Here is a 57,091-nt window from a genome sequence, read left to right on the forward strand (position 1 = left end):
GTGTTGCCGAGCACGCTCGAGACGGTGTTCGTGAGCACGTTGGCCACGCCGCCCACGTCGTTGGCGAGGCGCGACTGGATGACGCCGGGCGGGGCTAGGGTCGAGCCGTGAGCAGGATGGGTGACGTCGCGGCAGGCGGCGGGATGCGCGGAGGGGCGCGCGGCGGGAGGATCTCGAGCAGCGATCCGGACAGCCAGCGGGAGATCAACGCGGCGGCTCCGAAGGTCGACGACCTGCTCCGGCGCATCGCGGGACTCTTCCGCGACCACCGCCCCAAGCTCACGCTCACCGTGATCCTCGTGCTCGTCGGCGCCGCCCTCACGGTGGTGCCGCCGCTCCTCACCCAGCTGGCCTTCGACCGCGGGCTCTTCCCGCCCGGCGGACGCCCGAACCTCCCGGTGCTGCTCGAGCTGGTCGGCGTCATGGTGCTGGTCTGGGCGTTCTCGGCGATCCTCGGCGTCTGGCAGACCTACCTCACCGCGACCGTCGGCAACACGGTCATGGGGGAGCTGCGCATCCGCCTCTTCCGCCACCTGCAGGCGATGGAGCTCGGCTTCTTCACCCGCACCCGCACCGGCGTCATCCAGTCGCGCCTCGCCAACGACGTGGGCGGCGTGGCCAACGTGCTCACGAACACCGTCTCGAGCGTGCTCGGCAACACCGTCACCGTGATCGCGGCCGTCGTCGCGATGCTCCTGCTCTCCTGGCAGATGACGATCGTCGCCCTTGTCCTCACTCCGGTGCTCGTCGTGGCCCAGCGCCGCGTCGGCCAGGTGAGGGCGCGCATCGCGACGAAGACGCAGGAGTCGCTGTCCGAGATGACCGCGATCACCCAGGAGACCCTGAGCGTCTCGGGCATCCTCCTGGCCAAGAGCTTCGGCCGCCAGGAGTCGGAGGTGACGCGCTACGCCGACGAGAACGGCCGCCAGATCGAGCTCCAGGTGCGGCAGCAGATGTCCGGCCAGTGGTTCTTCGCGATGGTGCAGATCTTCCTCTCCGTCATCCCCGTGATCGTGTACCTCGTGGCCGCCTGGCTGATCCTCGGCGGCACCACCGTCACCGCCGGGACCGTCGTGGCCTTCACCACCGTGCAGGCGCGCCTGATGTGGCCGCTCCTGGGCCTGATGCGCGTCGCGCTCGACCTGCAGACGGCCGGAGCGCTGTTCGCCCGCATCTTCGAGTACCTGGACCTGCGCCCGGCGATCACGGACCGGGCCGATGCACGCGAGGTCTCGGGCGAGCTCGGCCGGGTCGAGCTCGACGACGTCGTGTTCCGCTACCCCGACCAGGCGGAGGACGCGCGCCCAACGCTCGACCACGTCTCGGTCGCGATCGAGCCGGGCCAGTTCGTCGCCTTCGTCGGTCCCTCCGGCGCGGGCAAGACCACCATCTCGTATCTCGTCCCGCGCCTCTACGACGTGGCCGGGGGAGCGGTGCGCTTCGCCGGTACCGACGTGCGCGAGCTGCGGCAGGAGTCGCTCGTGGCGCACATCGGCATCGTCAGCCAGGAGACCTACCTCTTCCACGCGACGATCGGCGACAACCTCCGCTACGCCCGCCCGGACGCGACGCAGGAGGAGCTGGAGGCGGCCGCCCGCGCCGCGAACATCCACGCGACGATCACGTCGTTCCCCGACGGCTACGACACGCTGGTCGGCGAGCGCGGCTACCGGCTCTCCGGAGGCGAGAAGCAGCGGCTCGCGATCGCGCGCGTCCTGTTGAAGGACCCGGCGGTCCTCATCCTCGACGAGGCGACCAGCGCCCTCGACACCGTCTCGGAGCGGATCGTCCAGACCGCGCTCGACGACGCCGCCCGCGGTCGCACCACCATCGCGATCGCTCACCGGCTCTCGACCATCGTGTCGGCCGACGTCATCCACGTCGTCGAGGGCGGCCGGATCGTCGAATCGGGCACCCACCGCGAGCTGCTCGGCCTCAGCGGACTCTACGCCTCGCTCTACGCGCAGCAGACGGAGTCGGCCCTCCAGGGCTGAGCCGCGGATCGGCGGCCGGACTTCGCGGGGCTACTCGCAGCCGACGCCGTCTGAGTCGCCGGGCCCCGTGCACGACGTCGGCGGAGAGCACGTGCCCCTCCCGGGTGGGGAGGCGCACCACTCTCAGCCGCTGTCGTGCGCGCCGGAGGCGGTCACTCCGCCGGGCGGTCCTCGAGCATCTGCTCCATCAGCGAGATCTCGGCCTCCTGGGCCTTCACGACGGAGGAGGCGAAGTCGGTGGCGACCGTCACGCGGCTCCGGGCGAGCAGCGCCTCGGCCATGTCGATCGCGCCGCGGTGGTGGGCGATCATCAGCTCGAGGAACATCCGGTCGAAGTCGCGGCCCGACGCGCTGCTGAGGGCGGTGATCTGGTCCGGTGTCGCGAGACCGGGCATGCTCGCGGGCACGACGCCGTCCTCGGTCCCCATCCCCATCGACGAGTGCTCGTCGGCGGCTCCGGCCAGGGTCGGCCGGCCCATCCAGGTCATCGAGGGCTCCGGAGCAGCCTGCGGCAGGCCCCACGAGTTCAGCCAGCCGAAGAGCTGCCCGGCCTGCTGCTGCTGGGTGAGCAGGATGTCCTTCGAGACGGTGAGGACCTCGTCGTCGGCGCTGCGCTCGCGGGCGATCATCGCCAGCTCGGCGCCCTGCAGGTGGTGCACCTGCATGTCGCGCGCGAAGCCCGCTTCGGCGCTGGCGCTCGAGGGCGTCGCCGCGGAGGCGAACGGGGCGAGCGCGCCGAAGAGGTAGCCGCCGGCCGCCCCGAGGAGGAGCGCGACCACGGCGACCGCGGCGACGAGGATCCGGCCCCTACTGCTTGCCGGGCGCATCGATCCCTCCGGTGCAAGGGGCGCCGGGCTCCGGAGCGCTCGAGGACTGCCAGAAGCGCTCGACGAAGGCGTCGATGCGGGGGTCCTCGGGCGAGTCGATCGCGACCTGGGCGTCCCAGGCGCTCAGCACGATGGGCGACTCGAGGCCCTCGTAGGGCGAGACGACGGAGTAGGTGTCGGGCATCGCGGCGATCAGCGCGTCGACCTCGCTCTGCGGGAGCTCGGGGTCGTACGTGGCCCAGACGGCGCCGTGCTCGAGGTCGTGCACCGCGTTCTCGTTCGGGACGGGCTCGTCGTAGACGCCGCAGTTCATCCACACGGCGTTGTGCGGGCCGCCCGCCGGCGGGGTCTGCGGGTAGTCGACGGCGCCGGCGACGTGGGTGGCGTCGTTGTCGAAGGTCTGCAGGCCGTCGATCTCGCGCGCCTCGACGATCTGCTGGTTCCCGAAGACGGTGACCGCGACGATCCCGCCGACCGCGAGGACGGCCAGGGCCGACAGCGACCAGATCCAGATGCGGGAGCCGCGCTTGCGGCGGTCCTGCTCGCGCTTGTAGGCCTCGAGCTTCTCCTGTCGGGCGCGATTCTTGGCGGACATCGTGTCTTTGGGCACGGCGGCGTCTCTCGTTCTGAGGGCGGAAGGCGCCTGGGGCGGGCGCAGGCGCCTGAGAGGCGCTCTCAGAGGATAACGAGCGAGGCTTCGGATCGGATCAATGCGCGGTCAGGGGGATCTCGATGCGCCCGAGGAGCGGGCCGCTCGATCAGCGGGAGAGGAGGCCGCGGAGGAGTGGGACGGCGCGCCGCCGCTCCGCTCAGGGGGCGAAGGTGAGCCAGAGCAGCAGGCCGTTCAGGACGATGAGGAAGACGGCGGCCAGAGCGGCGGCGAGGGTGGTGAACCAGCGGTTCGTCTGGTCGCCCATCAGGCGGCGGTCGCATGTCAGGATCACGAGCGGCACGAGCGCGAAGGGGATGCCGAACGACAGGACCACCTGGCTGAGCACCAGCGCGCGCGTCGGGTCGAAGCCGATCGCGAGCACCAGGAGCGCCGGGATCAGCGTGACCAGACGACGGGCGACGAGCGGCACCCGCACCTGGAGCAGACCGTGCATGATCTCGGCCCCCGCGTACGCGCCGACCGAGGTCGAGGCGAGGCCGGAGGCGAGCAGGCCGACGGCGAACAGGGTCGCGACCACCGGGCCGAGCGCCGCTCCGATGGCCGCGTGGGCGCCCTCGAGGCTGTCGGTCCCGGCGACTCCCGCGAGGGAGTGCGCGGCGAGGAGCAGGATCGCGAGGTTCACGGTGCCGGCGATGGCGAGGGCGATCGTCACGTCGATCCGGGTGGCGACCAGGATCCTCCGGCGCGCGCCGACGCCCTCGACGTGGCCGAAGCGGTCGCGGGCGAGCGCGGAGTGGGCGTAGATCGCGTGGGGCATGACGGTCGCGCCGAGGATCGAGGCGGCGAGCAGCACCGACTCCGAGCCCTCGAAGCGCGGCACGAGACCGGCGACGGTCGCGCCCGCGTCCGGCGGATCGACGACCACGCCGACCGTGAAGCCGACGGCGATCAGCACCATCAGCGCCGTGATCACCCGCTCGAACGGCTGCGCCCCGCCCCGCGTCTGCACGAGCAGCAGCACCAGCGAGACCGCGCCGGTGACCACGCCGCCGGCCAGCAGCGGCAGTCCGAAGAGCAGGTTCAGCGCGATCGCGCCGCCGATCACCTCGGCCAGGTCGGTCGCCATCGCCACCGTCTCGGCCTGCAGCCAGTAGGCCCGGCGGCCCCAGCGGCCGCGCAGGCGGTCGCCGAGCAGCTCGGGGAGGCTGCGGCCGGTCATCAGGCCGAGCTTCGCCGAGAGGTACTGGATGAGCCAGGCCATCAGGTTGCCGAGCACCACCACCCAGACCAGGAGGTAGCCGAACCGGGCGCCGGCCGTCATGTTGCTGGCGACGTTGCCCGGGTCGAGGTAGGCGACTCCGGCGACCAGCGCCGGACCGAGCAGGCGGAGGAGGTGGATGTCGGCCGGACGCCGCGGCGGTGCGGCGATCGGTGAGGTCATTCGGGGTCCGTTCCGGGTCGACCGCGGCGCTCGCGGACCCCCACGATAGGGCACCGGCGCGACCGGCGGCACTCCCCTCCCGAGACCGCTCCCTGTGCCTCCGCCCACCCCCGTCACACGCCCGCAGCCGGTTGCTACGCTGGCGGGATGAGCCTGGATCGCGCCCTTCCCGCACGCCCGGAGACCGGGATGGCCTACGCCGATTCGGTGCTCGACCTCATCGGCGACACCCCGCTGGTGAAGCTGGGTCCGGTCGCGGCGGGCGTGCAGGCGACCGTGCTGGTCAAGGTCGAGTACCTGAACCCCGGCGGCTCGTCGAAGGACCGCATCGCGACCCGCATCATCGACGCCGCCGAGCGCGACGGGCTGCTGAAGCCCGGCGGCACCATCGTGGAGCCGACCAGCGGCAACACCGGCATCGGCCTCGCCCTCGTCGCGCAGCAGCGCGGCTACCGCTGCGTGTTCGTGCTGCCGGACAAGGTGGGGGAGGACAAGCGCAACGTCCTCACCGCCTACGGGGCCGAGATCGTCGTGACGCCGACGGCCGTCGCTCCGGAGGACCCCGCCTCCTACTACTCCGTCTCGGACCGCCTCGCCCGCGAGATCCCCGGCGCCTTCAAGCCCAACCAGTACGCGAACCTCAACGGACCGCTCAGCCACTACGAGACCACGGGCCCCGAGATCTGGCGCGACACCGCCGGCCGGCTCACCCACTTCGTCGCGGGAGTCGGCACGGGCGGCACCATCAGCGGCGCCGGCCGCTACCTCAAGGAGGTGTCGGAGGGCCGCGTGCAGATCGTCGGCGCCGACCCCGAGGGCTCCGTCTACTCGGGCGGCGGCGGTCGCCCGTACCTGACCGAGGGCGTCGGCGAGGACTTCTGGCCGAGCGCGTACGACCCGAGCGTGGTCGACCGGATCATCGCCTCCAGCGACGCCGAGTCGTTCGCGATGACCCGCCGCCTCGCCCGCGAGGAGGGGCTGCTCGTCGGCGGATCGAGCGGGCTCGCCGTCTCCGTCGCGCTCAAGGCAGCCGCCGGTCTCGGGCCGGACGACGTGGTCGTCGTGCTCCTGCCGGACGGCGGGCGCGGCTACCTCGGCAAGATCTTCAACGACCGCTGGATGCGCTCCTACGGCTTCCTCGAGATGCGCGACGAGGGCACCGTCCGCGACGTGCTCCGCGCGAGGGCGGCGAGCGGGCAGGCCGACCTCCCGGCGCTCGTGCACGCGCACCCGACCGACACGATCCGCGACGCGATCGGCATCATGACCGAGTACGGCGTCTCGCAGCTCCCGGTGCTGACCGCCGAGCCGCCGGTCGTGATGGGCGAGGTCGTCGGAGCCGTCGACGAGCGCGAGCTGCTCGACCGCGTCTTCGCCGGATCCGCCTCGATGAACGACCCGCTCGGCGACTGCGTGGGCGACGCGCTCGCGCTGATCGGGCTCGGCGAGAGCATCACCGCCGCCCGCGCCGCGCTCACCGAGCACAGCGCCCTCCTCGTCACCGACGAGGGCAAGCCCGTCGCGGTGATCACCCGACAGGACCTCCTCACCTACGCCACGGCCTGACGGCCGCCGCCTCCGCACCTCCGACCCAGGGAGCCCGCACCATGCCCAAGAAGCAGCACTTCGACACCCGCGCCATCCACGCCGGCCAGGAGTTCGATCCGACCACCGGGGCGGTCGTGCCGCCCGTCTACATGACCTCCACGTTCGTCCAGGACGGCATCGGCGGTCTCCGGGGCGGCTACGAGTACGCCCGCTCGGCGAACCCGACGCGCGACTCGCTCCAGGAGCTCATCGCCTCGCTCGAGGGTGCGGACGTCGCCTACTCCTTCTCCTCCGGCCTCGCGGCCGAGGACACCCTGCTGCGCGCCGCCCTCGCGCCCGGCGACCACGTCGTCCTGGGCAACGACGCGTACGGCGGCAGCCACCGCCTGATCGACCGGGTGCACAGCGCCTGGGGCGTGCGCAACACGGCCGTCGACATGTCGAACCTCCGCGAGGTGCAGCGGGCGATCGTCCCCGGTGAGACGAAGATGCTCTGGGTCGAGACCCCGTCGAACCCGCTGATGACCATCAGCGACATCGCCGAGCTCGCCGACCTGGCCCACGCGCACGACCTGATCGTCGTCGTCGACAACACGTTCGCCTCCTCCGCCCTGCAGCAGCCGCTGGCCCTCGGTGCCGACGTGGTCGTGCACTCGACCACGAAGTACCTCGGTGGCCACTCGGACGTCGTCGGCGGCGCGCTCGCCCTGCGCTCGGGGCCGCTGGCCGAGAAGATCGCGTTCCTGCAGTTCGCGGTCGGAGCGATCTCGGGCCCGATGGACGCGTGGCTCACGGTCCGCGGCATCAAGACCCTCGGGGTGCGGATGGAGCGCCACTCCGTCAACGCGCAGGCGGTCGCCGAGTTCCTCGTCGAGCACCCGGCGGTGACGGCCGTGCACTACCCGGGCCTGCCCTCGCACCCCGGCCACGAGCTGGCGAAGCGCCAGATGTCGCGGTTCGGCGGGATGCTCTCGCTCGAGCTCGCGACGCCGCGCGCCGCCCGGAAGTTCGCCGAGTCGACCGAGCTGTTCCAGCTCGCGGAGTCACTGGGCGGCGTCGAGTCGCTGATCGGCTACCCGAGCGAGATGACGCACGCGTCGGTGAAGGGCACGCCGCTGGAGGTCTCGGAGTCGCTGGTGCGCCTCTCGGTGGGCCTCGAGGACTCGTCCGACCTGATCGCGGACCTGTCGGCGGCGCTGCCGAAGAAGTAGAGGCGGGAACGCCGCCCCGCGGGGCGGCATCTCGATGGTGCGCCCGATCCGGCCCCTGCCAGGATCGGGCGCATGACCTCCTCGCGCCGCTTCGTCGACCTCAGCCACACCGTCGCGGACGGGCTGGTGACCTACCCGGGCCTGCCCGCTCCGCGCATCCGGCCGCACCTCACCCGTGAGGCGTCCCGCGCCTCCTACGCACCCGGCACCGAGTTCGCGATGGACGTCATCGAGATGATCGGGAACACGGGCACCTACCTCGACAGCCCGTTCCACCGCTACGAGGGCGGAGCCGATCTCGCCGCTCTCCCGCTCGAGACGCTGGTCGACCTGCCGACCGTCGTGGTCGACGCGACCGGAGCCACCGAACGGGGCATCGGCTCGGACGCGGTCGCGGGACTCGACGTCCGCGGCGCCGCTGTCCTCCTCCGCACCGGCTGGGACGCGCACTTCGCCACGCCCGGGTACGGCAGGGGCGCCCCCTTCCTCAGCGGCGAGGCGGCGGAGGCGCTCGTCGCCGCCGGCGCGGTGCTGGTCGGCATCGACTCGGTGAACATCGACGACACGGAGTCGGGCGGATCGCGGCCCGCGCACTCGGCCCTCCTCGCCGCGGGAGTGCACGTCGTCGAGCACCTCACCGGCCTCGGCGGGCTGCCGGCGACAGGGGCGCGCTTCACCGCCGTGCCGCCGAAGGTGCGGGGCTTCGGGACCTTCCCGGTGCGGGCCTTCGCGGTCGTCGACGGGCCCTGACCGGCGCAGGGCGCCCGGGCGCCTCCGGCTAACCTGGACCGATGCATCCCGCTCTCGCCGCCGTCGGCCGGCGCGTCCGGCCCCGCACGCGCCTCGCGGCGCTGGGCCGTCGTGTCCGCCCCCGCACGCGGCTGCGCTCCGCGGCCCGGGTCGTCCGCTCCGCCCCTCAGCGCCTCTCGGAGCGCCGCGCCGCCGTGATCGCCGCCCGGCCGATCGACCACCCCTCGCCCGCGCTCCGGCGCGAGCTGCTGCTGCTCGATCTGGCCAACCGCTTCTCCCGCCGCTCCGCGGTCGATCCGGCGGGCGAGGTCGTGGTGACGATGACCACGCACGGCGAGCGGCTGCAGCGGGTCCACGTGGCGCTCGAGTCCATCGCCCGCGGCGACGCCCGGCCCGCGCGCCTGGTGCTCTGGCTCGACGACCCGGCCCTGCACGCCGACCTGCCCGCGCCGCTGCGACGCCTCCGCCGCCGCGGCGTCGAGATCCGCCTGGTCGACGGCTACCGCGTGCACACGAAGTACTACCCGCACCTGCTCTCGGGCCGGGCGGGGGAGCGCGACCTCGTCACCTCCGACGACGACATCGTGTACCCGCGCACCTGGCTGAGGGGCCTGCTCGACGCCCGCTCGCGCTACCCACGCGAGACCGTGCTCTGCTACCGCGCCCACCGGGTGGGGATCGTCGACGGCGCCGTGGCTCCGTACACGAGCTGGACGCCGGTCGCCGACACGCGCGCGTCGACCGATGTCTTCGGCACCTCCGTCTCCGGGCAGCTGCTGCCCGCCCCGCTCCTCGGCGAGATCGCCGCGCACGGGGAGGCGTTCCGCGAGATCGCCCCGGACGCCGACGACATCTGGCTGCACGTGCGCGCGGTCGACGCCGGTTACCGGATCGCGCAGATCGAGCCCCGGGCCCAGCTGTTCCCGTTCGTGCCGCGCACGCAGCAGTCCGGGCTCTACCTCGTCAACTACTGGGACGGCGGCAATGACCGCCAGGCCCGCGCGGCCTACACGCCCGAGGTGACGGCGCGGATCGCGGCGGACGCCTCCGCGAGAGGGGAGGTGCGCTGATGCGCCTGCTGTTCGTGAGCAACCTCTATCCGCCCCAGGTGCTCGGCGGATACGAGATGACCTGTGCGCGCGTCGCGGAGGCGATGGCGGCCCGCGGCCACACCGTGCGCGTGCTGACCACGCCGACCTACCTGCCGCCGGAGCCCTCGGGCGTCGAGGTGCACCGCACGCTGAGCCTGCGCACCTACTTCCCGCTGCCGCAGACCGGCGGCGAGATCGCTCAGCTGCTGCACCACGAGAGCGCCGTCTCGCGGTTCGAGAACACCCGCATCCTGCTCGAGGAGCTGCGCGACTTCGCGCCGACCCACGTGGTGGCCTTCAACCTGCTCGGGATCGGCGGCCTCGCGATGATCGACCTGCTGCGGGCGGTGGAGGCGCCGTGGATGTGGAACCTCGGCGACCGCATCCCGAACGCCCTGGTCGACGGGCTGCCCGAGCGCGTGCTCCGCGTCTACGGCGCCCAGGCCCCCGACCACTTCGACCGCGGCGAGATCGTCGCGGTCAGCCGCTCCCTCGTCGACGCGATCGAGGCCGGCGGGCTGAGCCTGGGCGAGGTCGAGGTGATCGGGCGCGGAGTGTCCGTTCCCCCCGACACCGCGGAGCCGCGGCGCTACCGCGAGGGCGGGACCACCCGGTTCACGTTCGCCGCGTCGCTCGGCGAGCACAAGGGCGTCGGGCTGGTGCTGGAGGCGGCGGCGTCTCTCGCGGAGGAGACCCGCGACTTCCGCGTGGACCTCTACGGCGACGGAGACGTGGACGGCTGGCGCGCCCGGGCGGACGAGGCGGGCCTGGCCGGCCTGGTCGAGTTCCACGGAGCGACGCCGCACGCCGAGGTGCTCGCCGCGCACGGCCGCGCCGACGCGTTCCTCTTCCCGACCTGGGCCGGAGAGGCGTTCGGCGTCGCGCCGGTCGAGGCGGCCGCGGCGGGCGCCGTGCCGATCGTGACGGCGGCCAGCGGAGTAGCGGAGTTCCTCATCGACGGCGTCGACTGCATCAAGATCACCCGCTCCGCCCCGGCGCTCCTCGAGGCGATGCGGGACGTGGCGAGCGGGGCGGTGGACCTCGAGGCGCTCGGTCGGCGGGGCCGGGCCGCGGCGCGCGGACCGCTCTCGTTCGAGCGCTCCGTCGAGCTGATCGAGGCCTCGCTCGAGCGCCGCTCCCGGCCGGGCCTCGCCGACCGCCTCGCCGACACCACCCTCGAGGCCGACATCATGGACAAGGATCTGCGGGCGATGGACGTGCTCCACCGCCGCTTCTCCGGACGGGACCACGACGATGACCACTGACCACGACTTCCTCCAGGACCCCGGCTCGGCGCCCACCCGGCTCGGCCGCGGCGGCGTCGTGCTCCGCGACGCCGTGCACCGGCTGGTCGCCCCCTGGTTCGAGCAGGCGCGGCTGCGCACGGAGGAGCTGCGCGCCGAGACGGCGGCCCTGCGCGACGAGGTGGCCGGGCTCCGCGGCGAGCTGAGCGCGGTGCAGGGCGACGTCTCTGTGCTGCGCGACGAGTCGGCGGGCCTCCGGGCGGCGCTGGACGAGCTCAGCGCGTCGGTCGCGGCCGACCGCGCCTCGTCCGAGGCGGCGGGTGCGACGGCCGCCGAGCAGGCCGCCGACACCGCGGCGGCTCTCGACGAGCGCGTCCGCGGGGTCGAGCTCGAACTGCGGGCGGTCACCCGGCGCCTCGCGGAGGCGCTCGACCGCTGAGGCGGCGAGGCCCGGTCCTCGCGGCGATCAGGCGGGGACCGCCGTCCGCGCGAGCAGCTCGGCGATACGACCGGTGCAGCCGCCGCAGCCCGTGCCGGCGCGGGTCGCCCGCCCGACGCAGGCGACCGTCCCGTGTCCCGCCGCAGCCGCATCGGTGATCACCGCCGCCGTCACGCCGTTGCACCAGCAGACCGTGGCATCGGGGGCGAACGGATCGCCGGTCGCCGCGGCGCCCGCATCCGGGGCGTCCAGACGCAGGAGGCTCGACCGGTCCGCCGGCAGCTCCGAGCCCCGCTCGAAGAGGAGGCTGAGCTCGGCGCCGACCCGGGGCAGACCCACCGAGACGAACCCGCGCAGCACTCCTCCTGCGGTCACGAGCTTGGCGTAGCCGCCGCGGGCGGGGTCAGCCCACAGCGTCACCTCGAGGTGCTCCTCGCCCGGGCGGTGCGGGTCCCACGGCTCCGGGGCCACGTCGCCTCCTGCCACGAGGTCGACACCCTCGGCCTTCAGCATCACGACCGCCGGTCGGGCGTCGGGGACGCGCTCCTCGCCGCAGCGGCCCTCAGCCTCCGCCCGGATCCGCGCTGCGAGCCGGTCCGCCTGCTCCCATCCCGGACCGATCAGTCCGCTCGGTCCGCCGGGCACGCGGCCGTCGGGGAGGGCCGAGCCGCGGGGGGCGACGTGCGCGCAGTCGCCGATCGCGAAGACGTCCGGGTCGCTCCAGCTGCGCAGCTGCTCATCGACGAGGATCCCGGTCGAGACGGCGAGCTCCGCGCCCGCGGCCAGCTCGACCCGCGCACCGACACCGCACGAGAGCACCAGCAGATCCCCCTCGATCTGCTTGCCGTCAGCGCAGACGAGCGCCTGGAAGTGCGCACGGCCGCGGTCGTCGTGCGCGAGCAGGACGCTCTCGGACCGGGCGTGCGCCACCATCTCGATGCCGGCCGCGCGGGCGGCCGCGGCCAGCATCCGCCCCCCGCCCGTGTCGAGATTGCGGGCCATCGGGATGTCGCCGTGGAAGACGACCACCACCTGCGCGCCCTGCTCGGCGGCGGCGAGGGCGAACTCGATCCCGAGCACTCCCGCCCCGAGCACGACGAGGCGAGCGCCGGAGCGCACGGCCTCGCGGACCACCCGGGCGTCGGCCAGGTCTCGCAGCGCCACCACCCTCTCCGGGAGGGGCCGGGAGCCCGCGTCGAGCGACTCCGGATCGGCGGCGCGCACCGTCCGCTCACGTCGGGCCCGCTCCATCCCGGCGAGGGTCGGCACGTTCGCCCGGGCGCCGGTCGCCAGGACGAGGCGGTCGTAGGGGAGCCGCTCGCCGTCGTGCAGCCGCACGACGTTCCGCGCGCGGTCGATCCCCACGACGGCCGCTCCCAGGCGCAGGACGACGCCCGCCGCCTCCGCCGCCGTCCGGTCGCCGAGGTCGAGGCGCTCGCGGGTCGCCCGGCCGACGGCGTACTCCGCGAGCAGGACACGGTTGTAGGGGTCGTCGCCCTCGGCGCCGACGACCGTCAGCGCGACCAGACCGGCCCGCACGGCCGGCAGCAGCTCCTCGACGAAGCGCGAGCCGACGGGTCCGTAGCCGATCAGGACGATCCGCTCGGGAGGTGTCTCAGGCATGTGCCGTCCCTTCCGCGCGGACCCAGACCCGCGTGCGCTTGAACTCGGGCATCGACGACACCGGGTCCACGACGGCCTCGGTGAGGAGGTTCGCGCACTGCTCACCCGCGTAGTGGAAGGGCAGGAACACCGTGTCGTGGCGGATGTCCGCGGTGACGCTCGCGCGGGCGCGGACCACGCCGCGCGCGTTCCCGATCGCCACAGGTGCTCCGTCGCTGACGCCGAGCCGGGAGGCGGTCGCCGGGTGGATCTCGAGTCGAGCCTCCGGGCGGGCCGCATCGAGCTCCGCGACCCGCCGGGTCTGGGTGCCCGACTGATACTGCTGGAGGTAGCGGCCGGTCACCAGGGTCAGCTCCTCGCCGCGGTCCACGACGTCAGGGACGGCGGGGATGACGGCGACCAGGCGCGCCCGGCCGTCGGGGTGCCCGAAGCGCTCAGCGAAGAGGCGCGGCGTCCCCGTGCCGCCCGCGGGGTAGGGCCAGTGGGCGGCGATCCCGGTGTCGAGCAGGGCGTGCGAGAGGCCGGAGTAGTCGGCCACGCCTCCCGCGGACGCGCGGGCCAGCTCGTCGAACACCTCCGCGGGGACGGTCGACCAGCTCGAGGGGGCGTCGAGACGGCGCGCCAGTTCGCTCATGATCCAGAGCTCGCTGCGCACTCCCGCCGGCGGGTCGATCGCCCGGCGGCGGCGGAGCACCCGGCCCTCGAGCGAGGTCATCGTGCCCTCCTCCTCCGCCCACTGCGGCACCGGGAGCACCACATCGGCCAGCGCGGCGGTCTCGGAGAGGAAGAAGTCGCAGACGACCAGCGTGTCCAGGGCCTCGAGCCCGGCGCGGACGGCGTCGGCGTCCGGAGCCGAGACGACCACGTTGGAGCCGTGCACCAGCAGGCAGTGCACGGAGCGTCCGAGCTCGGCGAGCAGGGCGGTGGCGGGCAGGCCCGGGCCGGGGATCGATTCGGGCGTCACGTCCCAGACGGCGGCGACGTGGCGCCGCGCCTCCGGATCGCGGATGGAGCGGTACCCCGGGAGCTGATCGGCCTTCTGGCCGTGCTCGCGTCCGCCCTGGCCGTTGCCCTGACCGGTGAGCGTGCCGTACCCCGACCCCTCGCGACCCACCAGGCCGAGCACGAGAGCGAGGTTGATCGCGGCGGTCGCGGTGTCGGTGCCGTCGACGTGCTGCTCGACCCCGCGGCCGGTCAGCACGAACGACCGCCCCGCGGCGAGCCGGCGCGCGAGGGAGCGGAGGAGCGTGGTCGGCACGCCCGTGACCGCGGACGTGCGCTCCGGCCACCACGCCGAGACGCTGCGGCGCACCGCCTCGGCGCCGGTCGTGCGCGCGGCGAGGTAGGCGGTGTCGGCGAGGCCCTCGGCGAAGACAAGGTGGATCAGCCCGAGCAGGAGCGGCAGATCCGTCCCGGGAGCGGGCTGCAGATGCGTGCCGGCGCCGTCCTCCGTCAGCCGCGCGGTGGCCGAGCGGCGCGGGTCGACGACCACCAGGCCGCCCCGCGAGCGGGCACCGGCGAAGTGGGCGAGAAGCGGCGGCATCGTCGCGGCGACGTTCGAGCCCAGGAGCAGGATCGTGTCGGCGTCGTCGAGGTCGGACACCGGGAACGGCAGTCCGCGATCGACGCCGAAGGCGCGGTTGCCGGCCGCCGCGGCCGAGGACATGCAGAAGCGGCCGTTGTAGTCGATCCGGGAGGTGCCGAGAGCGATCCGAGCGAACTTCCCGAGCTGGTAGGCCTTCTCGTTGGTGAGGCCCCCGCCGCCGAAGACGGCCACCGCGTCGGCGCCGTGCCGCTCCCGGACGCCGCGCACCGCCCCGGCGACCGCGTCGAGCGCCTCCTCCCACGACGCCTCCGCGAGGACGCCGTCGGCGCCGCGCAGCAGCGGGGAGACCAGGCGCTGTCCGCTCGCCAGCAGCTCGGCGGAGGTCCAGCCCTTGGCGCAGAGCCCGCCCCGGTTCGTCGGGAACTCCCTCCCCTCGACCGCCACGGGTACGGGGCCCGCCGCGGGTGTCAGCGTCATCGCGCACTGCAGAGCGCAGTACGGGCAGTGGGAGTCGGTCGGGGCGGGGGCGCTCATCGTCAGATCCGGGTCCCCGTCTTCGCGGCGAGGCGGAGGTAGACGCCGGCCGTGATCGCGAGCATCACCGCGTAGGCGCCGACGAACCAGCCCAGCGCCGTGGTGTAGTCGCCGAACTCGGTCTTGGAGAAGCCGAGCAGCTGGGGGATCACGAAGCCGCCGTACGCGCCGATCGCCGAGATCAGGCCGAGCGCCGCGGCGGACGTGCGCTGGGCGCCGATGCCGTCGTCGCCGCGCTGGCGGGCGCGGAGGGCGAACACCGTGGGGATCATGCGGTAGGTCGCGCCGTTGCCGATACCGGCCGCCGAGAAGAGCACGAGGAAGCAGGCGAGGAAGAGCCAGAAGCTGCCGAGCGGCAGTGTCGCGATCACGCCGAGGATCCCGGCGCCCATGGCGACGAAGGCGAGGACCGTGACAGGCGCTCCGCCGAAGCGGTCGGCCAGACGGCCGCCGGAGGGGCGGGACAGCGAGCCCACCAGGGAGCCGAGGAACGCGAGGCCGACCGTCGCCGAGCCGACGGCGAAGCCGGAGAACTCGGGGAAGGTGTCGGCGATGAGCTTCGGGAACACGCCGGCGAATCCGATGAAGGACCCGAAGGTGCCGATGTAGAGCACGGCCAGCAGCCAGAGGTGCGGCTCGCGGAGCGCGGCGAGGGAGGCGGCGACGTCGGACTTCGCGGTCGAGAGGTTGTCCATGCGCTTGGCGGCGCCGATCATCGCCACGACGATCAGGGGGACCCAGAGGAAGCCGGCGATCGGCAGGTTCAGCGTGGCCGCGGCGCCGACGGTGATCGCGATCGGCACGACGAGCTGCGCGACGGAGGCGCCCAGGTTGCCGCCCGCGGCGTTGAGCCCCAGAGCCCAGCCCTTCTGCGCGTGCGGGTAGAAGAAGGTGATGTTCGCCATCGAGCTGGCGAAGTTGCCGCCGCCGAAGCCGGCGAGCGCGGCCACCAGGAGCATGACGCCGAACGGGGTCTCCGGATTCGAGACCGCGATGCCGAGTCCGACGCTCGGGATCAGCAGGAGGCCCGCCGACACGATCGTCCAGTTGCGGCCGCCGAAGCGGGGGACCATGAACGTGTACGGGATCCGCAGGGTGGCGCCGACGAGGCTCGGCATCGAGATGAGCCAGAAGATCTGCCCGGTGTCGAAGGCGAACCCGGCCGCCGGCAGCGAGACGACGACGACCGACCAGAGCTGCCAGACGACGAAGCCGAGGAACTCGGCGAAGATCGACCACCTCAGATTGCGAGCGGCGACGGAGCGTCCCTCCGCCTCCCACTGGGCGGGGTCCTCGGGGTTCCAGCCGTCGATCCAGCGGCCCGGCCGTCGGATGATGCCGGTGGATGTGGCGGCGGTCGTGGGGACGGTGGTCGGGGGTGCAGCAGTCATCGTGGTCCTCCGGAGGGTGGGCGGCGCGCGCGAGGGCGCGCTCGGGACGGGGAGGTGGAGCGGTGGTGGTGCGGGGAGGAGGCGTCAGGCGTTGCGCCCGAACAGCTCCGAGACGATGTCGACCAGCTCGCGGGCGGGCGGATCGACGGCGGTGAGGAGGGGAGCGGAGGCGAGGTCGGCCCCCGCGGAGGCGGCCAGGCCGGCGAAGTAGCCGGGCGCGAGCAGGTAGGTGGCGACCACGACGCGCGCGCCGGGGTGGGCGGCGCGCTCGGCGGCGACCGCCTCCGCGATCCGCGGCTCGGCGGCCGAGATGAACGAGGTGCTCACCTCGCGGCCGAGCTCGGCGGCGAGGAGGCGGCCGGTGGTCCAGCAGTCCGCGACGGCACCGGCGTCGCTCGAGCCGGCAGCGGCGAGCACGACGCGGTCGCCGTCGTCGAGCCCTGCCTCGTGGAGCCGGCGGGCGAGCACGCGCGCCAGGCGGGGATCGGGTCCGAGCGCGCCCGAGACCCGCACCGGCCGCTCCGCCTCCGCCGCGGCCTCGGCGAGGTCGACGTGCACGTGGTAGCCGGCCGAGAGCAGCAGCGGCACGACCACCGCCGGCCGGCCCGGCTCGAGAGAGCCCAGGGTCGCGGGGACGTCGGGCTGCTGCACGTCGACGAAGGAGTCGAGCACGTCCAGCGCCGGGTTGGCCCGGCGGACCGCCTCGACCAGCGCGGCGACGGCACGCCTCCCGTCGTCGTCGGAGGTCCCGTGGGACGCGGCGACCAGAGCGGTCCGCTGGGCGACCTCGATCGTGCCGTCGCTCTCGCGCACCTGCCAGGTGGCGAGGTGCAGCTCCGCTCGTGTGAAGCAGGCGCCGGTCTCGAGGTCGAAGACGTCCTTGTGCAGGGGGGAGGCGATCGTGGGCCGCTGCACCCCGTCGACCAGACGCGAGCCGACGATGCCGCGTGAGAGCACGGCGGCGCCGGTCGCGGGGTCGAGGTTCGAGACGGCCCGCACCCGCCCGTCGGGCAGGAGGAACAGGGCGAGCTGCACACCGCCGACCAGGGCGGCCTCGCCCCAGAGCGGCTCGAGGTCGCCGACGGCGCAGACCGGCACCCAGGTGGTGGCGGTCGCGGGGGCGAGCCGATCGAGGAGGGTCATCGCTGCGCCTTCTTCCTGCGGGTGGGCCACCGCATCCGGTCGGACGCGATGAGGCAACGGTAGGGATCGCGCGTTTCGTGCGAGCACGCCTCCGGTGTCGCGGGCGTAACGAAGCCCTCACGGCCTGCGGCGCTCGCCGAGAGGCGCGCGTCACACGCTGTTACACAGGGGCAACGGCGGGGAAACGGGCCGTCCCTACGGTGGACGTCATGACTCCTGGAGCGAACCCCGCCGCCCGGCCCCGACGCGTGCTCGTCGTCGGAGCGGGACCCGCCGCGCACCGCCTGGTCGACGCGCTCGTCGCCCGGGCCGGCGACCAGGCGCTGGAGATCACCGTCCTCGGCGAGGAGGTGCACCGTCCCTACGACCGCGTCGCACTCTCGAAGCGCCTCGACGGCGAGCACGACCTGACTCTGGGCGACGGCGCTCTGTGGGAGTCGGCGCGGCTGATCACCTCCTCCCGTGTAGTCGCGATCGATCCCGACCGCCTGCGCGTCGAGCTCGCGGACGGCCGCTCCCTCGAGGGCGACGAGATCGTCCTGGCGACGGGCTCCTCCGCCACGGTCCCGCCGATCGAGGGCGCCGAGCACGGCCGCGTCTACCGCACGCTCGAGGACGTGGACGGGCTCGTCGCCGAGCTCGCCGCGTTCCGCGCCCGGCGCGGACGCCCCGCGATCGTGGTCGTGGTCGGCGGCGGTCTGCTCGGCCTCGAGGCGGCGGGAGGCGCGCACCGGCTCGGTGCGCGCACCGCCCTCGTCCACTCCGGCCGCTGGCTGATGAGCGCGCAGCTCGACGAGGGCGCCGGGCAGGCCCTCGGCCGCATCATCTCGGCGCAGGGGATCGCGCTGCACCTCGGCAACCGGCCCACCGCGATCCTCACCTCGCCGACGGGGACGGTGCTCGGCGTCGCGCTGACCGACGGCAGCAGCATCAGCGCCGATCTCGTGGTCTTCTCCATCGGGATCACGGCGCGCGACGAGCTCGCCCGAGCGGTCGGGATCGAGGTCGCACCGCGCGGAGGCGTGGTCGTCGACGAGGCCTGCCGCACCAGCAGGGCGGGAGTCTGGGCCATCGGCGAGGTCGCCGCGATCGCCGGCCGCACGGTCGGGCTCGTCGCACCCGCCAACGCGATGGCGGAGGTGGTCGCCGACCGGATCCTCGGCGGCGACGCGACCTTCCCGGGGGTCGACGACGCCACCAAGCTCAAGCTCTCGGGCGTGGAGGTCGCCAGCTTCGGCGACGCCCTCGGCACCACGGAGGGAGCGCTCGAGGTCGTCTACGCCGATCCGGCCCGCGGTCTCTACCAGAAGGTCGTCGTCTCGGACGATGCGCGCACGCTGCTCGGCGGGATGTTCGTCGGCGACGCGGGCCCCTACTCCTCCCTCCGCCCGCTGCTGGGGCGCGAGCTGCCGGCCGAGCCCGGCGCCTACCTCGCGGCGGCGGGGGCGGAGGCGCCCTCGGGCGACCTTCCGGACGACGCCCAGGTCTGCTCGTGCAACAACGTCTCGGTCGGCGAGGTCCGTCACGCGATCGGCGAGGGGTGCACCGAGCTGGGGCCGCTCAAGGCCTGCACCCGCGCGGGCACCCAGTGCGGATCGTGCGTGCCCCTGGTGAAGAAGCTGCTTGACACGGAGCTGATCCGTGCAGGCGTCGAGGTCTCCCGCGCCCTCTGCGAGCACGTGGCGCTCAGCCGCAGCGAGCTGTTCGAGTCGGTTCGCATCCTCGGGCTGCACTCGGCCGAGCAGGTGATGGAGCGCTTCGGCTCCGGGCTGGGCTGCGACGTGTGCAAGCCGGTGATCGCCTCCGTCCTCGCCACCCAGACGAACGCCTACATCCTCGACGGCGGCCAGGCGCCGCTGCAGGACACCAACGACCGCGCCCTGGCCAACATGCAGAAGGACGGCACCTACTCCGTCGTCCCGCGGATCCCCGGAGGCGAGATCACGCCGGCGAAGCTCAAGGTGATCGCCGAGGTCGCCGAGCAGTACGGCCTCTACACGAAGATCACCGGCGGGCAGCGGATCGACATGTTCGGCGCCCGCCTCGAGCAGCTGCCCGAGATCTGGCGCCTCCTCGTCGACGCCGGCTTCGAGTCGGGTCAGGCGTACGGCAAGTCGCTGCGCACGGTCAAGTCGTGCGTCGGATCGACCTGGTGCCGCTTCGGAGTCCAGGACGCGGTCGGGATGGCGGTCTTCCTCGAGGAGCGGTACCGGGGTCTCCGCTCGCCGCACAAGTTCAAGCTCGGGGTCAGCGGCTGCGCCCGCGAGTGCGCCGAGGCGCGGGGGAAGGACATCGGCGTCATCGCGAGCGACCTCGGCTGGAACCTCTACGTCGGCGGCAACGGCGGCTACCAGCCGGCGCACGCCCAGCTGCTCGCGCAGGACCTCGACGACGAGACCCTGGTGCGCTACATCGACCGCTACGTCATGTACTACGTGCGCACGGCCGAGCGGCTCCAGCGCACCGCCCGCTGGCAGGAGGAGCTCCCCGGCGGACTCGAGCACGTGCGCGAGGTGGTCTGCGAGGACTCGCTCGGCATCGCCGCCGAGCTGGAGGCCGCCATGGCCACGCACGTCGACACCTACGTCGACGAGTGGGCGGCGACCCTCGCCGATCCCGACCGGCTCCGCCGCTTCCGCTCCTTCGTGAACGCCCCGGACACCGCGGATCCGCGCGTCGCGACCGTGCGCGAGCGCGGGCAGGTCCGGCCCGCCGGCCGGGACGAGAGACCGGACGGACCCGTGCTGGTCGCGGGGCCGAGGATCCCCGTCGGTCCGGCCGGGATCGGATCGGACTCGTGATGCAGCTCTCCCTCGACCTCGCCGGACGCCGTGTGCTCGTGATCGGCACCGCCTCCGGAACCCGCCGCGTGCTCGCCCGCTACCGAGCCGCCGGCGCACTCGTCGAGCGGCACGAGGCGGAGGACGCGCTCACCCCGGCGCCCCCGGCCCTGATCGTGTGGGTGGAGGGGCCTGCACCGCTCCGAGCGGCGGCGGCCGAGCTCTGCCCCTGGATCGTCGACGAGGCCCCCGCGCCGACCCGGCCGGTCGGGCACGTCAGCATCGTCGGCGGCGGCCCCGGCGATCCGGATCTGATGACCCTCGCCGCCCGCCGCGCCCTCCGCGACGCGGACGTGGTGCTCTACGACCGGCTCGGTCCGCACGAGGGCCTGGCCGAGTGGGCGCCCGGCGCCGAGCTGATCGACGTCGGCAAGACGCCGGGTCATCATGCGGTGCCGCAGCACGAGATCGAGCGGCTGATGATCGAGCGGGCCCTCGCGGGTCTGGACGTCGTGCGCCTCAAGGGCGGCGATCCGTTCGTGTTCGGCCGCGGGTCGGAGGAGGTGCGCGCGTGCCGGCTCGCCGGCGTCGGCTCCACGGTCGTCCCCGGAGTGACCAGCGCGATCTCGGTGCCCGCCGCCGCCGGGATCCCGGTCACCCACCGCGAGGTCAGCAGGGCCTTCACCGTGGTCTCGGGCCATGCGCCGTTCAGCGAGCAGGAGCTCGGCCATCTGGCCGGGTTGGGCGGGACGATCGTGGTGCTGATGGGCGTGAACACCCTCCCGCACCTCGTCGCCGGGCTGCAGCGCGCCGGGATGCGCGCCGACACGCCCCTCGCGATCGTCGAGCGGGGCTGGTCGCGCGACCAGCGCACGACGGTCTCGTCGGTCGGCGCAGTGCTCGGCCTGCTCGCCGAGCTGGCACCGCGCTCGCCCGCCGTGATCGTCATCGGCGAGGTGGTCCGGCAGGCCGCGTGCCATGATGCGGGGGACCCCGAGAGCATCGCCCGAGCGGTCGATGCACTGACCGCGTGAGACCCCGAGGGGGCCGAGCATGACCGGCACCGATCCCGACGCCGCCGTGGGGTTCCGACCCGACCAGCTGGACGGCTTCCGCATCGGGGTCACCTCCGACCGCCGCTCCGAGGACCTGATCGCCGCGTTCGAGCGCCGCGGTGCCGCCGTGACGCACGCCCCCACCATCCGCATGCGCGGCGTCGACACCGAGGGCGCGCTCGAGGAGGAGACCCGCGCCATCGTCGCCGCCCGTCCCGACGTGCTCCTCGCCACCACCTCCTACGGCCTGCGGCGCTGGCTCGAGGCCGCGGACGCCGCGGGGATCGAGCTGGCCGACGCGCTGTCCTCCGCGCGGATCCTCGTCCGCGGACCCAAGGCGCGCGGAGCGATCCGTGCGGCGGGTCTCGACGACCACGGGATGAGCGAGCGCGAGACGACCACCTCCCTCGTCGACCTGGCCCTGCGCGAGGGCGTCGCCGGCCGCACGATCGCGGTGCAGCTGCACGGATTCACCGACCCGGCTCAGCTGCAGCGTCTCCGCGACGCCGGCGCCCGGGTGCTCACGGCCGCGCCCTACCGCTGGAGCGTGCACGAGGACTCCGCCCGGGTGCTGCGGCTGATCGACGCGGTCTGCGGAGGGGGCATCGACGCCGTCACCTTCACCAGCGCGCCGGCGGTGGAGGCGCTCTTCACGGTCGCGGAGGCCGCGGGCCGCCTCGACGACCTCCAGGCGGCCTTCCGCGAGACGGTGGTCGCCGCCGCCGTGGGCCCCGTGACCGCAGCACCCCTGGTCGAGGCAGGGATCCTCCCGGTCGTGCCGGACCGGTTCCGGATGGGCGCGCTCATCCGCCTGACCTGCGAGCACCTCGAGCAGGCGTCGCCCCGCATCGAGACGGCCTTCGGCACTCTCGAGCTCCGAGGCCGGCACGCCGTCCTGGCCGGGACCCGGGTGGCGCTGACCCCGGTCGCGCTCGCGCTGTTCCGGACTCTCGTCGCCGCCGAGGGCGCGACCGTCGCGCGTCACGTCCTCGCGGCCTCCGCGCCGGAGGTTCTCGACGACCACGCGGTCGACGTCGCCGTCAGCCGCCTCCGTCAGGCCCTCCCCGAACCGCGGCTCGTGGCGACGGTGATCAAGCGCGGCTACCGGCTCGCGACCCCGCTCTGAGCGGCGGCGCAGTGCGGCTGCGGCCCTCTCCACGCGCGTTCGCGCGGCTCCAGGGGTCGATCGGAGGAGGCCGCGACTCCGCTCGTTCGGCACACGCCGCTCACCACGAGTGGACGCGCGACGGGGGCGACGCGACCGAGGTCGCGGACGGGCGACCGCTCGAGGCCGCGCCGGGCGCGGTGCCACACTGAGCGCGTGGGCAGGCTGAGGGTCGTCGTCGCGCCCGACTCCTTCAAGGGGTCGGCGAGCGCGGTCGAGGTCGCGCGGGCGATCGCCGAGGGCTGGAGCGCTGCGCGCGCGGGGGACGAGATCGTCCTCGCGCCGATGGCCGACGGGGGAGAGGGCACGGTCGAGGCCTTCGCGCTCGCGGTCCCGGGGTCGCAGCGGCTGCCGGCCGTCGTGCCCGGCCCGGACTCCCGGCCGGTCCGCGCCTGGTGGCTGCTGCTCCCCGACGGGACAGCCGTCGTCGAGCTCGCCTCCACGAGCGGCATCACGCTGCTCGACCCGCTCCGACCGCTCACCGCGCACACGCGCGGCTTCGGCCGCGCGATCGCCGCCGCCCTCGACGCGGGGGCGTACGCCCTGCTGCTGGCGATCGGCGGCAGCGCCTCGACCGACGGCGGAGTCGGAGCGCTCCGCGAGCTCGGCGCACGCTTCTCCACCACCTCCGGCCGCGACCTCGGCGAGGGAGGCGGTGCGCTGCCCGCGCTCGCCGCCGCCGACCTCCGCGGGCTCCGTCCTCTGCCGCCCGGAGGCGCGGTCGTGCTCAGCGACGTCGCGACCCCGCTGCTCGGCGACTCCGGGGCGGCCCGCGTCTTCGGACCGCAGAAGGGGGCCGGCCCCGAGGACGTCCTCCTCCTCGAGAGCGGCCTCCGCCGTCTCGCTGCGCACCTGGACGCAGATCCCGATGCGCCGGGCTCCGGGGCGGCGGGCGGGACGGGCTTCGGGCTGCTCGCCTGGGGCGCGCGCCCGACCTCCGGCGCCGACGCCGTCGGACGGGCGATCGGGCTCCCGGCGCTCCTCGCGGGCGCGGACGTCGTCATCACGGGGGAGGGGCGCTTCGACGCGCAGTCCGCCGCCGGCAAGGTCCCGGTGTACGTCCTCGCGCTCGCCGAGGCGGCCGGGGCGCGGACGCTCCTCGTCGCCGGGGCGATCGCGGCGCCGACTCCCGGCTTCACCGCGGCGGTGTCGCTGACGGAGGCGGCGGGCTCCTCGTCCGCGGCCCTCGCGGACCCGTTCCCGCACCTGCGCGCCGTCGCCCGGGAGTGGGCCGCGCAGCTCCTCTGACCGTTCGCGGTGTCGGTGGTCGGGCGTACCGTCCGGGCATGCCCCGCGATGCGATCCGACCACCACATCTTGTGGTCGAGCCGCCGCGCGGACCCCACCGGTCGGGCATGCCGACACGCCGTGGCGCGTTGTACACAGTGAACGGGATCCTTCTGTCCACACCTGTGGATGGTTCGTCCGGATCCGCGTCCTTCCGCGGTTCCACGGGCTCCGGCCTGTGGATGAACGGGGGAGGAACCGGTGGATAACTACACGGCTGTAACTACTACGTCTAGTGGGCTGACACCGGCCCGCCCCCTATATGTAGTATTGCTGAGCAGGTCGGAGCGAGAGCCCCACCGGCACCTAGAACTCACCCGGACCACCCTCCGACCCCGCCCGCATCGCGAGCCGCCGGTCGGGGAGCTGCACCGGGACACCCCTCCGAAAGGCGACACCCATGGCTGTGACGGTCTACACCAAGCCCTCCTGCGTCCAGTGCACCGCGACGTACCGCGCCCTCGACAGCAAGGGCATCGACTACGAGGTGTTCGACCTCTCCGTGGACGAGAAGGCCCTCGAGGCCGTCAAGGCCCTCGGCTACCTCCAGGCGCCGGTCGTCATCACGGACGACGACCACTGGTCCGGCTTCCGCCCCGACAAGATCGCGACCCTCTGAGGCGCACGGGCGGCGATCCGCGACGTCGTCGGCGGGCGCCGTAGCGCCGCTGCGGCTTCCTCCTCCGCCTTGCGGCTCACCGCGCAGCCGCCTCGGAGGCGGGACCGAGAACAGCAGCTGACGGGGAGAGGGGCCGGAGGATGAGCGGGCTCGTGTACTTCTCCAGCAGCTCGGGGAACACGCACCGGTTCATCGAGAAGCTCGGACGGCCGGCGCAGCGCATCCCGCTCCACGCCCGTCGCGACGGAGCCGCCCTCGACACGCTCCACGTCCACGAGCCGTACGTGCTCGTCCTCCCCACCTACGGCGGCGGCAACGGCGGAGGAGCGGTCCCCAAGCAGGTCATCCGGTTCCTCAACGATCCGTGCAACCGCTCCCTGATCCGCGGCGTCATCGGCGCCGGCAACACGAACTTCGGCGAGGGGTACTGCCTCGCCGGCGACATCATCGCCCGCAAGTGCGAGGTGCCGCACCTCTATCGATTCGAAGTATTCGGAACACCCGACGACGTCCGCGCCGTCGACGAAGGATTGGACACGTTTTGGACGCAGCAGTGATCGACGCTCCCCGCGACGCCGCACAGATGGACTACCACTCGCTCAACGCGATGCTGAACCTCTACGGCCCGAACGGAGAGATCCAGTTCGACAAGGACCGCGAGGCCGCTCGCGAGTTCTTCCTGCAGCACGTCAACCAGAACACGGTGTTCTTCCACACGCTCAAGGAGCGCCTCGACTACCTGGTCGAGAAGGAGTACTACGAGCAGGCCGTGCTCGACCAGTACTCGTTCGAGTTCATCCAGCAGCTCAACGACCTGGCGTACTCGAAGAAGTTCCGCTTCGCGACCTTCCTCGGCGCGTTCAAGTACTACACCTCGTACACGCTCAAGACGTTCGACGGGAAGCGCTACCTCGAGCGCTTCGAGGACCGCGTCGTGATGACCGCCCTCGGCCTCGCCCAGGGCGACGAGACACTCGCGACCGCCCTCGTCGAGGAGATCGTCGCCGGCCGCTTCCAGCCCGCGACCCCGACCTTCCTCAACACAGGCAAGGCCCAGCGCGGCGAGCTCGTCTCCTGCTTCCTGCTGCGCATCGAGGACAACATGGAGTCGATCGCCCGCGGCATCAACTCCGCGCTCCAGCTCTCCAAGCGCGGCGGCGGCGTCGCCCTCTCGCTCTCGAACATCCGCGAGGCCGGCGCCCCGATCAAGCAGATCGAGAACCAGTCCTCGGGCATCATCCCCGTGATGAAGCTCCTCGAGGACAGCTTCAGCTACGCCAACCAGCTCGGCGCGCGCCAGGGCGCGGGAGCGGTGTACCTCTCGGCGCACCACCCCGACATCCTCCGCTTCCTCGACACCAAGCGCGAGAACGCCGACGAGAAGATCCGCATCAAGACGCTCTCCCTCGGCGTCGTCGTGCCCGACATCACGTTCGAGCTCGCGAAGAACAACGAGGACATGTACCTCTTCTCGCCCTACGACGTCGAGCGCGTCTACGGCATCCCCTTCGGCGACATCTCCCTCTCGGAGAAGTACCGCGAGATGGTCGACGACCCGCGCATCAAGAAGACCAAGATCTCGGCGCGCGAGTTCTTCCAGACCATCGCCGAGATCCAGTTCGAGTCGGGCTACCCCTACATCGTGTTCGAGGACACGGTGAACCAGGCGAACCCGATCAAGGGCCGCATCAACATGTCCAACCTCTGCTCCGAGATCCTCCAGGTCAACACTCCGACGACCTACAACGAGGACCTCTCCTATGCGCAGATCGGCAAGGACATCTCCTGCAACCTCGGCTCGCTGAACATCGCGCTGACGATGGACTCGCCCGACTTCGGCCGCACCATCGAGACCGCTATCCGCGGCCTCACCTCGGTGTCCGACCAGTCGCACATCACCTCGGTCCGCTCGATCGAGGACGGCAACGACAAGTCGCACGCCATCGGCCTCGGCCAGATGAACCTGCACGGCTACCTCGCCCGCGAGCGGATCCACTACGGATCCGAGGAGGGCATCGACTTCACCAACATCTACTTCTACTCGGTGCTGTTCCACGCCCTGCGCGCCTCCAACAACCTCTCCATCGAGCGCGGCACCACCTTCGAGGGCTTCGCCGACTCGAAGTACGCCTCGGGTGAGTTCTTCGACACCTACACGGAGAAGGAGTGGACGCCGGCCACCGAGCGCGTCTCCCGCCTCTTCGCCGACTCGGGCATCGCGGTCCCCACCCAGGACGACTGGCGTGCGCTCAAGGCCTCGGTCATGGAGCACGGCATCTACAACCAGAACCTGCAGGCCGTCCCGCCGACCGGCTCGATCTCGTACATCAACAACTCGACGTCCTCGATCCACCCGATCGCGTCGAAGATCGAGATCCGCAAGGAGGGCAAGCTCGGCCGCGTCTACTACCCGGCGCCGTTCATGACGAACGACAACCTGGAGTACTACCAGGACGCGTACGAGATCGGCTACGAGAAGATCATCGACACCTACGCCGCCGCCACGCAGCACGTCGACCAGGGCCTCTCGCTCACGCTCTTCTTCAAGGACACGGCGACCACCCGCGACGTCAACCGCGCTCAGATCTACGCCTGGCGCAAGGGCATCAAGACGATCTACTACATCCGCATCCGTCAGCTGGCGCTCGAGGGCACCGAGCTCGACCAGTGCGTCTCGTGCATGCTCTAGATCACGCAGCCCCACCCCCCTCCGCACGACCCATCCGCAGCAGCGAGAAGGAATCATGACTCCCCCCGAGAAGCTCAAGCTCGTCGACTCCGTCCAGGCGATCAACTGGAACCGGATCCAGGACGACAAGGACGTCGAGGTGTGGAACCGCCTCACGAGCAACTTCTGGCTGCCCGAGAAGGTCCCGCTGTCGAACGACATCCAGTCGTGGAACACGCTCACGCACCAGGAGCAGCAGCTCACCATGCGCGTGTTCACCGGGCTCACCCTGCTCGACACCGTGCAGGGCACCGTCGGCGCCGTCTCGCTCATCCCGGACGCGATCACGCCTCACGAGGAGGCCGTCTACACGAACATCGCGTTCATGGAGTCGGTCCACGCCAAGTCGTACTCCTCGGTGTTCTCGACCCTGTCGAACACCCAGGACATCGACGAGGCCTTCCGCTGGTCGATGGAGAACCCGAACCTGCAGAAGAAGGCGTCCATCGTGATGGACTACTACCGCGGCGACGACCCGCTGAAGCGGAAGGTCGCCTCCACGCTGCTGGAGTCCTTCCTCTTCTACTCGGGCTTCTACCTGCCGATGTACTGGTCCTCGCGTGCCAAGCTCACCAACACGGCCGACCTCGTGCGCCTGATCATCCGCGACGAGGCCGTGCACGGCTACTACATCGGCTACAAGTTCCAGAAGGGACTCGAGCGGGTCGACCAGGCCAAGCGCGACGAGATCAAGGACTACACGTTCTCGCTGCTCTACGAGCTCTACGACAACGAGGCGCAGTACACGCAGGACCTCTACGACCAGCTCGGCCTGACCGAGGACGTCAAGAAGTTCCTGCACTACAACGCCAACAAGGCGCTGATGAACCTCGGCTACGAGCCGATGTTCCCCAAGCAGGTCACCGATGTGAACCCCGCGATCCTGTCGGCCCTCTCGCCCAACGCGGACGAGAACCACGACTTCTTCTCGGGCTCCGGCTCCTCCTACGTGATCGGCAAGGCCGTGAACACCGAGGACGAGGACTGGGACTTCTAGGCGTCGACACCACGTCCCGGCCTCCACGGCGAACGGCCCCTCCCCTCGCGGGTGAGGGGCCGTTCCTCGTCTCCGGGCGGCGGGCGGGCGCCGGGTCACCGCACCCGGCGAGGCGCCGCCCTGTCGCCGAGGCGCCGTCCTGTCGGCGGCGCCTCGGCGACACGTCGGTGTCTCGCGGAGCGGGGCCGGAGCGGCCGTCGTGCGCGCCTCAGAGGGCCAGGCGCATCAGCACCCGGGGGAAGCCGTCGAGCACCGAGGTCGTGTCCGCGGCCTTCTCGAAGCCGGCGCGCTCGAACAGCGAGCGCGTGCCGACGTACGCCATCGTCCGGTCGACCTCCGCACCGGCGTTGTCGACCGGGTAGCCCTCGATCGCCGGTGCCCCGTGGGCTCGGGCGAACTCGACGGCGCCCTCGAGCAGCGGATGCGAGATTCCGCGCCCGCGGAAGCCGGGCCGCACGCGCAGGCACCACACGCTCCACACGTCGAGGGCGTCCACGTGCGGGATGCGCCGGTTCGTCGCGTAGCTCGTGTCGGCCCGGGGGTGCACCGCCGCCCAGCCGACCACCTCGTCGCCGTCGTACGCGAGGACGCCGGGCGGAGGATCTTCCGCGACGAGCTCCCGCACCCGGGCGCCGCGAGCGGGACCGGCGAGAGCCCGGTTCTCGACGGAGGAGCGGAGCCGGTAGCTCAGGCACCAGCACACGCTCGCGTCGGGGCGCTTCGGGCCGACCATCGTCGCCAGGTCGTCGAAGACGGTGGCTGCGCGCACCTCGATCGTCATGGCGGCAGCCTTCCACCGTCGCGATGCGCGGACAAGCCGTTCAGAACTCAGGACGAACGACGAAGGACTCCCTCCCTGCCGCGGAATCGGGGTCGCGGCACCACGTTCGTCCGGCATCCTCGACGCCCTCCGCCGATTCACCACTCCGCCGGATGAATCGCACCAGCACCCCCTGTTGGACGGCGCCCAGGCGGGGCGCCTACCGTGGACGAGGTATCCAACGAAGGAGCACTCCCTGTGAAGCACGTCCCCCTCGGCACCTCCGGTGTCGACTCCCCGAACGTCGTCCTCGGCCTCATGCGCATCCCCGAGATGAGCGACGAGGCGATCCGCGGCCTCGTCGGCGCCGCCCGCGACTCCGGCATCGACTTCTTCGACCACGCCGACGTGTACGGCGGCGAGCTGCACCGCTGCGAGGAGCGCTTCGCCGAGGCGATGGCGCTCACCCCGTCGGAGCGTGAGCACGTCGTCCTGCAGACCAAGGCGGGCATCGTCCCGGACGGCCCCTACTTCGACTTCTCGTACGAGCACCTCATCGCCTCGGTCGAGGGCTCGCTGAAGGCGCTGCGCACCGACTACGTCGACGTGCTGCTCCTGCACCGGCCCGACGCGCTCGTCGAGCCCGATGAGGTGGCCCGCGCGTTCGACGAGCTGCACGCGTCCGGCAAGGTGAAGCACTTCGGCGTCTCGAACCAGACGCCGTACCAGATCGAGCTGCTGAAGAAGTCGCTGAACCAGCCGATCGTGGCGAACCAGCTGCAGCTCTCGATCACCCATGCGCCGCTGATCGCGCAGGGCGTCGCCTCCAACATGGTCGGCGAGGATCAGTCCGTCATGCGCGACGCCGGCATCCTCGACTACTGCCGCCTGAACGGCATCACCGTCCAGGCCTGGTCGCCCTTCCAGGCGGGGTTCTTCACCGGCGTCTTCCTCGACAACCCGGCCTACCCCGAGCTGAACGCCGTCATCGACCGGCTCGCAGCGACGTACGGGGTCCCGGCGATCGCCGTGGCCACCGCCTGGATCACCCGCCACCCGGCGGGCATGCAGGTCGTGCTCGGCACGACCAACGAGCAGCGCGTGCGCGATGCGGCCCTCGGCTCCGATCTGCCGCTCACGCGGCCGGAGTGGTACGAGCTGTTCCGCGCGGCGGGCTACCTCATCCCCTAGAGCTCCCACCCCGGAGGAAATGCGCGTCGGCGCAGAGAGGCACGGACTCCCCGGAGTCCGTGCCTCTTCCCGTCCCCGCGAGACGCCGGTCGGAACGCCCGCCGCGGTGTGCCGTGGACCGAAGCGGCATCTCGCGGGGGAGGGGCGGGAATAGGAACGGCAACCCTGCGTTGAACTTGAGCGTAACCGACTCAACTTCCTCAGGAGGACAGGTGCCCGACAACTACAGCGAGGCCGGAGCGAGCTCGTTCGACGACTTCCTCGCCCGCTACCTCGACGGTGAGCGCGCCCGCGCGGCGCGGTCGATCGACCTCAGCCGATTCCTCACCGCCCGTACCCGCGACATCCTGCAGTCCGCAGGACGCTTCGCCCTCGAGCGCGGCCAGACCGAGCTCGACGCCCTGCACGTGCTCCGCGTGCTCATCGACGACGAGACCGTCTCGCAGGCCGTGCGCCGCATCGGCGTCGACCCCGCCGCCATCGCCACCGCCGCGGAGGCGCGCCTCCCGCAGGCCGACGAGGCCCACGCCTCGCAGAACGCGGCCACCATCACCCCCAGCGCGCAGCGCGCGCTGTTCCACGCCTACCAGGTCGCCCGCTCCAGCGGCTCGACCTACATCGAGCCCGAGCACCTCTTCTTCGCGCTCGTGCTCGGCCAGGACGCCCCCGCCGGGCAGGTCCTCGCCCGCGCCGGCGTCACCGCCGAGGCCCTCACCCAGGGCATGCGCGAGACCGAGGCCCCGCAGCAGCAGGAGGCGGGACAGCCCGCCTCCGACACTCCGATGCTCGACAAGTTCGGCACCGACCTCACCGCTCTCGCCCGCGAGGGCCGGCTCGACCCGGTCATCGGGCGCGCCGACGAGATCGAGCAGACCGTCGAGATCCTCAGCCGCCGCACCAAGAACAACCCGGTGCTCGTCGGCGAGGCCGGCGTCGGCAAGACCGCCATCGTCGAGGGCCTGGCCCGCGCGATCGTGGCGGAGGAGGTCCCCGAGCAGCTGCGCGGCAAGCGCGTGATCTCGCTCGACCTCCCCGGCATGCTGGCCGGCACCCGCTACCGCGGCGACTTCGAGGAGCGCCTCACCGGCACCATGGACGAGATCGCGGCGCACTCCGGCGAGCTGATCGTCTTCATCGACGAGGTCCACACCGTGGTCGGTGCGGGCGGCGGCGGCGAGGGCGGCATGGACGCGGGCAACATCCTCAAGCCGCGTCTGGCCCGGGGCGAGCTGCACCTCGTCGGCGCCACCACGCTCAAGGAGTTCCGCACCATCGAGAAGGACCCGGCACTGGAGCGGCGCTTCCAGCCGGTCCGCGTCGGCGAGCCCGGCATCGAGGACGCGGTCGCCATCCTGCACGGCCTGCGCCCCGCCTACGAGGAGCACCACCGCGTGCGCTTCACGGACGAGGCACTCCGCGCCTCCGTCGAGCTCTCGGCCCGGTACCTCACCGACCGCGTGCTGCCCGACAAGGCGATCGACCTGATCGACCAGGCCGGCGCGCGCCTCCGCCTCCGCCTCGGAGCCGGCGTCGACACCGGAGCTCTGCTCGAGCGTCTGGCGACCCTGGAGGCCGACAAGAACGCGGCCGTCTCGGCCGAGCACTACGAGGAGGCGTCCCGCGTCCGCGACGAGATCAGCGCCGTGCAGGCGGAGCTCGACGCGGCCACCGGCAGCGCCCCCGCGGAGGCGGTCGTCGGCGAGACCGAGATCGCGGCCGTCATCGCCCGCGCCACCGGCATCCCGGTGTCGCGGCTCACGGAGGGGGAGCGCGAGCGCCTCGCCCACCTCGAGACCGAGCTGCACCAGCGGGTCATCGGCCAGGACGACGCGGTCACCGCGGTCGCCCGGGCCGTCCGCCGCAGCCGCACAGGCCTCGGCGACTCCTCGCGCCCGGTCGGCTCGTTCCTCTTCCTCGGTCCGACCGGTGTCGGCAAGACGGAGCTGGCGCGCACCCTCGCGGGCTCCCTCTTCGCCGATGAGCAGTCGGTCATCCGCTTCGACATGAGCGAGTTCGGCGAGCGTCACACGGTCTCGCGGCTGGTCGGCGCCCCTCCCGGGTACGTCGGCTACGACGAGGCCGGTCAGCTGACCGAGCGCGTGCGCCGGAACCCGTACTCGGTGGTCCTCTTCGACGAGATCGAGAAGGCGCACCCCGACGTGTTCAACCTGCTGCTGCAGGTGCTCGACGACGGGCGTCTGACCGACGGCCAGGGGCGGACGGTCGACTTCCGCAACACGGTGATCATCATGACCTCGAACCTCGGCTCGGAGTTCCTGGCCTCGCGGTCGGGTGCGCTCGGCTTCGTCGCTCAGAGCGACGCGTCTGCCGAGGGCTTCGCCTCGGAGAAGGACCTGCGCGATCGCGTCATGGGCCGTCTCCGCGAGGCGATGCGCCCCGAGTTCCTCAACCGGATCGACGAGATCGTCCTGTTCCGCCGCCTCGGCCGCGAGCAGCTGCGGGAGATCGTCGGCATCGTCCTCGACACCACGCGCTCCCGCCTCGCTCCCCGCGAGGTGACGCTCGAGGTGACGGAGGCGGCCGTCGACTGGCTCGCCGAGAACGGCTACGAGCCGCAGTACGGCGCCCGGCCCCTGCGCCGGCTCGTCCAGCGCTCCATCGACGACCGGATCGCCGACCTGTTCGTCAGCGGCGAGGTCTCCGACGGAGGCGCGGTCCGCGTCGACGCCGTCGCCGGCGAGCTGCTGGTGACCTCGGCCGCCGCCCTCCCGCTGGCCGCGTAGCCGGTCCCGCTCCGACCCCCGTCCCTCCTCCTCCCGCGAGACACCGCTCGTGACGACGGCACCGCCCGTCGTCGAGAGCGGCGCCCGCGGAGGGGGAGGGGCGGGGGTCTTCGCGCCCCCACGGCTTGCCACAGCGGTCCGGGGGGGATAGACACGAGAGCACGAGAACCGGAGGCACGATGTCGAACCCGCGCTACTACGACCCCGTGGGCAAGGCGGTCCGGGCGCTGCTCGTGCTGAGCCTCGTCTGCTTCGCCCTGGCGGTGGGGATGTTCGCCCTCGACATCGTCATGCCCGGCACCATGACGGACGAGCGACGGCCCTGGGCCGAGGCCAGCGGGGCGCTCGCCTCGTTCGGCGTGCTGGCCCTCATCGTCTACTTCGCGACCGTCGCGATCGTCGGCGCGATCCGGGGGCGAGGGCAGTAGCTCCGGCTCCGACGCCGTCGTCCGACAGGAACGCGTCCGGCCCGCGGGATCCGAGGATCCTCGCGGGCCGGACGCGTTCTCGCGAGCCGTCGGGCGCCGGTCAGGGGCACTTCTTCGCGGTGATCGTCACCTTCAGCGTGGCGTCCGGAGCGACGGGGGAGCCGCCGGCCGGCTCCTGCCCGGTGACCTGGCCGGCGTCGGGCGCCTTCGGGTCCTCGGCGCAGGCGAGCGTGATCTTCGTGAAGCCGGCGGCGCCGAAGGCGTTCTTCGCGGCCTCCAGGTCCTGGCCCGTCACGTTCGGCACGGTCTTCTGGTTGCCGGAGCTGGTGAACACGGTGATCGCGGTGCCGCGCGGGGCCGAGCCCGACGGGTCGGCGCGGGTGACCGTCCCGACCGCGGCGTCGCTCGCCTCCGTGCCGCCCTGCACGACGCCGAAGCCGGCCGCCTCGAGCTTGGCCTCGGCGTCGGCGGAGGAGAGCCCGACGACATCCGGGATGTCGACCTTCGGGACGACCTGCAGCGAGCCGTCGGCCTCCGGGAACGCCGTCCCGCCGTACGTCGCGTCGGCGGCGCGCATGACGACCGGCCAGATGCGGTGGCGCGCGGTGGCGGCGGATCCGGAGTCGAAGGAGTAGCGGCCGAGGCGCAGGTTCGCGTCACCCTTCACGTTGAACACGCCGACGGCGGTCGCGACGCGGGTGCTCGCTCCGGTCATCCAGGTGGCCTTCGCGTCGTCGGTGGTGCCGGTCTTGCCGATCAGCGGAACGCCGTCGCCGGTGCGGGAGGCCACGGCCGTCCCGCCGCCGGTGAAGGTCGCCTGCAGCGCGACGGCCGCGGTGGCGGCGACGTTGCGGTCGATCGACTGGCGGCAGTTCGCCGGGGGCACCGGCTGGTCGGCTCCGGCGGAGTCGGTGATGCGGTCGATCGCGACGGGGTCGCAGGTCGTGCCGCCGGAGGCGATGGTGGCGAAGGCGCCGGCCATCGAGAGGGGCGAGACGTAGTTCGTGCCGAGCACCGACGACGGGTTGTGCTCGAGCTCCTCGCCGCTGCCCTGCTTCACGCCCATGTCGACCGCGGTGTCGCGGATGCCGCACAGGTCGAGCTCACGGGCCATGCCGACGAAGCCGGTGTTGAGGGAGGTCTTCGTGAAGGACACCGGGGTGCCGACCTCGCCGGTTCCGCCCTCGTCGTTCTTCGCGCTCGTCTCGTTGCTCGTGTCGGTGCCGCCGGAGACGCAGGAGTCCGTGAAGGTGCCCCAGGTGGACTTGCGCGTCCCGTCGACCGACTCGTTGATGCTGTGGCCTTCCTTCAGCCACTCCACCAGGGTGAAGAGCTTGTAGGTCGAGCCCGGCTGGATCCCGGAGGATCCGCCGTTGGCCCGATCGGTGCTGTAGTTCACGGCGCTGTAGGACGGGTCGGTCGCGAGGACGTCCGGATCCTGCGAGTACTTCTTGTTCTGCGTCATCGCGAGCACGCGCCCGGATCCGACCTCGACGCTGACGGAGACGGCTCCGACGTCGAAGTTCCAGGTCTGCGGGACCTGCGCGTCGACGGCGGCGACGGCCGCGTCCTGCAGGCCGACGTCGAGCGTCGTGTAGACGTCGAGGCCGCCGCGGCGGAAGTTGGTCCAGCGGGTGTCCTCGTCGGCGCCGAAGATCTCGTTGTTCTTCAGGACGTTGGTGACGTAGTCGCAGAAGAAGCCCGCGTTGCCCGCGGTCGAGCAGCCGGTGCTGGGCTGGGTGATGCGGGGCTCGATCGGAGCGGCGACGGCGGCGTCGTGGTCCTCCTGCGAGATCTTCCCCTCCTCGAGCATCTTGCCGATGATGTAGTCGCGGCGGTCCTTGTTGCGGGCGTAGCCGTTCGCGGCGCCGTTGTCCGGGTTGTCGGGCTGGTCGATCCGCAGGACGGCCGGGTTGTTGACGATCGCGATGAGGCTCGCGGCCTGGGCGATCGAGAGGTCCGCGGCCGAGGTCGCGTAGTAGTAGTTCGCGGCGGTCTCGAGGCCGTAGGTGGTGCCTCCGAAGAACGCGATGTTGAGGTAGCCCTGGAGGATCTGGTCCTTCGTGTACTGCTTCTCGAGGCCGATGGCGAGCTTCATCTCGCGGAGCTTCCGCTCGGGGGAGGTCCGGGTGGCCTCGTCGATCGCGGCCGCGCGCTCGGCGTCGTCCGAGATGTTGCGGACGGCCTTCTCGACGAGGACGTTCTTCACGTACTGCTGGGTGATCGAGGATCCGCCCTGCACGTCGTTGCCGAGCACATAGGTCTGCGCGACGGCGCGGAGGGTGCCGGGGAGGTCGACTCCGCCGTGGTCGTAGAAGCGGGGGTCCTCACCCGAGACGGCGGCGTCCTTGGCGGCCTGGGCGATGCGGTCGAGCGGCACCTCGACGCGGTTCTCGACGTAGAAGGAGGCGAGCAGCTGCGGGCCGTCGGAGCCGGTCGCGTAGATGTTGCTCTTCTCGGAGAGCTTGTCGACCTCGAGGTAGTCGGGCAGGCCGTCGAAGACGCCGATCGACTGGTTCGCGGCGACTCCGGCGAGCGCCACGGCCGGGGTGACGGTGGCGGTCACGAGGACTCCGGCCACGACGCTCATGCCCAGGAAGCCCACGATCGCCTTGACCACACCACCGGTGGTCCTTCTGTCGGACGCCAAACCTTCTCCTTCGCGAATCCCCCCGGATGCTGCGACGACCGCGGCCGACGCCCTGCACGCTCCGTGCGGCAGGTCAACCTCGACAGACTAACCCGAGAGCCCCCGAAGACGAAGGCCCGGCCAGAGGCCTGAAAAGACCCTGACCGCCCCCGGGGGACGGCGTTCCCTAGGCTGTCGGCATGGCGAGCCCCTCCTCCGACCTTCGACCGGCCGACGCGACGACCCCGGAGGCCGCTCCGGTCGCTCCTCCGCAGGCCGTCCCCGCACCGCCCACGGGCGCCCTCTCGTACGCTCTCGGCTTCCTCGCGTTCATCGGGATCCCGTTCCTCAGCCTGATCGTGGGCGGCATCGTCATGGCCTCCGTGTACCCGTCCGCCCGGAGGAAGGGCGGGCTCGCCGCCGAGAACGCGCGGAACGCGGCGAACTGGGGCCTGACGGTGATCCTGATCGGGGTCGTGACGCTCGGCGCGCACGTCGTGCTGCTCTTCGCCGCCTCCGACACCCCGCTCGCGAAGGACTTCTATCCGATCGGCATCCCGATCACGCTGTTCGCCGTGCTCTGGCTGGTGCACTTCGTGCTGATCATCTGCGGACTGGTGAAGGCGAACCAGCGCGAGGTGTTCCGTCCGCGCATCGCGATCCCGTTCCTCCGCCCGCCCGCGGCCTGAGCTCAGGCGCCGACGGGCCAGAGGTAGTCGAGCCCCGGCGGCGTCCCGGGGAACAGCGGGCCGTAGTGGTCCTCGTCCTTGGCCACGAGCTTCGAGCGGTGCGAGAGGTGCAGCCGCTCGTCGCCGAACCACGGCGGGAGCGGGTAGTCGCCGGTCAGGTAGGCGGCGAGATCCTCCGGGGCGGCGGCGAGGGCCTCCTCGGTCTTCACGAGGCACGTGTCGGCGAAGCCGCGCTCCGTCCACTCCGCGCAGGTCTCGCGCTGGTAGGTCATCAGCGCCGGCCGGTAGCCCCGCCACATCCGCGTGACGGGGTGGTTCTGCCAGCCGTACCCCGGGACGGTCAGCGCCCGCATGACCTGCAGCGTCTCGACGCGCTGCTTGCCGAGCCGCTTGCCGTCGAGGGCGCGGACGCTGCGGTGGAAGTCGGGGTAGGGGAGGAAGGTCTGCACGCCTCCCAGTCAACAGCGGCCCGTCTCCCTCCGGCCACCCTCCCGTCACGCCGATGTCGCCTGGCGTGCGTAGCGTCCGGGGCATGACCGGACTCCCCCTCCTCGCCACCGACGACGTGCAGCTGCGCTGGGCGCGGCCCGAGGTCCTCGACTCCGCCCGCCACCGGATGCTGCGCCTGCTCACCCTCGCCGAGCGCCTGCGCTACGAGGCGACGAGTCGGCGCGAGGTCCGGGACGGGTTCCTCCTCGGCCGGGTCCTCGTGCGCGAGCTGGCCGCCGAGACGCTCGGGATCGATCCCCTCGAGGTCGCCGTGGACGCGCGCTGCGAGCGCTGCTCCGGACCGCACGGCCGCCCGGTGCTCCGCGGCGAGCACCCGGCGCTGGAGCGGATGCGGATCAGCATCGCGCACTGCGACGGCGCGGTGGTCGCGGCGCTGGCGACCGGACGCGACATCGGGATCGACGCGGTGCGCGCCCGCACCGTCCGCGACCGCGTGGCCTCCGGGGCGACGACGGCGGAGCAGGTGCTCGCCGATCTGCGCTCGCAGGCGGTCGCGAAGGCCGACGGGCGCGGGACCTCGAGCGACGAGCCCGTCCGCTTCCGCACCAGGGAGGGTGCGACCGAGGCCTGGATCGAGGGCTCGAGCCGCTACTTCGCCGTCTCGGAGCCGACGGTCCACTCCGCGCTCGTCGTGGCGGTCGCGGTCGCTCAGGAGTGACCGCGGGGCGCGGTCCCCGGCCGTTGCGCTGGTCCGCGCCTAGGCGAACAGCGACAGCGTGATCGTCGAGCGGTAGGAGCCGGCCTCGACGTCCGGCTCGGCCAGCAGCCGCAGCTCGGCGTCGGCGCTCCAGGTGCCGGCCCCGCCGGCGGCTCCGAGCAGCAGCGCGTCGCGCAGGCCCGCGCCGCCCTCGAGGGAGGAGGCGACCGGATCGCCCGCGACGGCGCCGGTGCCGGTGATCAGGCGCGGGGTCCAGCCGAGGTGGTCGGCTCCGATCGAGGCGCTCGGGCCGGTGAGGGCGCTCGCCGAGGCGAGGACGTACCAGTCGTTCTGCGCGCCGACGCGCGAGTCGGTGACGGTGACCGTGGGGAGCCCGCCCTCCAGCGCCGGTTCACGGGGGAGGAGCCGGTCGTCGGCTGCGCGGGGTCGACGGGGTCCGCGGAGGAGGGGCTCGAGGAGCGGCGGTCGGAGGCGCCGGATCCCGCACCGGGAGCGGAGGGGTCCGCAGTCGGCGCCGCATCCTCCGCGGGCGAGGCGGCGGTCGGCGTCGACACCGCTTCCGGGGCGGTCATCGCCTCGGGCGCGAGTGCGGCGGAGGCGAACACCACGGAGAGCACGAGGGTCGTCGTCGGGACGAACGCGGCGAGAGCGCGGGTGGTGCGGGTCACGGACGGTCCAGTTCTGCGGGCTCTGCGATGCGCCCGCCTGTGATTACTACCAGGAGCGCGAAGTGCTCTGCACCCCCGCTTCCGGGTGGAGTGCCGCGGAGCGCGCCAGCGGGGCTCGGCCACGCTCGTGCGCCCACCTCCTCGACGAGGCGGCGCTGAGCCGGATCGATCAGGCGACCGATCTCCTTCTCGGGGAGCGCCTGCGGGGGAGCGGCCGTTCCTTCTCGCCCGCGGAGATCGACGTGACGGCGCTCCCGCCCAGGCCCGGCACGTCCTTCGGCATCTGGTGCCCTGAGCCGCGCACATCGAGCCCGCACTCGCCCTGCGCGTCGGATGATGCGCCGCACACGCAGAGGAGGGAGCGCCCGCGGGCACTCCCTCCTCCGTCACGGCCGGTCGACCGGCCGCCGTGCGCTCAGCAGACGCGGGCCGGGTAGGCCACCGTCTGCGCGAGGGTCTCGGAGCCCGCCGTGGCGGTCACCGTCACCTGGCTGCCCGGCATGCTCGTCAGGCGGGTGGTGAACGCGGCCGATCCGCTCGCACCCGCGGCCACCGCGGTGACCGTCTTCGAGCCGTAGGCCGAGGCCATCGCGACGTCGATCGGAGCGGTGCCGCCGTTCTTGGCGAGGACAGTCAGCACCGCCTTCCCGGCCACACAGCGCGACGTCACGGTCACCGGCACCGTCAGCGCCGGGGCGGCCGCCTCGGGGACGACGATCTCGCCGATCTTGAGGAACGAGCCCGGCGTGGAGAAGGTCAGCTTCAGGCCGGTGGCCGAGACCGCCGCGAACGGGATCGTGGTCAGCGTGCCGTTCGCCGCCGGAGCGACGTTCTGCGCGGTGGTCGGCTTCCAGGTGCCGTCCTCGGCGCGGTAGGCCACGCTCACCGACGCCAGGGTGCCCTCGGTGTTGGTGAAGGTGAGCCCGGCGACGCGGTGCGCCTCGGTGTTCGTCAGCGTGAACTCGGCGCTGCCGGCGAAGGTGCCGTCGGTCCAGGTCGACCAGGGGGTGCTGACGTTGCCGTCGCAGGCGTTCTTCGCGGGGAGGGTCGCGTACTTCGTCTGGCTGAACGACGCCGAGACTGCGGCCCCGGGAACGCGGCAGACGTTCGTCGGCGGCGCGGTGCCCCAGATCTGCACCTCCGAGACCGACTGCCACGTGTTCGCCGCGCTGGTGAGGTGCAGGCGGAGGCCCGTGGTGTCGGGCAGGGAGGACAGGTCGAGGATCGCCGTCGGGGCGGATCCGGTCGCGGCCTGGCTGAGGGTGGTGGCGACGGAGGAAGTCGTCCATGCGCCGTTCACCTGGTACTCGACCTCGATCCTCGACGGCCAGGTGGCGGTCGCACCGTCCTTGTAGGTGCTGACCGTGACCGAGTCGAGGTTCTGCGCCGCGCCCCAGGAGAAGGAGAGGCGGCTGTCGCGCGGGTAGCCGGATGAGGACCAGTCGTCCCAGCCCTTGCCCTTGACGTCGCCGTCGATGAGCTTGCCGGCGAGATCCGTGCGGCTCGAGACCGCGACCGAGGCTCCGGGAGCGAGGTTCGCGATGCCCGGCTCCGCCACCTCGATCGTGCGGGTGAAGCGGCGGCCGGAGGAGAACCCGGCGTCGGCGGCGAGCGTGCCCGTCACCTGCACCGTGCCGAGCTCGGCGGGGCCGGGGGCGGCCCAGGTCACGGCGACGTCGCGGGTCGAGCCGTTGCTCGCGACCGAGACCGTCGAGGGGAGCGCGGCGGCGATGTCGGCGCCGCGGCGGACCTGCTTCGGCAGACGGGCGTCCACGACCGACCAGACGCCCTCGCCGACCCCCTTGTCGTCCCAGTAGGAGAGGTTCCAGCCGGATCCCCAGCGCGCCGGGTCCTCCTGAGCCGGATTCCGCATCTCGAGGCGGCCGTTCTCACCGACCGTCATCGGGAGCCAGACGTAGGTCGAGTCCGACTTGCCCTCGTTCCAGCGGTCGCCCATGTAGACGTACTTCCCGGGAGCGAGGGTGAGGACGTTCGTCGACTGCGAGCCGAAGGTGGTCTTGCGGGAGTCGCCGATCGAGAGCAGGCCGTCGCCGCCCTCCGGGATCGCGTTGTAGGCGACGTTCTCGTCGGCGTCGCCCTTCTCGACTCCGCGGGTCCACGCGCCGAGGATCGAGTCGGCGGTGTAGTAGGTCTGCGGGTTCGGCGCCCAGCCGGTCGCTCCGGAGGCGATCGTGTAGTACTTGCCGCCGTTGGCGAAGATCGCGGGCGCCTCGAGGTGTCCGCACTCCTTCACGATCTGGAAGTCGGTGCCGCGCACCGGTGCTCCGGCCGCACCGTCGGCGAAGACGTAGGGGTACGTCCCGTCGGCCGAGTACTGGTTCGCGTCGAGGGTGTCGGTCGTGGTGGTCCGCTCGACGTTGGTGTAGTCGGCGTCCAGCTTCGCCACGTAGAGCGAGTAGTTCTCCTCGGAGGAGTAGGAGATGTACGCGGTGCCGTCCTCGTCCTGGAAGACGGTCATGTCCCGTGCCTGGCCAGGCACGGCGGAGGTGGTGCAGGACTTGTAGTCCGTGCGGTTGTAGAGGCGGTAGACGCCCTGGAGCGTGAAGGGCCCGGTCGGGCTGTCCGAGACGGCGACTCCCGCCATCGAGCGCGCATAGGTGCTGCCACCCGGGGTGATGCGGCCGTCGGAGTGCCACCACATGACCCACTTGCCGGTCTTCTCGTTGAAGAGGACCTTCGGGCGCTCGAAGATGGCGGTGTTCGGCGAGGCCTGCGTCGTGTCGAGGTGGTAGTCGAGCTCCGCGATGCGGTCGGCGCGAGGGGCTCCGGAGTCGTCGACGGTGTCGTAGAGCGCGTCGAAGTAGGGGGCCTCGAGGTCGGCCGGAGCCGAGACGCTGCGCAGCGCGGTGCCCTTGTTCTCCCAGTTGTGGCCGTCGGTGGAGCGGTAGACCGCGACTCCGGGGCTGTTCCAGTAGCCCTTCGTGCGGTCCTCGCCGTACCAGTACTGGACCTGCTGACCGCCCTCCTCGACGGTGACGATCTGGCCGCCGTGCGCCTGGATGTGGCGGCCGTCGGTGTCGTACCAGTAGGGCTGGAAGTAGCCGGCCGCGGTGCTGCCCGGGTCCTGGACCGCCGGGTAGTCGGTGTAGGTCACGGGCGTCGAGGTGCGCGGCACTCCGTCGTCGGGATCCGTGGCCACGGCGGCCGAGGCCGACTGCGCTCCTGTCCCCAGGAGTGCTGCGACGAGCAGCGCGGCCACCGCCGCGGCGGCCGTTCGTGGTCGAGACGTCATGCTGTGCTCCTTTGCACCGGGGACTTCGCGCATGTTCACGCAAACATCAGGCTTCCACGAGGCTCTGATGACGTCAACATCCTGATCGACCGACGGCCCGGCGTCGGACGGCCGCCCGGGCTCCGTCTTGGCCGCTCAGCGCTCCGGCGCGAACGCCCCGCCCGGGCCGAAGGCGAGCTCCGCGAACCGGCGGCCGATGAGCTCGTGCGCTTCCGGATCCGGGTGCAGGCCGTCCGGGAGCGGGAGCCGCTGGGCGTCGTCCGGCCCGTAGAGCGCGAGCCCGTCGAGCAGTCGCAGGTCCGGGTCGTCGGAGCGCGCGGCGACGACCTCGGCCAGCGCCTCGCGGACGATCCGCAGGGTCAGCCGTCCGTTCGCGGTGTCGCCCGGGTCGCCGGTCGCGACGAAGCGCGGCGCCCCGGTCGTGAAGGACGCGGGATCGACGTCGCCCGGCCCCGGCGTGTCCTCGTGGATCCCGCAGAAGAGCGGAGTGACGAGGAGCAGCGGCGTCGCGGGATGGCCCTCGCGGATCGTGTCGAGGAAGCCGTGCACCGCCGGCACGAAGGTGCGGCGGCGCATGCCGTCGAGGTTCACGAGGTTGATGCCGAGCGCGACACTGATCAGGTCGGCAGGAGTGTCCCGCATCACGCGAGCGGTGAAGGGGTCGACGAGTGCGCTCCCACCGAAGCCGAGGTTCACCAGGCGGGCGCCGCTCGCCCGGGCGGCCACGGCCGGCCAGATGCCCGAGGGGCGCGCCGCGTTCGAGCCCTGGCTGATCGAACTGCCGTGGTGTAGCCAGACGGGGCCGGAGAGCGGCGCGGGTTCGAGCGGTGCGTCGGACCGCAGGGCCACGAGGTCCACCGCCTCGTTGTGCGGGAGGAGCAGCTCCACGCGAGACGGCCCGGCCGGGAGGTCGAGCCCGACCGTGTCGAGAGGTCCGGGGAGGAGGGCCCGGTCACCGGTCGCGAGGTCGAATTCGATCGCGTCGCCTCCGGTGAGCGCGTGGGAGGCGGTCATCTCGCCGTCGACGACCGCGTCGACTGCGCCGCGCGGCCGGGGCAGCCCCCGATAGGCGACCCGTGTCGCGTGCACGTCGAGCTCGATCCGTCGCGCCTCGGTGACGAAGGAGATCCGGACACCCGAGGGCTGCGCCTCCATCAGCAGGAGCTGCGCATCCGCATCGCGCTCGCGGACCGCGCGGGGGAGGCGGTGCGGCCGGACTCCGCGGGGCACCTCCTCCAGCTCGATCGCGCCGTGGACGAGCCGTTCGGTGAGGGGTGTGCTGATCATGCGGGGATGTCCTTCCGGCGGGTCCAGTGGCTGAAAAGAAAGTGCAGGCAGGCGAGGAGCTCGCTCCACGACTGCGCGGGGGTCGGGCTGCTGTGCGCGAAACTCCCGAGCCGTTCGAGGGTGAGGAAGCCGTTCAGAGCGGCGCCCGTCACTCGGACGGCGTGCACCCGGTCCTCGGCGGGGATCGCGTAGCCGAGGAGGACCGCATCTGTGAGCTGCACGACGCGGCGGGCGGCCGGGGCGGCGACCGCGTCCGGCCCCGCAGTGCGCTGCAGCGACTCCCACAGGCCCGGCCGCTCGCGCGCGAAGGAGCGGTGGGCGTCGGCGAAGCCGTCCAGCGCCTCCCGGGCGGAGCGTCCGGCGATCGCGACGGCGATGCGGTCGGACAGCTCGTCGAGGGCCAGGACCGTGACGCCGTCGCGGAGTGCGGCGAGATCGCGGACGTGCGTGTAGAGGCTCGGCGTCTGCACCTCGAGCGAGCGGGCGACGGCGGCCAGGGTCACGGCGGCGAGACCATCGGCGTCGGCGATCGCGGCGGCGCGATCGATGACGGCGGAGCGGGTGAGGGAGCGACGGGGCACGCGTTGATCCTAATATCCCTAGGTTTTCACATATGGACATTCGGAAGCTCCGACGCCCGAACCGCGATCGCCCCCGAGCCGGAGGGCTCGAGGCGATCGAACGTGCGGTGCGGCCTAGCCGCCGACCGCCTGGCGAGCGCTATCGAGCCCGCTCAGTTCTTCCGGATATCGATCTCAGGGCTGCGAGGATCTCGCGCGCTCGAGGATGGCCGCGATCACGGCGGACTTCGCCTCGGCGTAGTCGTTCCCGTCCTCCCAGCGCCGGAGGAGGAGAGACGCCTTCGTGCTGCGGTAGAGCTCGCGGTCGGACGGGTCGGTGCGCAGCCGGTCGCGCAGGAGGAGGTACGCGTCGATCGCGGGATGACCCTCCTCGTAGATGTGGACGTGGGCGTCCCGTCCGGGCGTGCGGACGAGCCGGTGCCCGGGCTCGCGGGTGCGCAGGACGTAGCCGGCCTCGAGCAGCGGCGCGACGTGGTCCTCCTCCGCCGTGACGTCGGGCACGACGACCAGCACGTCGACGATCGGCTTCGCGGGCAGGCCCGGGACGGAGGTCGAGCCGATGTGCTCGACACGCACGCCCGGGACGGCCCCGAGGATGCGCCGCCGGTGCTCCTCGAACAGGGCGGACCACTCGGGGTCGTACTCGTGCAGGGCGAGCTCGAGCGGCTCCGGTCCACCGACGAGCTCGACGGAGACGACGTCGGGGCGGCGGGGGGAGCGGTGCGGAGTCACCGGGTCATCCTGCCAGGGTGCCGCAGGGCGGGTGCGGTTCACTGGAGCGGTGAGCACCCTCCTCGTCACCGCGCACCCCGACCGCGACTCCCTCACCGCCGCCCTCGCCCGGCGGCTGCGGTACGAGCTCGGCCCCGACGGAGTGGAGACGGCCGACCTCGACGCCGAGGGCTTCGACCCGCGGTTCGGCGCGGCCGACCGGGACCGCTACCGCGGTGTCGGCCCGGTTCCCGACGACGTCCTCCGCGAGCAGCGCCGGCTCGACGGCGTGGACCACCTCGTGCTCGTCTTCCCCGTCTACTGGTGGTCGATGCCCGCGCTGCTGAAGGGCTGGATCGACCGCGTCTTCCTCGCGGGCTGGGCCTTCGACATCGACCCCGTCCACGGCACGCAGCGCAGGCTCGGCGCTCTGACCGTCCACCTCGTCCTCGTCGCGGGGGACTCCGCCGGGGCCTACGAGCGGCACGGCTACGAGCAGGCGCTGCTGACGCAGATCCAGCACGGGATCATCGACTACTGCGGAGCCCGGCGCGGCGGGGCCGTCTTCGTCCACGAGTCCGAGCGCGAGGACGACGCGAGCCGCAGGGCGGCGGTCGAGGACGCGGTCGAGCGGACCGTGGAGGCGATCAGGGCTGATCCGCCCGTAGCGCTCCGGTGACGAGGGCCTGCACGAGGGTGTCGGCGTCGTAGTCCGGATCGTGGGCGGCGCCGATGCAGAGGTTGCCGATGCCCTTGAGGAGCATGTAGCCGCTGAGGCTCGACGCCGGGATCCGGGCGGGTCGTGCCGCCTCGAGCAGGTCGCCGCAGACGGGGACGAGCCGCTCCACGAAGTAGGCGTGCAGGGCGTCGGATCCGGCGCTGTCGCCCTGGAGCGCACCGGCGAGGCCGTGCTTGGTCACCAGGAGGTCGACGAAGTGGGCGACCCAGGCCCGGAGGGCGGCCTCCGGAGTCGCGCTGTCCGCGAGCAGCCGTGGGCCCGTCTCCGCGCAGGCCTCGACCTGGTGGCGGTAGACGGCGACCACGAGCTCCGAGCGGGTCGGGAAGTGCCGGTAGATCGTCCCCACGCCGACGCCGGCCTCCTCCGCGATCTCGCGGACCGGCGCGTCCACGCCGGAGGCCACGAACACCGTCGCCGCGGCGGCGAGCAGTGCGTCGCGACTCGTCCGCGGTCGGCCGGGCGTGCGGGGCACACGGTCGCTCATCGGTTCTCCTTGCTTTTCGGAGCGGCGCTCCGTAATGTCTCCGAGCGCAGCTCCACCACGTTCCGGAGCAGCGCTCCGCAATGTTCCGGAGCAGCGCTCCGACGATTGTGCCAGAGCGCCGCCACCCAGGAAGGACCCTCGTGCCCACTCCGCTCCTCGACTCGTCGACCCCCGGTGTGCACCGCCCGATGCGCGCGGTCCGCACGGCCGAGCGCGACCCCTCTCGATCCGTCGCGAACGGCCCGTCGTCGAGGGGCGGACGGGCCGTTCGCGACGGATGAGCGGAGCGGGTCCTGCCGTCAGCGCGGGGCGCGCAGCCCGGCGAGCGGGCCGTCGTGCAGCGGCTCCGTCTCCCAGCGGACGCAGGCGGTGCGGTCGGGAGCGAGCTCGACGTGCAGGCGGTGCGGGGTCTCGAAGAACACGATGTCGACCAGGACGCCGTCGCCCGAGGGTCCGGCGCTCGCCGCGAACGGCCCGTCGACGGTCCAGGCTCCTGCGCCGGGCGTCACGGCGAAGGGCTCGTCGCCCTCGATCAGCGCGAGCGTCCAGCCGCCCTCGTCGGCCGTCACCTCGACGGCGTCGGGCCACGATCCCACCGGCGTGTAGCTCCCGGTCGCGGGGGAGGCGCCCCCGAGCGGGGGCAGGGCGAGCTCCGACAGCCGGTCGGCCAGTCGGGCGTCGGCCTCCGCCGTGGACTCTCGGCCGACGGCGGGGAGCAGGTGCTCCCAGGCGAGCGCGAGCAGCGTCTGCGTGTCCGAGGTCTGGCCGGTCAGCGCGATCACGAGCTCGTGCTCGGGCACGATCAGGCTGAACTGCCCGTACGCGCCGTCCGCGCGGTAGCCGTGCAGCGACCGCCAGAACTGGAAGCCGTAGCCCTGCTGCCAGTCCGGTCCGCCGTCCTCGTGGGTCGGGACGTGCGCGCTGGACGCCTCGGCGACCCACTCCGGCGAGAGGATCCGCCGGTCGCCCCAGCGCCCCTCCTGCAGGTACAGCAGTCCGAGCGCAGCGGCCGCCTCGGTGGTGGCGTGCAGCCCGCTGTAGCCGAGCTCGCGCCCCGAGTCGTCGCGATGCCAGGCGACCTCGCCGATGCCGAGCGGATCGAGCAGGCGCGGGCGCAGGTAGTCGGTCAGCGACTGCCCGCTCACGCGCTGCACGATCGCGGCGGCGGCGAAGGTGCAGGGCTGGTTGTAGGCGAAGACGCTGCCCGGCTCCTGCTCCGGCGGGAGGAGGAGGAAGCCGCGCACCAGGTCGGCCGGGTCCGTCTTCTCGGCACGGTCGATCGTCTCGGCGGAGTGGCCGCTCGCCATCGCGAGGACGTGGCGGACGCGGATCGCACGCGAGCGCGGGTCGGTGATCTCGTCGTCGAGCTCGGGGAAGTACGAGAGGACGGTGGCGTCCAGGTCGACCAGGCCCTCGGCGACCGCGAGGCCGACGGCGGTCGCGGTGAAGCTCTTGCTCAGCGAGTAGAAGAGGTGCAGCCGCTCGGCCGAGTACGGCGCCCACCAGCCCTCGGCGACGACGTCGCCGCCCTGCACGACCATCAGCCCGTGCAGCTCGACGCCGGGAGCGGCCTCGACCCCTCCGACGAAGGCCAGCACTCCCTCGGCGTCGACGGAGCGGGCGGACGGGGTGCTTCTCGGCAGTGAGCGCGTCATCCTCCGATGCTACGACCGGGGCGGCGCCGCCTCCGCCCGGGGGCAGGAGGCGGCGCCGCCTAGGCGGTCGGCTCGGCGGGGAAGGGCCCGAGGCCGAGCAGGAAGCGGAGGATCGCGTCGGCCGGCACGCGCAGGGCGGGGCCGGAGCCGAGCTCCCACTCCGCGTCGGTCGGAGCGAGGGTGCGACCGCGAACGGCGGCGCGGATCGCGAGCGGCGCGCGCTGCAGGCGGTCCAGGGCCACCCCGCCGGTGATGCGGGAGGAGAGGGCGAGCGGCTCGGGGGAGAGCGCGAGCTCGACGCGGACGACCTCGACCAGCTCGGCGACCGAGCGGGGACCCGCGCCCGCGCGGCGAGCGGAGGCGAGAGCGGCCAGGGCCGGGGCGATCTCGGCGGGAGGAGGAGGGGAGGAGGCCTCTCGGGCGCCCATCCGCGTCGCGAGGCGCTGGCCGGTGCTGCTCGAGAGCCGCACGACGAGCTCTCCGAGCAGGGCGTCCCGGGAGACGGCACTGGCCGCCTCGCCCTCCGTGGTGGAGGGGGAGGCGGCCAGGACGGCGAGGCGGTCGAGCCTCTCGGCGACGAGGGGGCGCCAGTCGTTGCTGACGCCCGTCTCGTCGACCGAGGGCCCGGTGCTCAGCGGCAGGAACCGCGACCAGTCGGGCACGACCGCAGGGCCTAGCGTCCGCCCGAGCGGCGCTTGTTGTAGACGTCGAAGGCGACCGCGAGCAGGAGCACGAGGCCCTTGACCGCCTGCTGCCACTCGATGCCGATGCCCATGATCGACATGCCGTTGTTCAGGACGCCGATGATGAGGCCACCGATGATCGCGCCGCCGATGGTGCCGACGCCGCCCTGGACCGCCGCGCCGCCGATGAAGGCGGCCGAGATGGCCTCGAGCTCGAAGCCGTCGCCCGCCTTCGGGCCGGCGAGGTTGAGTCGCGCGGTGAAGACGAGGCCGGCCAGCGCCGCGAGGACGCCCATGTTGACGAACAGCCAGAAGGTGACGTTGCGGGTCTTGATGCCGGACAGCTCCGCGGCGTGCAGGTTGCCGCCGATCGCGTAGACGTGACGGCCGAAGACGGAGCGGTTCATGACCACGCCGTAGATCAGGACGAGCACGGCGAGCACGATCAGGGTGACCGGGATGCCCTTGAAGGTGGCCAGCGCGAAGGAGAAGGCCGCGATCACGACGGAGACGAGGACGAGCTTGGTGACGAACCAGGCGCCCGGCTCGACGCTCTGCGCGTACTTCTGGCGGCCGCGGCGGGTGCGCACGGACTGCACGGCGAAGGCGACGATCGCGAGCGCGCCGATGACGAGCGACAGCGGGTCGAGGTCGGTCTCGCCGAACAGGTCGGTGAGGAAGCCGTTGCCCAGCGCGCGGTACTCGGTCGGGAAGGAGCCGATGTTCGCGTTGCCGAGGACGACGAGCGCCAGGCCGCGGAAGATCAGCATGCCCGCCAGGGTCACGATGAACGCCGGGATCCCGACGTACGCGATCCAGAAGCCCTGCCACGCTCCGACCAGGGCGCCGATGAGGAGGGAGAGGACGATCGACAGCCACCACGGGAGACCCATGTTGACCGCGAAGACGCCCGAGATCGCTCCGACGAACGCCGCGACCGAGCCGACCGAGAGGTCGATGTGCCCGGCCACGATGACCATCACCATGCCGATGGCGAGGATCAGGATGTAGCCGTTCTGGACGATCAGGTTCGAGATGTTCTGGGGGCGGAGGAGGATTCCGCCGGTCATCACCTCGAACAGCAGCACCACCACGATGAGGGCGATGAAGATGCCGTTCTTGCCGAGGTCGCCCAGCACGTGGCTGAGGCGCTTCGTGAAGGCGTTCTCGGTGGGCTTCACCTGCGCACCGGCCGCGGTGGACGGTTCGTTCTGCAGATCGGTCATCGTTGCTTCTCCTGGGTCATGAGGGTGAGGACCGCCTCGGGCGTCGCCTCGGCGATGGGCAGCTCGCCCGTGATCCGGCCCTCCGACAGCGCGTAGACGCGGTCGCAGATGCCGAGCAGCTCCGGCAGCTCGGAGGAGATGACGATGATCCCCTTACCCTGCGCCGCGAGCCGGTTGATGATGGTGTAGATCTCGTACTTCGCACCCACGTCGATGCCGCGGGTGGGCTCGTCGAGGATGAGGACGTCCGGGTCGGAGTAGATCCACTTCGACAGGACGACCTTCTGCTGGTTGCCGCCGGAGAGCTTCCCGGTCTTGGCGAGCACGGTCGGCGACTTGATGTTCATGCTGCCGCGGTACTCGTTGGCGACCTCGAACTCGCGGTTGTCGTCGACGAGTCCGCCGCGGGCGACCTTGTCGAGCGACGCGAGCGAGATGTTCCGCTTGATGTCGTCGATGAGGTTGAGGCCGTAGTGCTTGCGGTCCTCGGTCGCGTAGGCGAGCCCGTGGGCGATCGCCTCCGAGACGTTGCGGATCTTGATCTCCTTGCCGGCCTTGAAGACCTGGCCGGAGATGCGGCTGCCGTAGGAGCGGCCGAAGAGGCTCATCGCGAACTCGGTGCGCCCGGCGCCCATGAGCCCGGCGATGCCGACGATCTCGCCGCGGTGCACCGTCAGGTTGACCTTGTCCACCATGACGCGGGTCGGGTCCTGGGGGTGGTGGGCCGTCCAGTCGACCACGCGCAGGATCTCCTCGCCGATGTGCGGCGTGTGGTCCGGGTAGCGGTGGTCGAGGTCGCGGCCGACCATGTCCTTGATGATGCGGTCCTCGGTGACGTCGTCGTGAGCGATCGTCTCGATGGTCTTGCCGTCGCGGATGACCGTGACGGTGTCCGCGATCTTCTTGATCTCGTTCAGCTTGTGGCTGATGATGATCGACGTGATGCCCTGCTCCTTGAGGTGCAGGATCAGGTCGAGCAGGTGGTCCGAGTCCTCGTCGTTCAGGGCCGCGGTGGGCTCGTCGAGGATGAGCAGCTTGACCCGCTTGGAGAGCGCCTTCGCGATCTCGACGAGCTGCTGCTTGCCGACTCCGATCTCCATGATCTTGGTGGTCGGGTTCTCGCGCAGACCCACGCGAGCCAGCAGCGCCGCCGCCTCCTGGTTGGTCTTGTACCAGTCGATCAGGCCGCCGAAGCCGCGCACCTCGTTGCCGAGGAAGATGTTCTCCGCGATGGAGAGGTAGGGGCTGAGGGCCAGCTCCTGGTGGATGATGACGATGCCCTTCGCCTCCGAGTCGCGGATGCTGGCGAACTGCATCACCTCGTCCTCGAAGACGATGTCGCCCTCGTAGGTCCCGTGCGGGTAGACGCCCGACAGGACCTTCATCAGCGTCGACTTGCCGGCGCCGTTCTCCCCGCAGATCGCGTGGACTTCGCCGCGCTGTGCGTTGAGCGTGACGTCCTGGAGCGCCTTCACGCCCGGGAACGTCTTGGTGATGCCGCGCATCTCGAGGATGTTCGAGGTCACGCCGCCTCCCTTCCTTCGTAGTGGGGGAGGGCGCCCGGTGGGCGCCCTCCCGGGGTGTTCCTTCTCGGGTGAGGAGAGAGGACTAGCCGTTCACTTCCGCGTCGGTGTAGTAGCCGCCGTCGACGAGGACGGACTGGATCTGGTCCTTGGTGACGATGACCGGCTCGAGCAGGAAGGACGGGACGACCTTCTTGCCGTTGTCGTAGGTGTCGGTGTCGTTGACCTCGGGCTCGGTGCCCTCGAGCACGGCCTGGGCCATCTTCACGGCCTCCTTGGCGAGCTCGCGGGTGTCCTTGTAGATGGTCGCGTACTGCTCGCCGGCGATGATCGCCTTGACGGAGTCGAGCTCGGCGTCCTGACCGGTGATGATCGGGAAGTCGGAGCCGACGGTGTAGCCGGCGTCGGTCAGAGCCGAGATGATGCCGCGGCTGAGGCCGTCGTAGGGCGAGAGGACGCCCTGGACCTTGGAGCCGTCGGAGTACGTCTTGGTGAGGATGTCCTCCATGCGGCTCTGGGCGACCTCGCCGTCCCAGCGGAGCGTGGCGACGGTGTTGAAGTCGGTCTCGCCGGACTTCACGACGAGCGTCTTGTCGTCGATGTACGGCTGGAGGGTGTCCATCGCGCCGTTGAAGAAGAACGTGGCGTTGTTGTCGTCGGGGCTGCCGGCGAACAGCTCGACGTTGAACGGGCCGGCAGGGGCGTCGGCGGCCTTCGCGCCGGTGAGGTCGGTGAGACCGAGGCCCGCGAGGAGCGAGGTGGCCTGCTGGACGCCCACCTTGTAGTTGTCGAACGTGGCGTAGTAGTCCACGTTCTCGGAGTCGCGGATGAGGCGGTCGTAGGCGATGACGGGGATGTCGTTGGCCTTGGCCTCCTCGAGCACGCTCGTGAGGGTGGTGCCGTCGATCGAGGCGACGATCAGGGCCTTGGCGCCCTTGGTGATCATGTTCTCGAGCTGCGAGACCTGGGTGGGGATGTCGTCCTCGGCGTACTGAAGGTCGACCTGGTAGCCGGCCTCCTCGAGCTGCGACTTGACGTTGTTGCCGTCAGCGATCCAGCGCTCGGACGACTTGGTCGGCATCGCGACGCCGACGAGGCCGCCGTCGCCGGATCCCGAGCCCGAGCCGCCACCGGTTCCGGAGGAGCAGGCGGCGAGGGAGAGGATCATCGCTCCGCCGGCGATGCCGGCGATGAGAGCGCGCTTCATTGTGGTCACTGTGATTCCTTCGTCATTGAATGCAGTGGATGCAGGGCCGCCCTCGGGATCGGGGCGGAGATGTGATGCCATGTGAGCGATCACATTGCGTCATGCTAGACCCGACGGCGCCGTTCGTGTCAACGCGCACGTCTCGACTCGGTAACGGGACACCCGCGGCGCGTCGTCCGCTCTCGGAGCGGTGCTGTCAAGGGTCCCCGGCCCCGGAAGGAAGCCGGAGCCGTCGGCGTTGCGTCCAGCACTGTCGAAAGGACGCACACCATGACGAAGACCTGGTTCATCACCGGCGCCTCGAAGGGCTTCGGCCGCGAGTGGGCCGAGGCGGCGCTCGAGCGCGGCGACTCGGTCGCCGGGACCGCCCGCCGGATCGAGACCCTCGACGCCCTCGTCGAGGAGTACCCGGACACGTTCCTCCCGCTGACCCTCGACGTGACCGACCGCGAGGCCGGCTTCGCCGCCGTGCAGGCCGCGGCCGACCGGTTCGGCCGACTGGACGTCGTGATCAACAACGCCGGCTACGGGCACTTCGGCATGATCGAGGAGCTCACCGAGGAGGAGGTCCGCGCGCAGCTCGAGACCAACGTCTTCGGCGCCCTCTGGGTCACCCAGGCCGCGCTGCCGATCCTCCGCGAGCAGGGCTCGGGCCACATCGTCCAGGTGTCGAGCATCGGCGGCATCAGCGCGTTCCCCTCGATCGGCGCGTACCACGCGTCGAAGTGGGCGCTCGAGGGCTTCACCCAGTCGCTGGCCGCCGAGGTCGCCGGCTTCGGGATCCACGTGACCCTCGTCGAGCCCGGCGGGTACTCGACCGACTGGTCCGGTCCCTCCGCGTCGCGCAGCGAGCCGATCGCCGCGTACGACGAGGTCCGGGAGGCAGCGAGCCGACGCCCCTCCGCCGCTCAGCAGGGCGACCCGCGGGCCTCGCGCCTCGGGATCCTCGCGGTCGTGGACGCGGACGAGCCGCCGCTGCGGATCTTCTTCGGGCGCGCGCCGCTGGGCATCGCGACGGCGGACTACGAGTCGCGCCTCGAGACCTGGAAGCGCTGGAACGACGTGTCGATCGCCGCTCACGGCGAGTGATCCCGGGCGGTCGCGGCGCGAGGGCGTCGCGGCCGCCGGTCAGCGCGAGGCGGTGACGCTCGCGCTCCGGGGGACGGCCGTGGATCCGCGGACGACCAGCTGCGGAGCGATCGGCGCCGCCTTCTCCGGCCGGTCGCCCTCGATCAGGCTGAGCAGCGCGGCCACGCACCGGCGTCCGAGCTCCACGAAGTCCTGGCGGACGCTGGTCAGCGGCGGCCAGTAGAACGCCGCCTCGGGGATGTCGTCGAAGCCGATGACGCTGACGTCCTCCGGCACGCGGACCCCGCGCTCGTGGAACGCGCTCATCAGTCCGAGCGCCATCTGGTCGTTCCCCGCGAACACCGCGGTGAAGTCGAGGAAGCGCGAGAGCTCGAGGCCCACGCGGTGGCCGCGCTCGGCGCTCCAGTCGCCGAGCAGAGGCGGGCGCAGCGGGATCGAGCGGTGGTCGAGCTCGGTGAGGTAGCCGCGCATCCGCGCCTCGGCCTCGATCCAGTCCTGCGGGCCGGCGAGGTGCACGATCTCGGTGTGCCCGAGGTCGATCAGGTGCCCGGTGGCGATGCGGGCGCCGGCCATCTGGTCGACGTAGAGCGCGTCGTCGCGGTCGTCCTCGCTCGTCTGCAGCGTCACGTGCGGGATGCGCAGCGCGACTCCGGACAGGATGTCGAAGACGCGGATCTGCGGGGCGACGACCACGAGGCCCTCGACCGCCTGGTTGAGCAGATGCCGGATCCCGGCCTGGATCGACGCGCCGTCGGTGCCGTCGACGTTGGCCGTGACCACGAGGTAGCCCGCGTCGCGCGCCGCCACCTCGATGGCCTGGATGCTGGAGGCCGGACCGTACTGCAGGCTCTGCGAGGACAGCACGCCGACGGTGCGGGTGCGGCTGGTGACCAGTGCCCGCGCGGCGAGGTTGGGGCGGTAGTCGAGCTCGGCCATGACCTCGAGCACGCGCTTCTTCGTCTCGGCGCGGAGGCTCGGGTGGTCGTTCAGGACCCGGGAGACGGTCTGGTGCGAGACGCCGGCCGCGCGGGCGACGTCGTAGATGCTCGGCGCCCGCGACGCGGGCTTGTCTTCCGGCATCGGGCACCGCGGCTCTCTGTGATCGGCGCCTCCGACGCAGGACCGGGGCGCCCTCACGGGCGGCTCGCCCGTCCGCGGGCGCGTGTGAGCACACTTTACGTCCCTCGGCGCGGGGCCCTGCACACCGACGGAACCTCGACGGCTCGGACGGGTGCCGCTCCCGGATCGGCCGGACGTTCCGGCACCGCTGGTGCGGGCGCGCCGGAACGACGCGATCCGCGCCTCCGCCCCGCGGTCGTCGCAGCGGGTGGTCGACGCGGTCGGGTCAGCCGTCGAAGACCTCGGCCGAGGCGAAGGCCGCATCGGAGCGGAGCACGGCGACGAGGTCCGCGGGACAGTCCTCGAAGGCCGTCCTCTCCGGACCGGGAGGCGTGTGCGCTCGGACGTCGACGACGGATCCCTGGGGCGCGACGGCGTCGGGCGATCACAGGCGCCACCCTGCGGTCCGGGGTACTTTCCCGCGTGTGAACGACAGCGACGAGAAGTCGGGGAGAGGCTGGCGCATCGATCTCGGCGAGCCGCCGGACAGCGTGTCCGGCGATGTCGTCGACGCTCTCGATCGGGTGTCCGCGGAATTCACGGCATTCCGGAGGGGGACTTCCGGCGAGGGCGGAGAAAGGGCCGCGGCGCTGCGCGGAGCCGCCCGACTCGGGGCCGGAGAGCACCGGCTCGCCGTCGCCTCGGGGCTGACGCGGGAAGGCGTCCGCGCCTTTCTCGCGGGGGGAAGACAAGCCGTCGGAGAGGCGGTTCCCCCGTGCCTCGACAAGCCGGCGCCGAAAAGTGAGAAAGGCCTCGAGAAGGCGCGGCATCCAGAGAGATCGGAGACGACGAATGGACGACGAGGAGTGGGCTGGCTACCTTCTCGCGATGAAGCGCCGAGCACCGACGGATTAGGACGGCGCGACCGCGGAACGCCGTGACGCGATGGTGGCGGCCGTCCTGCGGGAGCTCGACGGGGTCGATCCGTACGGACTCGAGCCGGGTCGCGAGGACGGCGCTCCCCGCGACGAGTACGCGTCTGAGGCGGCCCCGATCGCGAGCATCCTCCTGCGCCGAGGACGGATCACCGGCGAGGAGCTCGACGCCGTCTGGCGGTTCTGGTTCGGCGAGCCGCTGAGCGCCCTGCTCGGCGACGGCTTCGCCCCGCTCCTGGCGCGGCTCGACCGGCTCGCTCCTCCCTCGGCGGAGGAGTGACGGGCGTCGACTCCCGGCGGCGGACCGGCCGCGATCCCGGCGTCCCGGGTCGCTCCGCCCAGCTCCGCCTAGCTCCGCTCGCGGAAGAAGCGGATGAGCTCGCGCAGGGCCGGGAGCGTCGCGCTCTCGGCCTCGGCGTCGTCGAGGTCGTCGAAGGAGGTGCGGAGCCCGGCGGCCTCGGCGTCGGCGGCGGACTCGAACGCCATCGACCACTCCGGGAACAGCCTCTCCCGGATCGGCTCCTCGAGGAGGGTGCGCAGCTGCGCGTGGCGCTCGTCGGCGGCGATGACGGCCATCCGCTCGCGCAGGACCGCGTCCGGCCCCTCGAGCACCTGGAGGAACCGGCCGTCGCGGTGCAGGAGCATGCCGGTCAGGCCGAGACGCTCGTTGTTCGCGCGACACTGGGCGAGCAGCGCGGGGAGGTCGGCGTCCGTGAAGCCGGCGGAGGTGCGGCTGGAGTAGACGAGGGAGAGCATGGCGTCCGTTCCTGGTGGGGAGGCGGGCGCCTCCGCTCCCAGTGGACCACCGACAGCGCCTCCCGCACGGCCACTTCCGCCGGCGGCGGCGGGCTGCTAGAGCTAGCCGACCGTGATCGGAGCGGCGGACGGACGGGTGCCCTGCCGCATCCAGACGAAGAAGCCGACCAGGGTGAATGCGCCGTAGAAGACGTACATCAGCCCCGACGCGTAGTAGCCGGCCGAGAACAGCAGCGGCACGCCGACCAGGTCGACGGCCACCCAGATGAGCCAGAACTCGGTCCAGCCCTTCGCCATGCCGTAGGTGGCGAGGACGGAGCCGACGAAGATCCACGCGTCGCTCCAGACCGGCTCGTAGGAGCCGAGCGCGCGGAACACGGGCGTCAGCACCGCGGTGCCGCCGACCATCCCGAGCACCAGCAGGCCGCGGGTGCGCCACGACGCCCAGCGCGGCTCGATCAAGGTGGCGGCGTCGTCGGGGCGGTGGGTCCACCGGTACCAGCCGTAGACGCTGACCAGGATGAACATCACCTGCCGCCCGGCCTGGCCGAGCAGGTTGACGGGGTTGGGAGTGCCGAACAGGGCGCCCATGAAGACCGTGAACAGCAGCACGTTGCCGATGAGGCCGACGGGCCAGGCCCAGACCTTCCGCCGCATCCCGCCGAGGGCGCTGAGGAGCCCGAAGACGTTGCCGATGACCTCCCGCCAGAGGACGGTCTGCTCGCCGATGACGATCTGCGCGTCGAACAGCCAGTGCACGAGGTCCACGAGGCCTTCTTCCTGAGTCGGGATGCCGGGTGGTGCAACCCTGCCCCATCCCGGGCCATTCCCGTCGCGGGCTGATGAGGGCGCCGCGCTCGGACCACGCTGGATCCCGCTCCGGGGCGGGGAGCGCGACCGGCGCCCCGCTGTGCCGTCGCGACCGTAGGCTGGCGGGATGACGTCCCGGGTGCGACTCCTCCTGGCCTCGTCGCACCCCGGGCCGACCGTGACGGTCACCGTGCTGGCGACCGTGATCGCGGCGGCGTCCGGGCATCCGCTCGGGCAGGTCGTGCTGGTGGCGCTCGCCGTGCTGCTCGGGCAGCTCTCGATCGGGCTCGCGAACGACTGGATCGACGCCGATCGCGACCGCGCGGTGGGGCGCACCGACAAGCCGGTCGCGCAGGGGCTGATCGGCGTGGGCGCCGTCCGCGCCGCCGCACTGGGGACGGCGGCGGCCGCCGTGGTGCTCTCGCTGCTGCTCGGACCGGTCGCCGCGGTCGCGCACCTGGTGCTGGTCGCCGCGGGCTGGGCCTACGACGCGGGGCTCAAGCGCACGGTCTGGTCGGTCGCTCCCTTCGTGGTCGCCTTCGGGCTGCTGCCGGTGGTGGCGGTGGCGGCGGGCGACGGCCGGGTCCCCGCCTGGTGGGCGATCGCGACCGGCGCCGTGTTCGGCGTCGCGATCCACTGCACGAACGTGCTCCCCGACCTGGTCGACGACGAGGCCACCGGGGTCCGCGGCTTCCCGCACCGCCTCGGCCTGCGGCTCTCCGGAGTCGTCGCCTTCGGGTCGCTGGTGGTGGCCGCGCTGCTCGTGCTCGTCGGACAGCTCGTCGGCGAC

General features: G+C 72.2%; 47 protein-coding genes (1 of these 47 cut by a window edge). 24 read left to right on the forward strand and 23 right to left on the reverse strand.

Annotated features, from left to right (window positions below; all coding sequences use genetic code 11):
* The first annotated feature begins 116 nt into the window (after window positions 1-116).
* On the forward strand, window positions 117-1,994 hold the full coding sequence (locus C5C53_RS12045; RefSeq protein WP_104224340.1) for an ABC transporter ATP-binding protein: 1,878 nt from the start codon (window positions 117-119) through the stop codon (window positions 1,992-1,994).
* Between the two features lie 152 nt (window positions 1,995-2,146).
* Here the strand turns inward: C5C53_RS12045 and C5C53_RS12050 are convergent, their stop codons facing one another.
* The 3 genes from C5C53_RS12050 to C5C53_RS12060 all read right to left on the reverse strand — a co-directional run bounded on the left by C5C53_RS12050 (window position 2,147) and on the right by C5C53_RS12060 (window position 4,875).
* Window positions 2,147-2,821 carry a DUF305 domain-containing protein gene (locus tag C5C53_RS12050; RefSeq protein ID WP_104224341.1) on the reverse strand — a complete coding sequence of 225 codons (675 nt, stop codon included), beginning with the start codon at window positions 2,819-2,821 and terminating at the stop codon, window positions 2,147-2,149.
* Entirely contained in the window at window positions 2,802-3,431 is a 630-nt protein-coding gene (locus C5C53_RS12055) for a DUF3105 domain-containing protein (protein ID WP_244230507.1), read from the reverse strand. Before C5C53_RS12055 ends, C5C53_RS12050 begins: the two co-directional genes overlap by 20 nt.
* A gap of 199 nt (window positions 3,432-3,630) precedes the next feature.
* Window positions 3,631-4,875, reverse strand: coding sequence for an Nramp family divalent metal transporter (locus tag C5C53_RS12060; protein WP_104224343.1), 1,245 nt, complete (start codon window positions 4,873-4,875; stop codon window positions 3,631-3,633).
* Between the two features lie 189 nt (window positions 4,876-5,064).
* Here C5C53_RS12060 and C5C53_RS12065 point away from each other — a divergent pair, with 189 nt between their 5' ends.
* From C5C53_RS12065 to C5C53_RS12090, 6 genes are all read left to right on the forward strand, one after another.
* Window positions 5,065-6,441: a cystathionine beta-synthase gene (locus tag C5C53_RS12065; protein ID WP_104224344.1), complete on the forward strand. Its 1,377-nt coding sequence runs from the start codon at window positions 5,065-5,067 to the stop codon at window positions 6,439-6,441.
* 41 nt (window positions 6,442-6,482) lie between these two features.
* On the forward strand, window positions 6,483-7,634 hold the full coding sequence (locus tag C5C53_RS12070) for a cystathionine gamma-synthase (protein ID WP_104224345.1): 1,152 nt from the start codon (window positions 6,483-6,485) through the stop codon (window positions 7,632-7,634).
* Window positions 7,635-7,706: 72 nt separating this feature from the next.
* Window positions 7,707-8,384, forward strand: a complete 678-nt coding sequence (locus tag C5C53_RS12075; RefSeq protein WP_104224346.1) for a cyclase family protein — start codon at window positions 7,707-7,709, stop codon at window positions 8,382-8,384.
* Window positions 8,385-8,425: 41 nt separating this feature from the next.
* The gene (locus C5C53_RS12080; protein ID WP_104224347.1) at window positions 8,426-9,454 is read left to right on the forward strand and encodes a glycosyltransferase; all 1,029 of its coding nucleotides are present in this window, start codon (window positions 8,426-8,428) and stop codon (window positions 9,452-9,454) included.
* Entirely contained in the window at window positions 9,454-10,740 is a 1,287-nt protein-coding gene (locus C5C53_RS12085) for a glycosyltransferase (RefSeq protein WP_104224348.1), read from the forward strand. The genes C5C53_RS12080 and C5C53_RS12085 overlap by 1 nt, the downstream gene beginning before the upstream one ends.
* Window positions 10,730-11,158 (forward strand): hypothetical protein, encoded by a 429-nt coding sequence (locus tag C5C53_RS12090; RefSeq protein WP_104224349.1) that lies wholly within the window; start codon window positions 10,730-10,732, stop codon window positions 11,156-11,158. The genes C5C53_RS12085 and C5C53_RS12090 overlap by 11 nt, the downstream gene beginning before the upstream one ends.
* A gap of 27 nt (window positions 11,159-11,185) precedes the next feature.
* On the opposite strand, the gene C5C53_RS12095 is transcribed toward C5C53_RS12090, so the two are convergent.
* The 4 genes from C5C53_RS12095 to nirD all read right to left on the reverse strand — a co-directional run bounded on the left by C5C53_RS12095 (window position 11,186) and on the right by nirD (window position 17,395).
* Window positions 11,186-12,781 carry an NAD(P)/FAD-dependent oxidoreductase gene (locus tag C5C53_RS12095; protein WP_104267662.1) on the reverse strand — a complete coding sequence of 532 codons (1,596 nt, stop codon included), beginning with the start codon at window positions 12,779-12,781 and terminating at the stop codon, window positions 11,186-11,188.
* Window positions 12,774-14,861: a molybdopterin oxidoreductase family protein gene (locus tag C5C53_RS12100; protein ID WP_104224351.1), complete on the reverse strand. Its 2,088-nt coding sequence runs from the start codon at window positions 14,859-14,861 to the stop codon at window positions 12,774-12,776. Before C5C53_RS12100 ends, C5C53_RS12095 begins: the two co-directional genes overlap by 8 nt.
* A gap of 2 nt (window positions 14,862-14,863) precedes the next feature.
* On the reverse strand, window positions 14,864-16,252 hold the full coding sequence (locus tag C5C53_RS12105) for an MFS transporter (RefSeq protein ID WP_104224352.1): 1,389 nt from the start codon (window positions 16,250-16,252) through the stop codon (window positions 14,864-14,866).
* Between the two features lie 84 nt (window positions 16,253-16,336).
* Window positions 16,337-17,395: a nitrite reductase small subunit NirD gene (gene nirD / locus C5C53_RS12110; RefSeq protein WP_104224353.1), complete on the reverse strand. Its 1,059-nt coding sequence runs from the start codon at window positions 17,393-17,395 to the stop codon at window positions 16,337-16,339.
* 209 nt (window positions 17,396-17,604) lie between these two features.
* Here nirD and nirB point away from each other — a divergent pair, with 209 nt between their 5' ends.
* The 8 genes from nirB (at window position 17,605) to nrdF (ending at window position 28,026) form a co-directional block, all read left to right on the forward strand.
* Window positions 17,605-20,196, forward strand: a complete 2,592-nt coding sequence (gene nirB, locus C5C53_RS12115) for a nitrite reductase large subunit NirB (RefSeq protein ID WP_104224354.1) — start codon at window positions 17,605-17,607, stop codon at window positions 20,194-20,196.
* Window positions 20,196-21,209 (forward strand): uroporphyrinogen-III C-methyltransferase, encoded by a 1,014-nt coding sequence (cobA, locus tag C5C53_RS12120; protein ID WP_104224371.1) that lies wholly within the window; start codon window positions 20,196-20,198, stop codon window positions 21,207-21,209. The genes nirB and cobA overlap by 1 nt, the downstream gene beginning before the upstream one ends.
* Window positions 21,210-21,228: 19 nt before the next feature.
* Complete coding sequence (locus tag C5C53_RS12125) at window positions 21,229-22,356, forward strand: uroporphyrinogen-III synthase (RefSeq protein ID WP_104224355.1); 1,128 nt, start codon at window positions 21,229-21,231, stop codon at window positions 22,354-22,356.
* Between the two features lie 204 nt (window positions 22,357-22,560).
* A complete protein-coding gene (locus C5C53_RS12130; RefSeq protein ID WP_219813978.1) occupies window positions 22,561-23,643 on the forward strand; it encodes a glycerate kinase in 1,083 nt (360 codons plus the stop codon).
* A gap of 439 nt (window positions 23,644-24,082) precedes the next feature.
* Window positions 24,083-24,301, forward strand: coding sequence for a glutaredoxin-like protein NrdH (nrdH, locus tag C5C53_RS12135; protein WP_068255139.1), 219 nt, complete (start codon window positions 24,083-24,085; stop codon window positions 24,299-24,301).
* A gap of 140 nt (window positions 24,302-24,441) precedes the next feature.
* Window positions 24,442-24,858 (forward strand): class Ib ribonucleoside-diphosphate reductase assembly flavoprotein NrdI, encoded by a 417-nt coding sequence (nrdI, locus tag C5C53_RS12140; protein ID WP_104267664.1) that lies wholly within the window; start codon window positions 24,442-24,444, stop codon window positions 24,856-24,858.
* A 26-nt stretch (window positions 24,859-24,884) separates the two neighbouring features.
* Window positions 24,885-26,990, forward strand: a complete 2,106-nt coding sequence (nrdE, locus tag C5C53_RS12145; RefSeq protein WP_104267670.1) for a class 1b ribonucleoside-diphosphate reductase subunit alpha — start codon at window positions 24,885-24,887, stop codon at window positions 26,988-26,990.
* A 55-nt stretch (window positions 26,991-27,045) separates the two neighbouring features.
* Window positions 27,046-28,026, forward strand: coding sequence for a class 1b ribonucleoside-diphosphate reductase subunit beta (nrdF, locus tag C5C53_RS12150; protein WP_104224358.1), 981 nt, complete (start codon window positions 27,046-27,048; stop codon window positions 28,024-28,026).
* A gap of 208 nt (window positions 28,027-28,234) precedes the next feature.
* On the opposite strand, the gene C5C53_RS12155 is transcribed toward nrdF, so the two are convergent.
* The gene (locus C5C53_RS12155) at window positions 28,235-28,807 is read right to left on the reverse strand and encodes a GNAT family N-acetyltransferase (RefSeq protein ID WP_104224359.1); all 573 of its coding nucleotides are present in this window, start codon (window positions 28,805-28,807) and stop codon (window positions 28,235-28,237) included.
* Between the two features lie 237 nt (window positions 28,808-29,044).
* On the opposite strand from C5C53_RS12155, the gene C5C53_RS12160 reads away from it, so the two are divergent.
* From C5C53_RS12160 to C5C53_RS12170, 3 genes are all read left to right on the forward strand, one after another.
* Window positions 29,045-29,977, forward strand: a complete 933-nt coding sequence (locus C5C53_RS12160; RefSeq protein WP_258062337.1) for an aldo/keto reductase family oxidoreductase — start codon at window positions 29,045-29,047, stop codon at window positions 29,975-29,977.
* 212 nt (window positions 29,978-30,189) lie between these two features.
* Entirely contained in the window at window positions 30,190-32,721 is a 2,532-nt protein-coding gene (locus C5C53_RS12165) for an ATP-dependent Clp protease ATP-binding subunit (protein ID WP_104267665.1), read from the forward strand.
* 179 nt (window positions 32,722-32,900) lie between these two features.
* Window positions 32,901-33,149 (forward strand): hypothetical protein, encoded by a 249-nt coding sequence (locus C5C53_RS12170; RefSeq protein ID WP_104224361.1) that lies wholly within the window; start codon window positions 32,901-32,903, stop codon window positions 33,147-33,149.
* Between the two features lie 100 nt (window positions 33,150-33,249).
* On the opposite strand, the gene C5C53_RS12175 is transcribed toward C5C53_RS12170, so the two are convergent.
* Window positions 33,250-35,799: a transglycosylase domain-containing protein gene (locus C5C53_RS12175; protein ID WP_258062338.1), complete on the reverse strand. Its 2,550-nt coding sequence runs from the start codon at window positions 35,797-35,799 to the stop codon at window positions 33,250-33,252.
* A 179-nt stretch (window positions 35,800-35,978) separates the two neighbouring features.
* On the opposite strand from C5C53_RS12175, the gene C5C53_RS12180 reads away from it, so the two are divergent.
* Window positions 35,979-36,467 carry a DUF4870 domain-containing protein gene (locus C5C53_RS12180; protein WP_104224362.1) on the forward strand — a complete coding sequence of 163 codons (489 nt, stop codon included), beginning with the start codon at window positions 35,979-35,981 and terminating at the stop codon, window positions 36,465-36,467.
* A 2-nt stretch (window positions 36,468-36,469) separates the two neighbouring features.
* Here C5C53_RS12180 and C5C53_RS12185 read toward each other — a convergent pair whose 3' ends face one another.
* Window positions 36,470-36,916, reverse strand: a complete 447-nt coding sequence (locus C5C53_RS12185) for an MSMEG_6728 family protein (RefSeq protein ID WP_104224363.1) — start codon at window positions 36,914-36,916, stop codon at window positions 36,470-36,472.
* Window positions 36,917-36,999: 83 nt separating this feature from the next.
* On the opposite strand from C5C53_RS12185, the gene C5C53_RS12190 reads away from it, so the two are divergent.
* Window positions 37,000-37,635: a 4'-phosphopantetheinyl transferase superfamily protein gene (locus tag C5C53_RS12190; RefSeq protein ID WP_104224364.1), complete on the forward strand. Its 636-nt coding sequence runs from the start codon at window positions 37,000-37,002 to the stop codon at window positions 37,633-37,635.
* A gap of 1,083 nt (window positions 37,636-38,718) precedes the next feature.
* Here C5C53_RS12190 and C5C53_RS12205 read toward each other — a convergent pair.
* The 4 genes from C5C53_RS12205 to C5C53_RS12220 all read right to left on the reverse strand — a co-directional run bounded on the left by C5C53_RS12205 (window position 38,719) and on the right by C5C53_RS12220 (window position 44,156).
* The gene (locus tag C5C53_RS12205; RefSeq protein ID WP_104224974.1) at window positions 38,719-41,556 is read right to left on the reverse strand and encodes a discoidin domain-containing protein; all 2,838 of its coding nucleotides are present in this window, start codon (window positions 41,554-41,556) and stop codon (window positions 38,719-38,721) included.
* Window positions 41,557-41,691: 135 nt separating this feature from the next.
* The gene (locus C5C53_RS12210) at window positions 41,692-42,843 is read right to left on the reverse strand and encodes a GDSL-type esterase/lipase family protein (RefSeq protein ID WP_104224975.1); all 1,152 of its coding nucleotides are present in this window, start codon (window positions 42,841-42,843) and stop codon (window positions 41,692-41,694) included.
* Window positions 42,840-43,424 carry a TetR-like C-terminal domain-containing protein gene (locus C5C53_RS12215; RefSeq protein ID WP_104224976.1) on the reverse strand — a complete coding sequence of 195 codons (585 nt, stop codon included), beginning with the start codon at window positions 43,422-43,424 and terminating at the stop codon, window positions 42,840-42,842. Before C5C53_RS12215 ends, C5C53_RS12210 begins: the two co-directional genes overlap by 4 nt.
* 174 nt (window positions 43,425-43,598) lie before the next feature.
* Window positions 43,599-44,156 (reverse strand): GrpB family protein, encoded by a 558-nt coding sequence (locus tag C5C53_RS12220; protein ID WP_104224977.1) that lies wholly within the window; start codon window positions 44,154-44,156, stop codon window positions 43,599-43,601.
* Window positions 44,157-44,205: 49 nt separating this feature from the next.
* On the opposite strand from C5C53_RS12220, the gene C5C53_RS12225 reads away from it, so the two are divergent.
* Window positions 44,206-44,814 carry an NAD(P)H-dependent oxidoreductase gene (locus C5C53_RS12225; protein WP_104224978.1) on the forward strand — a complete coding sequence of 203 codons (609 nt, stop codon included), beginning with the start codon at window positions 44,206-44,208 and terminating at the stop codon, window positions 44,812-44,814.
* On the opposite strand, the gene C5C53_RS12230 is transcribed toward C5C53_RS12225, so the two are convergent.
* The 6 genes from C5C53_RS12230 to chvE form a co-directional block, all read right to left on the reverse strand.
* The gene (locus C5C53_RS12230) at window positions 44,783-45,358 is read right to left on the reverse strand and encodes a TetR/AcrR family transcriptional regulator (RefSeq protein WP_104224979.1); all 576 of its coding nucleotides are present in this window, start codon (window positions 45,356-45,358) and stop codon (window positions 44,783-44,785) included. The genes C5C53_RS12225 and C5C53_RS12230 overlap by 32 nt on opposite strands.
* Window positions 45,359-45,657: 299 nt before the next feature.
* The gene (locus C5C53_RS12235) at window positions 45,658-47,013 is read right to left on the reverse strand and encodes a serine hydrolase (protein WP_104224980.1); all 1,356 of its coding nucleotides are present in this window, start codon (window positions 47,011-47,013) and stop codon (window positions 45,658-45,660) included.
* A 59-nt stretch (window positions 47,014-47,072) separates the two neighbouring features.
* A complete protein-coding gene (locus C5C53_RS12240; RefSeq protein WP_104224981.1) occupies window positions 47,073-47,675 on the reverse strand; it encodes a hypothetical protein in 603 nt (200 codons plus the stop codon).
* 11 nt (window positions 47,676-47,686) lie between these two features.
* On the reverse strand, window positions 47,687-48,922 hold the full coding sequence (gene mmsB / locus C5C53_RS12245; protein WP_104224982.1) for a multiple monosaccharide ABC transporter permease: 1,236 nt from the start codon (window positions 48,920-48,922) through the stop codon (window positions 47,687-47,689).
* Window positions 48,919-50,448, reverse strand: coding sequence for a multiple monosaccharide ABC transporter ATP-binding protein (gene mmsA / locus C5C53_RS12250; protein ID WP_104267667.1), 1,530 nt, complete (start codon window positions 50,446-50,448; stop codon window positions 48,919-48,921). Before mmsA ends, mmsB begins: the two co-directional genes overlap by 4 nt.
* Before the next feature lie 82 nt (window positions 50,449-50,530).
* A complete protein-coding gene (gene chvE / locus C5C53_RS12255; RefSeq protein ID WP_104224984.1) occupies window positions 50,531-51,652 on the reverse strand; it encodes a multiple monosaccharide ABC transporter substrate-binding protein in 1,122 nt (373 codons plus the stop codon).
* A 270-nt stretch (window positions 51,653-51,922) separates the two neighbouring features.
* On the opposite strand from chvE, the gene C5C53_RS12260 reads away from it, so the two are divergent.
* Window positions 51,923-52,741, forward strand: coding sequence for an SDR family oxidoreductase (locus C5C53_RS12260; RefSeq protein ID WP_104224985.1), 819 nt, complete (start codon window positions 51,923-51,925; stop codon window positions 52,739-52,741).
* Window positions 52,742-52,780: 39 nt separating this feature from the next.
* Here C5C53_RS12260 and C5C53_RS12265 read toward each other — a convergent pair whose 3' ends face one another.
* Complete coding sequence (locus C5C53_RS12265; protein ID WP_104224986.1) at window positions 52,781-53,821, reverse strand: LacI family DNA-binding transcriptional regulator; 1,041 nt, start codon at window positions 53,819-53,821, stop codon at window positions 52,781-52,783.
* 924 nt (window positions 53,822-54,745) lie between these two features.
* On the opposite strand from C5C53_RS12265, the gene C5C53_RS12270 reads away from it, so the two are divergent.
* A complete protein-coding gene (locus tag C5C53_RS12270; RefSeq protein ID WP_104224987.1) occupies window positions 54,746-55,015 on the forward strand; it encodes a hypothetical protein in 270 nt (89 codons plus the stop codon).
* Between the two features lie 68 nt (window positions 55,016-55,083).
* On the opposite strand, the gene C5C53_RS12275 is transcribed toward C5C53_RS12270, so the two are convergent.
* Together C5C53_RS12275 and pnuC are read right to left on the reverse strand one after the other, a co-directional pair.
* The gene (locus C5C53_RS12275) at window positions 55,084-55,491 is read right to left on the reverse strand and encodes a BLUF domain-containing protein (RefSeq protein ID WP_104224988.1); all 408 of its coding nucleotides are present in this window, start codon (window positions 55,489-55,491) and stop codon (window positions 55,084-55,086) included.
* A 102-nt stretch (window positions 55,492-55,593) separates the two neighbouring features.
* Window positions 55,594-56,259 (reverse strand): nicotinamide riboside transporter PnuC, encoded by a 666-nt coding sequence (gene pnuC / locus C5C53_RS12280; protein WP_104224989.1) that lies wholly within the window; start codon window positions 56,257-56,259, stop codon window positions 55,594-55,596.
* A gap of 169 nt (window positions 56,260-56,428) precedes the next feature.
* Between pnuC and C5C53_RS12285 the strand changes: the two genes are divergently transcribed.
* Window positions 56,429-57,091, forward strand: partial view of a UbiA family prenyltransferase gene (locus C5C53_RS12285; protein WP_104224990.1) — the 5' portion only. The gene runs 189 nt beyond the window's last position; only the first 663 of its 852 coding nucleotides appear in the window; it begins with the start codon at window positions 56,429-56,431; its stop codon lies off the right edge, out of view.

Origin of the sequence: Rathayibacter sp. AY1E3, assembly GCF_002932235.1 — a bacterium.
Taxonomy (GTDB): Bacteria; Actinomycetota; Actinomycetes; order Actinomycetales; family Microbacteriaceae; genus Rathayibacter.

Bases quoted from the DNA above. Each gene is read 5' to 3' on its own strand.
- nrdI (WP_104267664.1), top strand. From the start codon at position 24,442: ATGAGCGGGCTCGTGTACTTCTCCAGCAGCTCGGGGAACACGCACCGG.
- C5C53_RS12095 (WP_104267662.1), bottom strand. From the start codon at position 12,781: ATGCCTGAGACACCTCCCGAGCGGATCGTCCTGATCGGCTACGGACCC.
- C5C53_RS12065 (WP_104224344.1), top strand. From the start codon at position 5,065: ATGGCCTACGCCGATTCGGTGCTCGACCTCATCGGCGACACCCCGCTG.
- nrdE (WP_104267670.1), top strand. From the start codon at position 24,885: ATGGACTACCACTCGCTCAACGCGATGCTGAACCTCTACGGCCCGAAC.
- nirD (WP_104224353.1), bottom strand. From the start codon at position 17,395: ATGACCCTCCTCGATCGGCTCGCCCCCGCGACCGCCACCACCTGGGTG.
- C5C53_RS12190 (WP_104224364.1), top strand. From the start codon at position 37,000: ATGACCGGACTCCCCCTCCTCGCCACCGACGACGTGCAGCTGCGCTGG.
- nrdF (WP_104224358.1), top strand. From the start codon at position 27,046: ATGACTCCCCCCGAGAAGCTCAAGCTCGTCGACTCCGTCCAGGCGATC.
- C5C53_RS12070 (WP_104224345.1), top strand. From the start codon at position 6,483: ATGCCCAAGAAGCAGCACTTCGACACCCGCGCCATCCACGCCGGCCAG.
- C5C53_RS12045 (WP_104224340.1), top strand. From the start codon at position 117: ATGGGTGACGTCGCGGCAGGCGGCGGGATGCGCGGAGGGGCGCGCGGC.
- C5C53_RS12085 (WP_104224348.1), top strand. From the start codon at position 9,454: ATGCGCCTGCTGTTCGTGAGCAACCTCTATCCGCCCCAGGTGCTCGGC.
- C5C53_RS12210 (WP_104224975.1), bottom strand. From the start codon at position 42,843: ATGATCAGCACACCCCTCACCGAACGGCTCGTCCACGGCGCGATCGAG.
- C5C53_RS12080 (WP_104224347.1), top strand. From the start codon at position 8,426: ATGCATCCCGCTCTCGCCGCCGTCGGCCGGCGCGTCCGGCCCCGCACG.
- mmsB (WP_104224982.1), bottom strand. From the start codon at position 48,922: ATGACCGATCTGCAGAACGAACCGTCCACCGCGGCCGGTGCGCAGGTG.
- nirB (WP_104224354.1), top strand. From the start codon at position 17,605: ATGACTCCTGGAGCGAACCCCGCCGCCCGGCCCCGACGCGTGCTCGTC.
- C5C53_RS12275 (WP_104224988.1), bottom strand. From the start codon at position 55,491: ATGCTCTCCCTCGTCTACTCCAGCCGCACCTCCGCCGGCTTCACGGAC.
- C5C53_RS12125 (WP_104224355.1), top strand. From the start codon at position 21,229: ATGACCGGCACCGATCCCGACGCCGCCGTGGGGTTCCGACCCGACCAG.
- C5C53_RS12155 (WP_104224359.1), bottom strand. From the start codon at position 28,807: ATGACGATCGAGGTGCGCGCAGCCACCGTCTTCGACGACCTGGCGACG.
- C5C53_RS12060 (WP_104224343.1), bottom strand. From the start codon at position 4,875: ATGACCTCACCGATCGCCGCACCGCCGCGGCGTCCGGCCGACATCCAC.
- cobA (WP_104224371.1), top strand. From the start codon at position 20,196: ATGCAGCTCTCCCTCGACCTCGCCGGACGCCGTGTGCTCGTGATCGGC.
- C5C53_RS12170 (WP_104224361.1), top strand. From the start codon at position 32,901: ATGTCGAACCCGCGCTACTACGACCCCGTGGGCAAGGCGGTCCGGGCG.
- C5C53_RS12270 (WP_104224987.1), top strand. From the start codon at position 54,746: ATGGTGGCGGCCGTCCTGCGGGAGCTCGACGGGGTCGATCCGTACGGA.
- C5C53_RS12235 (WP_104224980.1), bottom strand. From the start codon at position 47,013: ATGACGCGCTCACTGCCGAGAAGCACCCCGTCCGCCCGCTCCGTCGAC.
- C5C53_RS12265 (WP_104224986.1), bottom strand. From the start codon at position 53,821: ATGCCGGAAGACAAGCCCGCGTCGCGGGCGCCGAGCATCTACGACGTC.
- C5C53_RS12090 (WP_104224349.1), top strand. From the start codon at position 10,730: ATGACCACTGACCACGACTTCCTCCAGGACCCCGGCTCGGCGCCCACC.
- C5C53_RS12260 (WP_104224985.1), top strand. From the start codon at position 51,923: ATGACGAAGACCTGGTTCATCACCGGCGCCTCGAAGGGCTTCGGCCGC.
- nrdH (WP_068255139.1), top strand. From the start codon at position 24,083: ATGGCTGTGACGGTCTACACCAAGCCCTCCTGCGTCCAGTGCACCGCG.
- C5C53_RS12180 (WP_104224362.1), top strand. From the start codon at position 35,979: ATGGCGAGCCCCTCCTCCGACCTTCGACCGGCCGACGCGACGACCCCG.
- C5C53_RS12075 (WP_104224346.1), top strand. From the start codon at position 7,707: ATGACCTCCTCGCGCCGCTTCGTCGACCTCAGCCACACCGTCGCGGAC.
- chvE (WP_104224984.1), bottom strand. From the start codon at position 51,652: ATGAAGCGCGCTCTCATCGCCGGCATCGCCGGCGGAGCGATGATCCTC.
- C5C53_RS12100 (WP_104224351.1), bottom strand. From the start codon at position 14,861: ATGAGCGCCCCCGCCCCGACCGACTCCCACTGCCCGTACTGCGCTCTG.
- C5C53_RS12205 (WP_104224974.1), bottom strand. From the start codon at position 41,556: ATGACGTCTCGACCACGAACGGCCGCCGCGGCGGTGGCCGCGCTGCTC.
- C5C53_RS12105 (WP_104224352.1), bottom strand. From the start codon at position 16,252: ATGACTGCTGCACCCCCGACCACCGTCCCCACGACCGCCGCCACATCC.
- C5C53_RS12230 (WP_104224979.1), bottom strand. From the start codon at position 45,358: ATGAGCGACCGTGTGCCCCGCACGCCCGGCCGACCGCGGACGAGTCGC.
- C5C53_RS12050 (WP_104224341.1), bottom strand. From the start codon at position 2,821: ATGCGCCCGGCAAGCAGTAGGGGCCGGATCCTCGTCGCCGCGGTCGCC.